Consider the following 40,416-nt stretch of genomic DNA (forward strand, 5'->3'; position numbering starts at 1 on the left):
AAAATTATTTAAAATGGCGCTTTTAATGAATGGAGTAATTAACAATGCACTGTGGATTTGGCACTTTTTTTGAAAATAATTATGATATTGAACAAGCAAGAAATATTTTGGCTTCCATTGCCAGACTTGGCCTGACAGTTCCTCAGCCTTCATCAATACGAGGCTCTTTGAAATATGATACACCCGATAATCAGCTTTGCTACAATCAGGTTAATTTAACCGATCCCCGACAGCTTGACGAGACCATTCAAAGTCTCGTTTATGATGAAAAAGAAGGTTTTTGGGCCATCGCCTGTGAGCGCCATTTCGACAAAAAGAGATTAGCTGCTTATCAAGTATCAGACGCTTTAATAAATTCTGTAGTTTTTGTATTTTCGCGAGAAGGGAAAATCTACGAACAAGGACGCCATAAAGACATCGCCGTCAATTACTGGCCCAATCTACGCCTCTGCGGGATACCAACCCAAGGGGAAACAGAGTCTTATTTCGGCGAAGTGAGAGTTCCGGGAGAGGAATATGCTGTTCCCTCCGCAGAAATAAAAGCAATCCTGGCGCCCCTTCATTTAGTGGATTGGGTCAAAGAATTTTTTCCGAAAAGTATGGTTATTCCCGTGACCTTGCTGGAAAAAAAACTGACTGAAGACCCTCTTGAATTATTTGTAAAATGTAAATCTGTTAAAAACCAAACGGTGATAGGACCCAATTACACTCGAGCGCTTCACATTGCCTTGGCAGCCTTCCCCGACCTTAACCAGTTTGGTGTGCATTTAACTCGCTTACCTATGGCCTATCAACCTGATTTATCCCTCACACTGGAAAAGAATCATGAAACTTATAAGAAAAAATGGGATACGGTTACCTTGCGTTTATCCAATGTACGTCCCGATCCACTCGAGGAACTGCAAGGACTTGATGGGGTAATGATTGTAAAAGAAGCACGTGGTGCGAGAACTTATTTATGTTATTGCCCTTCGCAGCAGAAAGAAGCGGTCGCTGAATGTTTAAGACGAGAAGCTGTCTCGAACGAAGATCAAGTTCGGCCCAATTAAAAGTCCTTCACTCGATTGCTTTACAATATTGTAAATAAATTGACGTTTTAGACACAATTGGTTACCTTTGTTTGGAATATCACTGTTTAAGGTCAAGCCCAGGGATGACCGAACAAAGGAGCACCCATGTTAATCAAGTTAATGCGTCACATCCGTCAATTTCAAACCAAGCCTCATGAGGGGATATTGACTATCCTTAAACGATTAAGCGACGTTCAGTTCCCTGAAACTCTTTTGATTACCTGTATAGACTCGCGTATTGGCTTAATCACCCAATCCCAGCCGGGAGAGTTATTGGTTCATCGCAATGCAGGCAATATTGTTCCCGCTTATCCTAATGAATCGAGCGAAGCCGCTACGATTGAATATGCATTGAAAGTACTCAAAGTAAAAGACATCATCATTTGTGGGCACTCTGATTGCGGTGCAGTAAAAGGACTATTATCACCAACTATTAAAACCGATTTACCCTCTGTCGCTTCCTGGGTTAGCCATTCCCACTCCGTATTAGAGGAGATTGGGACAGAAACTAACAAAGATGATTTCGCACTTAAAGTACAGATAGCCATTAGAAAGAATGTGTTAGCACAAATTGAACATCTAAAAACCTATCCTCATGTTGCTGAAAAGCTTGCCTCCAAGCAGCTAACGATTCATGGATGGGTGTATCACTTTGAAACAGGTGAAGTGTCTATCTATGAGCCCAAACAGAACGATTTTGTTAAGTTGGAAACTGCCCTTCAGTTTGCCATTGAAGAGAGAAGAAACCGAATTGTGAAAACAATTGCCATGAATTACCTGGCGCAATTTACCCACCCTCAAACTGCTAGCGACTACCGTGCTTTAATGCACTTGTTTTCGCTGCTGGAAAAGGATTTAACTCCTATTTGGGGACGAATTAAAGGGCAAGTTTTACATAGTCTGTGGACCGAACTCGGTGAGCTGTATGATGGCCCCAAAGATCCTGACTTTAGAATGATGGCGAAACTTGGCGTCCAGGTTAAGTTGGATAATTTAAAAGATTTTCAAAAGAACATTCAGGAATCAGCAGGCTATAATCAGTATTGCAGCCAGTTAATTCGTCATACCTTGTTTGGAGGCTCAGTGCCATTGCCCAAACTACCGATTGTCATTCCCCATAACCTATATGGTCCTCCTTCTATGTAAAGAGTTGCACCGGGAGAACGGGCACCAGACTTTTGGCTGAAAAGCATCGGCTGAGACTGCGCCTGCTCTCCTGGAAAAATCAAATGATTTTGGGTTTAACGTTACCGGTTACGAATATGGTATAATTTTGGGCTTCCTATAAAAATTATGATGAACAATGAAGATAAAAACTCTTTTTTATAGTTTGCTCATTAGCTTCCATGCTGTTGCTGCCCCTCGTTTCGTTCCTGCTGAACCATTGCCCGCCGCGCATTATCAGATTGATGGACCAGCCCTCTGTGCAACTGCTAAAGAAACCCTGGCTTATTTAAATAAAGGTAATCACTATGACCCTCAGGTCATCCATGAAGGCAAGGTTTTTAAACTGCCACTTGCACGAGTCAAAGCAACCTTAACCTTTATTTGCCAACACCAGAATGAGCTGCAGGATCCTGCTTTTGTAAAAAAGCACTTTGATTTTATTCGCTGGTATCCAGACAGCGAACAAGCCAAAACACTTCGAGCCAAACCACTCCTTGCCGGCTTACCCAACGATAAAATTTTAATGACGAAATATTACGTCCATCGTGCCAAAGTATCCAGCAAGCCAAGCTCGGTTTATCCCTTTGCACTCTATGCGCTTCCAAAAGATGAAGAAACGCTCACCCTCGAAGAAGCCAATGCCAAACCCGAGCTCATTCGTTTCCACTATGGCAAACAAGCTATCTTAAAAGGTGCTTTAGCCAATAAAAATGTTCCCGTTCTCGCTTATTTAAATCGAGATGATTTGGAAGCCGCTTTAATGCAAGGCACAATCGTCGCTGATTTTGGCAACCATGAACAGATAAAAATCTTTAACGTTAATCGCAACAACAACATTCCCTACGATAAAGCCAAAAATCCCTATAAGCAGGAGCGCTATTGGTATTTTAAGCCAGTAAACGGGATCAAAGGTTATGGGAAAGATGCCGAGTATAAAATTACCGTCAATAGCCAGGTTACTTTTGCAGCCGACCTTGAGCAGCTTGGCCTGGGAAAACTGCTCATGGTGCAATATCGTGACCAGGCCGGAAAAATGAGGACGCGTGCAGGTATTCTTGCTGACACCGGCGGTGCATTCCAAAATAACCTCTACCAAGTCGATTTTTTGACAGGCAGTTATGCAGGAAAAGAAGCCTTCTATCAAGCAAACCGCCATTTACCCAATTATGTGACTGCTTACTTCATGGTGTTAAAAACGTAATATGAAATTTTTCCTGTCCTTCTTCTTTTTTATGTGTTCTCTGGTACATGCCTTTTCTTGCCATGATGCCCAGATTATTCATAAAGCGCCTATTCAATTTGATCAAGAGCGTATTGCCTTAACCCGGGAGTATCAGTTAACCCATTATGGAATTGACTCCAAATCAATTGAAATTGAACCCAAAATGATTGTACTGCATTGGACCTGTATCCCATCACTCAAAGCAACCTTGCGTATATTTAATCCGCCTACTTTTCCCCAAAGCTCACCCCGTATAAAAGAACTGCCTGGCAACTTAAATGTCTCCAGCCATTTTGTTGTTGATCGCGACGGCAGTATTTATCAGCTTATGCCCGACAATTGGATGGCAAGACATGTCATTGGCTTAAACCATTACGCGATTGGTATTGAAAATATTGGTGGCGTAGACAGTAAAGACGACTTGACCGATGCGCAAGTGAGAGCAAATGCGTTTTTAGTTTGTTATTTAAAAAAGAAATACCCGGAAATAGTCCATGTTATTGGCCATAATGAGTATTTAAATTTTAAAAATACACCGCTGTGGCTTGAGCGTGATCCGAATTATCAAACCGATAAAAACGATCCTGGACCTGTGTTTGTCAGTGAAGTTATGCGCTTAGTCCACCGGGCATAGCAGCTCATTTTGTTGGGCTGACAACTGTTTGATAAGTCCAACGCGCTGTGCCATATCAGCAATTTCAGCTGCAGTTAAGAGCGCAGCGATATTCGCCCAGTTTTCTATCAACTTAGAGGGTACAGCATGCGCAATATCACGAATAAAATATTCTTTATCGTCAGGATTTAAAACTGCAAACAGGGTTTGTAACATGCCCACAATTTCCTCGGCAGTCATTACCTCATAGACGGGATAATCGATCGATTCGAGTTCTTCTTTGCTGCACAGCCGGGCAAGCTCTGGCATTAACTGCGTTTCTTCCTTATGGATATGCTCTAAATTTTCTGCAATCAATTTTCTGTAGCTCAAAGAGAAATGGTATCCACTCTCAATTCGTTCTTTATCGGAATGTGCTCTCCTGATAGCCGCAAGTTTATTTTTAAGGGTATGAAAAATGACTTCATGATTTTGATGATCAGCCTCTACTTCCTGAAAAACATAGCTATTATGTTTTTTAAATAACCCATGAATTTTTTCATCCTCATGTTTGGCATGAAAACCAAGTAAATTAACCAGGTTATTCAGATCGCTCGCAATGTCTTGTACCTGTTGTAGATCACGAAAATCAGTTTTGCCAATTTTATTATCAAGCTGATTCATCACCAGGGTGATATATTTATGCTCTCTGTATAAACGCCTTTCTGGACCTTGATAGATCCCATATTGCTCTTGCATTCACAGTCCTCGTGGTTAACCCAGGTCTTTAATTGCCGCGATTTTAACAGGTTTCAACGTGATAAAATATTTGTATTGCCCTGGTTTGCCCAATAACAAAGCACAGGAATAGTGATTAAATTCCCTCTCTCGTTTACTCCAATCAAGTCTGGTAACTATCTAACCCAGTCTCAATTCTTTTTTACTGGTGATTCCGGTTTCGCACCTTTGCTTATAGAGTTTGGCAAAAATGAGGTCGCTTTAGTTGCTTCCCCACCGGTTAAATATCGTTTCCAGTCATGATTAATTTTTTCTAATTTTTCATTGAGAATTTTTTCTCTTACCGTAAATGACGAGTTAAAGAGTACATCTTTTGTCAATAAATTCAGTTCCACTATTTTTTGATTGAGTCGATTAATCTCTAACTCTTTTTCTTGCATTTTTGCTTCCAGTAGCGAAACTCGATGATGCGCAATCCATGTTGCACCAATGGATACTGCAAAAGCTAATAACAGGACTGAAATATCTAATCCAGTCATACTGGACATTCTACTTCCTTTTCCATCTTTCCCTTTTGACATGATATTCTCCTAATAATCAGCCAAGTGTTTAATCTCTTACTTATGGACTTGATGCAGGTGAAGGGGGCCTAGTTTCTTGTGACGCAGGCGATAGGGCAGTCTCAGGGAATAATAAAAACAGCATTCCCACTATGACCAATAATACGATAATAATTGACAGTTTATTCATAGTAATCCCTTAGCTTTAAGAAGGATAACCTCCTGCCATCCCTTTCTTTCTTCTTAATTATAACCCAGTGTGGGGAATTGGTTGAAAATCAACCATAACTTATTTATTTTAATAGTATTTATTTTTGCTTTACTTGATTAACTACATTGAGAGAAGAAAAACAACGTTAAGGGGAATTTATGACATCACTACAGCGTTTTGTATGCGAACACCCTTACTTTAGTATGCTGGTATTTGTGGCTATTGGCTTTCTTTTGCGCGGAATTAGGCGACTCAATCCCAAGACCGTGCGAATAGCAATCACTGAACTGGAATTGGCTTTGGAAGATGAAGACATGGAAAGAGCAAAACATGCCCTGCAACGATTAAAATCAGGCTTCGGTCTCTAAGCTTATGCTGCTTGCCATACCTCGTAAAAAAGCAAACCCCGCTCTGCTATACTCTAAGCAACCGGTTAGTTTTGCGCCCCTGTTAGCTGCTGTTTGGGCTGCGAAACCATGGCAAATAGCAGAAGGACTCATCGTGAAAAACCATCGATTCCTAAGCATCCTCTTAATGGTACTACTTTTTTTTCCTTCTCTTGATTATGCTGACGATAACGACGTCGCGACATGGACACGACAGGTTCTAATTTCTACCCTGTCGATTGATTACACGGTAACCCCTGAAAATTTTGCTATTTTGCAGGAAAATTATATGCCCACAGCCTGGGAAGCTCTGCAAGATTTTGTTGGTGATCAGGTTAATGTTATACGCGCTGAGAAGTTAACCTTACATCCAGTTGCCATAGGTCCAGCGACAGTCGTCCGCTCAGGTGTCTCTTTTGACATTCATTATTGGCGGGTTAATCAGTCCATCGCCATCCCAGAATTAAACATGACTATTGATGATTTTTCCGTGATCGTTATCAAGGCAAATAACCCGCCTTTTTTAATCCAGAATATGACGATGATCAAACATGATTCTTAACAAATGATGGCGCGGAAATGCAAGGAAGAAAGTTAATTTCCTTGCACTATTCCCTTATGGAAGGCTTACTGAAAGAGAACTACCCTCTTCATAAGCAGTGACCAGGATGTCACTGGGATTTTGAGGATTCACCCACGCCCTTTTATCGATTTCGCCTTGCTCACTAAACTCAACACGCCACTTTCCATTTTCCTCACAAACGCTCTGCACCGTAAGGTAAATCGTATCGGTATTGCTATAGGTTTGAGAATAGATCTTCAAATCTGGGGCATAATATTGTGCCAAAGACTGCTTCACATGCTCTTTAAGGGGTTTCAGCTCAACTGCTGAAAGCTCCGAGACGTTAAAGTAAGGCTTAAATCCTACGCGTAATTCTATTTTCATAATTATCCTGTCTAAAGTTTTAACTCTGGCTCTGCACTCGTTATTTTAAAATAACGTTTTTCCAGTACATCAATTTCAAGAAAAATTTGTAATTGCAGCTTATTAAGCGATGCAGAAAAATGTTGCCTTAAGACAGCCATCAATTTCTCACCCACTTTTTGCAACGTCTCCTCACTGCGACCAGCCAATATTGTCAAGTTAACAAGAATAAAAGCCTGTTGTGGTTGCCCATCAGCGATATAATAATCCTTGCATTCCACTGCCCTGCTCTTGCAATTGCCTAATTGCGCGGGCAGATCTTGCGATAAAACAGCATGAAGTAAAGGAAACACAGCAGTGACCTTATCTTTCTCGATGACATTGGCACTGTATTCTAAAAGCAATTGTGGCATACCACTCCCTCCTCCGTTTTATCGCGCTTTTATACCCGATTTCAGTTCTTTAGAACATAGCTAAGAACTGAGTTACTTTAATTTTTTTATCAGCCCAAAATAAATCTTCTGGCCATAGTGGAATTTTCAAAATTATCTGATAGAATCATCTCGTCTGTTTCTATGCCTCGCTGTGAATAACTTTTCTTCCCTCCTTACAATACCTCAGTTACTTAAAATCAATTTTATTATATCCTCTTGATTTTAAAGAATTTTTTGCTTTTACTTACCATAAACCAATCCATTTTTATCCACAAATTCTGTGGATAATTCTGTGCATTAACTGCTTGAAACCCCTTGGTAGCCAAGCTAAAGATGATATACTCTTGCCATGTTTACGAAAATTACAGCTCAGCATGCGTTCCTTATCGAATTTCATCTTCAGTATTCTATTAATTTTATTTGCCAGTTTTGTCCATGCTGAGAGCAACCTAAAAGAATTTGAGCAAAAATTAAGCGACTCTGTTATCACGACAAAAATTACTGCCAAATTTACTAAAAACCGTGATCTTAATCCTTTGAAAATCTACGTCTCAACGAAAGATGGTATTGTGACCTTGCGTGGCCATGTAAAAAATAGACAAGCCTATGTAGATGCCCTTCGACTTGCCAAAGTAACCAAAGGGGTAAAGGCCGTTGAAACCGATGAATTGGTCATCAAGCAGGTAAACACAGCCTTTACAGATGCTTATATTACTGCCAAAGTCGAAGCAGCTATTTTACGAGCCAAGGTGTTTGACGATGAATCAATTCCTTTAGTCGGCATCAATGCAACCACCACAAATGGTACTGTCACCCTGTCTGGAAATCTCAAGCAAAAAAAATCCATTGTTGCAATAATAAAGCGGGTCAATGCCGTGCGAGGCGTCAAGAAAATTGTTTCTAACTTACAGGTAGTTAACAAGGAAGGTTAATGAAGGATTTCACTCGGTTTAAATTTTTCCTTTGGTATTTTGGCCATTTTCAAGTTCCTTTGATTGGCCATTTGAAACCCAACTAATCGCCCTGGATGAGCAAAAAATTGTTGCTAAAATCGCTTTAAGAAGACGCAGTAAGAACCATCTTAATTCCATGTATTTCGGCGCCTTGGCAGTGGGGGCTGACCTTGCTGGCGGCCTACATAGTTTCTATCACGCAAAGCGCGCCAACCTGAAAGTATCCGTTGTGTTTAAATCGTTTCAGGCCCAATTTCTTCGCCGGCCTGAAGCGGATGTTTATTTTGTCTGTGAAGAAGGCGATCAGGTCAAGGAGATGCTCTTGGAATCTAAAAAGTCCGGTGAGCGGGTAAACAAACCAATCCAGATCAGGGCGTTTACTGATTATCTTAAAAACCCTGAAGAAGTCGCTACCTTTAGTCTGGAGTTATCAGTTAAGGTATTAAATTAGGGACTTTATATTTCTCCTCTCTTAGCGCTTATGGTTAATTTTCTGCGCTGCGATGCTCAAAAATTAACCATAAGCACTCAAGCCTGCGACCTATTAACAGTCCCTAATAAAGCTGGAATAAACGGTCAATAAGTGCAAAAATGAATTTTCGCTACTGGCAAATCGTAATATTAGTCCTCCTTCTTAGCACCTATAGCGTGTTATTCTATTTTGTTTTTACTTACCAATATAAACTCGATTTTTCATCGTTTTACTCCGCCTTTCAGCTTTTTGATGCCGGGGATAATCCCTATCAAAGTTTATATACTACTTATCTGCTTACCATAAAAAAGTTATCCGCTAATCTTAATCCACCAATTGTGCTCTGGGTACTCACTCCTTTATTACGCCTTAACTATGATCTTGCCTTGATTATCTGGTCAGCCATTTCTTTACTGTTAGGATTAATCGGGGCTCATTTTAGTTTTAAACTGGCTTTTCCTCCCGATTTCATTAAGAAGAATTGGCTGAGTTTATATCTCATTTATTTATCCTTGTTCGCAACCGTCATGGATACTGCCATTGCCCAATTTGGTTCAATTTTATTTTTCTTTATCATTACAGGTTATTATTGTTACCTTAACAATAGAGAATATAGTGCCGGCCTACTTTGGGGCATCATCATCGCGATGAAATTCTTTCCAGCCTTACTTTTTTTCTTTGTCTTAAAACAAGGCCGTTACAGAGTCTTTATGGTCATGCTCGTTACACTGTTGGTACTGTGCCTTATCCCATGGGTTGTTTTAGGGACGACTATTTATAAGCAATATTTTTCCATGATGACCCAGGTTCTTTGGTACGGTGATAGCTGGAATGCGTCTCTTTATGGTTTTCTGTTCCGTTTATTTATTGATGTGCACGATAAAACACAGAGTTTAATCGCCATTAAGACAGCCTATATTCTCCTATTTTTCGGCCTTCTTTTCTGGTACCTGAAAAAATGTACCGGAAAATCGACAGTCCTGAATCACCAACCGTTTTGTTTGACCTTGGTCATGATGTTGTTAATGAGCCCTTTCGGTTGGTTATATTATTTTCCCTTGTTAATTCTTCCTTTTGCCTGCATCTGGATAACGGCCATTGATAAAAAAACAAATACGGCTCAATTACTCTTCATGTGGCTTATCAGTTTATTTCTGCTTAACTTCCCAATTGACTATGTTCGTACCACAGATATGCCTACCTTTATAGGTAGGCTTGGTTTTTATTCTTTTTATTTTTATGGTTTATTGCTGTTGGCTCATCTGTTAACACGGCAACCGATCCTCCCCCCGGCCAGTGATCTGAACATAAACAAAGCACCTGCCTACTTCACCCCGTCGTTATATATTATTATTTCGTTCGGTCTTTTCATTCCCATTATTAGTTTTGTTATGCGCTTACTCTCTATTCCTGGCGTGCCCCTGTTGCATTATTAGAGGAGAGGTGTTTTTATTATTTTGCCTAATTGACAAACCCATGCATGCCGTCTAACGTTAACAAGGAATGCTTAATCTCTATGCGACTGAACTTAGGCCATCATGATCAACTTAACCATTCACACACAACCTGATGATGAAACTTGTGGCCCCACCAGTCTGCATGCTATTTATCGCTTTTATGGCATGGATATCAGTCTTGAGCAGGTCATTAGCAAGGTAGAGCGTTCTCTTTCAGGTGGAACCCACGCACCCATGTTAGGCAAACATGCTTTACAACATGGATTTCAGACAACGATTTACATTAACAATCTAAACGTGTTTGATCCAACCTGGTTTAGAGGTGACCAAGGCGAAGCCTGCCAAAAAATGCTGATGTTTAAGCTAAAAGCACAAATGAAACATAAAAGAGAGAAAGGATTCACTCAAGCAAGCCACGCTTTCCTTGAGTACTTGGAGCTAGGCGGCCAGGTGCGCTTTCGTACGCTGAGTGTGCAATTGCTTAAAGAATATTTCACTCAAGGTATCCCGATATTAACCGGGCTTAGTGCGACTTATTTATATCGTAGTGCACGTGAACGTTTCACTAAACAAGGAGAATCTATTTATGATGATATTCGCGGCACTCCCTGTGGCCATTTTGTTGTGCTCTGCGGTTATGACGATAAAAGAAGACTCATTGTTGTCGCTGATCCGCATCGCGAAAACCCGATTTCCCATGACAATTATTACAAAGTAAGCGGACACCGCCTAATTAATGCCATCATGCTCGGCGTCCTAACCTATGATGCTGTGTTACTTATAATTCAACCCAAAGAGTCGTGAATGCAAACTATAATAGTAACGGATGACCCACCAAGCTGGGAATTTTTAAGCCCACTCGCCAATATTGTTAATGCTTTAGATTACTTGTCCAGTGAAAATTATCATCAAAGCAAGTCGATGCGGGTGATTAATCTCTGTCAATCCTATGGCCATCAAACCATTGGTTATTATGTCTCACTGCTGGCCCATGCCCGTGATCATAAGGCCATTCCCTCAGTCCATAATATCCAGGATGTACTCAACGTGAGTCTATCGATTCTTATTTCACAGGATATTGATGAAGAAATTCAACACAGTCTTCAGGACATTAAAGGGGATGAATTTATTCTCAGCCTTTATTTTGGCCAAAATATGGCTAAACGGCATGCGACCCTTGCTAAAAAACTGCATGGCTTATTCCCCTTGCCAATGCTCCGCTTCATCCTGGAGAAAAAGAAACAGTGGCGGATTAAAAAACTGCTGCCCTTATCACTTAATGACGTTCCCGAGCATCATCTCGAATTTATGAAGCAGGCCGCTGAAAATTATTTATCGAAGAAACGCTTTCACCAATGGCGTAAAAAGCAACGTTTTCATGATTTGGCGATTCTGGTTGACCCTTGTGAATTGAATGCGCCATCCAATAAAAAAGCCTTGGATTTTTTTGTCAGTGCCGGTGAAGAGTTGGGATTAAACATCGACTTTATCGAAAAAAGTGACAACAAGTCCATTGCTGAATATGACGCTTTGTTTATACGTGCAACCACCTCCGTTAACCATTACACCTACCGAATGGCAAGACGAGCTGCCCAGGAGAATCTGGTTGTGATTGATGATCCACAATCCATCGTCAAATGCAGCAATAAGGTTTATCTGGCTGAATTAATGCGTAGCCATCAAATACTGACGCCAGAAACTACTTTTATCAGTAAATACGATAAGAATCTTCCAGACATAGAGTTTCCTTGTATCTTAAAAAGGCCAGACAGTGCTTTTTCCCATGGTGTTCTTAAACTCGATGATGCGAAATCGTTACAGAAATCCCTGAATCAATTTTTCAAGATTTCTGATCTGGTTTTAATCCAACCTTTTATTCCAACAGAATATGATTGGCGTATCGGTATTTTAGATAACAAACCCATTTTCGCCTGTCGTTATTACATGGCTAAAAATCACTGGCAAATTTATAATTGGAATGCCTTGAGCGAGAAAAGAGAAGGTGCAACTGAAACCGTTCCTCTTAATGAAGTGCCTGAAGCTATTATTAAAACCGCGTTAAAGAGCACCCGTTTAATTGGTGATGGCTTATACGGTGTCGATATCAAAAGCCATGGTGATAAGCACTATGTTATTGAAGTGAATGACAATCCCAATATTGACTGTGGCATAGAAGATAAAATTTTGGGTGATTCTTTATACGAACACATAATGAGTGTTTTTTTACAACGTATTCGCAGGAAACATGGTTATGTCTGATTATTCGCTTTCTTCTGTTTTAGGCATCGAAATTGAGTATATGCTGGTCGATCGGGACAGTTTGAATGTACAACCCAAAAGTGATGTGATCTTAAGTGCTCTGGCAGGGAAACAAGTCAACGAAACAGTACTTCCCAATGGCGATATTGCGGCCAGCAATGAATTAGTAATGCATGTACTGGAATTAAAAAATAATGGCCCGAAACCGCCGCATGCCCCTTTAGTGGAGCAATTCCAGCAAGCCATACAGTCCCTGAAGCCGTTATTAGACCAGCATAATTTACAATTAATGCCTTCTGGCGCTCATCCCTGGATGAATCCACTTACGGAAACGGAACGGTGGCCACATGGTAATAATGCCATTTACCGCCAGTATGATTCTATTTTTAATTGTCAGGGGCATGGTTGGGCGAATCTACAAAGCATGCACGTCAATTTACCTTTTGCCAATGACGACGAGTTTTGCCAATTGCACAATACCATTCGTCTGCTGCTGCCTTTGCTGCCCGCGCTCGCGGCCAGTACCCCTTTCCTTGATAGTAAAGCAACCGGATTAAAAAATTCACGTTTGTATTTTTATGGTAAAAACCAACAGCGTATCCCATCCATCAGCGGCGATATCATTCCCGAATTTATTCGTTCTGAGGAAGAGTACAGAGAAACAATTTTGGCCCCCATGTATGACGATATCCGTCCCTATGATCCCGAAGGGATTTTGCAATATGAATGGCTAAATTCCAGAGCAGCGATTCCCAAGTTTGACTACAAAGCCATCGAGATTCGCATTCTTGACTCACAGGAATGCGTGCAGGCTGATATAGCAATTGCACTGGCCATCCATGCTATTTTGAAATATTGGCAACAGCACTCTTCCTATTATTTGGATACACCTTGCGACTCTAAACGCCTAAAAACAGTCTATGAGCAGACCATCAAAGAGGGGCTAGCGGTTACTGTTGACGATGCTGAATTATATAAACAATGGCAATTACCCCAAAAACGGACTCTCAGCTGTCGCGATATCTGGTCGCAACTTCTTGAACGAGTCAGCAGCGATTTGGATAACCCTTGTCAGCGTGCACTCGAATACATTTTAAGCCAAGGCAATTTGAGCGAGCGGCTTTTACGCGCCTGTGGTAATGACTACACCAAGCCAACACTGGCGAGGCTTTACCGCCAATTAACACATTGCCTCTACACGAATCAAATGTTTAATCCATCATGAAACCCCTGGGTCTTGTAATAAGTTGCGAGCATGCGGTTAATACAGTACCTGTTGCTTATCAGAAACAGTTTGCCCCTTACCGCCACTTATTAGAGTCCCATAGCGGTATCGATTTTGGCGCCTTGTTTATAGCGCGTTATTTGCAACAGGTTTTTAATTGTGATTTTATTCAGGCGCAGGCAACCCGCTTGCTGATTGACTGCAATCGCAGTTTGACTCATCCCCGTTGTTTTTCTGAAATCACGATTAACTTGCCCCAGGCAGAAAAGGAGCAACTTATTCAGCAGTATTACTTGCCCTTTCGCCAGGCCGTAGTAACGAAAATAGAAGAACAGATTGCCCAAGACCGGCAAGTGCTTCACTTATCCATTCATAGTTTTACACCAATCCTCAACGCGAAAGAGCGTAATGCAGACATTGGCTTTCTCTATGATCCAGGCCGTGCAAGCGAAAAAATGCTTGCCAGAGAATGGCAACAACAGCTCAAGCAGCACCATAGCCAACTGCGAACCCGTCTGAACTACCCTTATCTTGGCATCAGTGACGGTTTTACCCGCGCCCTACGCAAGCAATTTGTTGATCAAGATTATGCAGGTATAGAAGTTGAAACCAATCAAGCCCTGGTTCGGGATGAGAAAACCTTAATCAAGGTAGCAGAAGCGCTGGCAACAACATTTCAACAGGCGGCGCATGGATGAAGCGTGGGCACGCGTAAAAGGAGAATGAATCCTGATCACTATGCAGAGGGATCTTTTAATACAGATTCGTGTTTGGCAACGCAATCCCCTTATTTATCCCTGAATATTCCTGGAAACGTCCAAGACTCCCAAACAGGATTCTTTGCAGAAGGCAGGGGCGCTCCTGTAGATACGTCTACAAGCCGCCTTGTGTGAAAAGCTTTATTTACCTCTCTCAAATCGCAGATTTGAAAGAGTCCCCCCCGATAAAATTAACCACCTCGGTTGCCTCAAAGCGAGTAAAAGGCTTGGAGATAAAACCACTTATATAAGCATCTTTCGCCTGCTCATAAAATTGTGCCTCGCTATGAATACTGAGGACAATAATAGGCGTGTTTTTGTTGTGTATGCTTTTGGTTTTAATTAATTTTGCAACTTCGAAACCATTCTCACCGGGGTATAAGCCTAAATCCATCAGAACGACATCGTAGGGAACGGTATTGCATTTTTCAATCGCGCTGTCACCATCCGCGGCAATATCGACCACACAATCCAGATCGGTCAAATGCTGTTTAGCAACTACCTGAGCAGGCTGAGAATCCTCTACTACCAATATTCGATAGGGCTTATTCATCTTAATTTCCTAACTATATCCATGGCTAAAACATTTGATGGTCGCGCTCCTGCTGCTTAATTTTTAGCCTTCCATAAGCGCACAGCTTTTGCTTAATTATAAGCCACACAGAGCTATTTATGCCATATTGCAGGCGTATAAATTCAAAGTGTAGTCCAAATTTAAAAAAAATGTTTCAAATTTTTGCTCATAGCCAGTTAGAGTGCTCCAAATAGTAAAGCGAATTATGGAGGAAGATATTCTCTATCTTATATTAGTTCTGGCCTGCTCAAAATAACGGGGAGCGTTCTGGAATAATTTTTACGCATGGCACTCACCATTTATGCCACTCCTTACTACTTTTCAGCAGGATAAAGTTAATGTTACGCTCTAAGTAATAACGCACTGGACACCTCTTATTTTTCAAGGACTGATTGATGGATTACAAATTAAGCAATAAGACAGCGCTTGTGACCGGTTCAACAGCAGGCATTGGATTTGCCATTGCTCAATTGCTGGTACAGGAAGGAGCAACCGTTGCGATTAATGGCCGCACGCAGCAAAGAGTCGATGAGGCTATTCAAAAAATAAAATTGGCCTGTCACAAAGCCAAACTCATTGCCCTTCCCGCTGATTTAAGCGTAAAGCAGGATTTTGAAACCATTTTTCACCAATTACCAACCCTGGATATCCTGGTTAATAATTTTGGTATCTATGAGGCAAAATCATTTGGTGATATTTCCGATGAGGATTGGCAACGGTTCTTTGATGCGAATGTGATGAGTGACGTACGCCTTAGCCGTCATTACCTGCCTGGTATGTTTAAAAGAGACTGGGGAAGAATCATTTTTGTTTCCAGTGAATCAGGCTTACAAATTCCTGCCGAAATGATTCACTATGGTATGACAAAAACAGCCCAACTTTCTATCGCGCGCGGCCTGGCAGAAACAACCGTTGGAAGCAATGTTACTGTTAATTCTGTATTACCCGGCCCGACAAGCAGTGAGGGGATCACGCAATTTGTGGCAAACATTGCAAAAGAAGAAAACAAAAAACCGGAGCAAATTGAAAAAGAAGTCTTTACCTCTTTACGGCCAACCTCGCTACTCAAGCGTTTCATTACCCCCGATGAAATCGCCGCGATGGTCGCATTTTTATGCAGTCCCCTATCTGCAGCAACTAATGGCGCTGCAATACGGGTTGATGGGGGTATTGTGCGGTCAATTGCCTGATTTTAAGCGGCATAGCCCTCTGTTCTTAGCTAGGTTCGCGGATTTCTTGGGTTTTTTGGAAGCCCATGAAATCTGGGATCCGAAAGGTCTTGGTCTTGTAAACTCTCTCCAGTACCGAGGTTGCCTGCACGACCTCCAGAAATATTCTTTAGATCCTCTTTTTTAACCGATTTTTTCGCTTTATTTTGTGAAGATTCTTTGGAAGACTGCTTCATGATTATGTCCTATAACAAAGAAAATATTCCCTAAGTATAGTTTAAGCAACAGCACAGAACTGGCGTGTCCTCCAATACCGATTTAATTTCTTCATTATTTGCCTTGGGAAAAAATAGCGCGTACCTATTCCCATAAGTAAAAAAACAAGATATAATGTTTAAAAATTAAACAATCTGGAGAATTAACATGCCGTCTACAACTAAACCCAACTATGTGGAAACCGATATTTTACCCGATGTTGATAATCCAGGATATGGCAGATTTCGTGAGCACGTTTTCTTTGGCGCTGCACGCACTCATTTGGGGATGTCAACTCCAAATCCAGATGCAGGTCTAACCCGTATCAGCCAAAGTTTGAATGATCCTGCCGTTCAACAACAAGTCACTAATAAATTAGAAATCGTAGCCCGAAATCAGGAAACTGCTGAGGCATTAGAAGATGTTCTTCCTCCAGAGCTTATCTCCGTGGTGAACAAGTTTTAATTTATCGTGGGGTGACGCGCAAGAAGTGCATCCACGCACCTATTGCGCGTTACCAAGTCTTATTCCAAAACTTATCAATATCATTTTAATGGTCTGTTGTCATACCAGCCATATAATAAATAGCTGCTGCTATCGCCTCATCAGAGCAATTCTTATTCGATGCATCGGCTTCTTTACATAAGCCGCCATGAGGCATTAATCCTTTTCCAGTGCCTACTTTATAGAGTAAGTAATCGATCGCTGTTTTAAATCGGGTCGGGTTATTCTTCGATTCCATGATTGCCTTATTAAATCGGATAGCCCATGCCTGTTTATTGAATGCAACAGGCGCATGCATCCCCGGAGCAAAACGAGGGTCATGACAAGTTTGGCATGTCATTTCATAAGTCTTTTTACCTAAATCACTGGCCATGAGGGTGCTACTAAATGCAATGAGGAGACTAAGTAATATTGTTTTCATTGGAAATCCCTGTATAAATTAATAACAATCCATAAATCCGGGTTACTTTTCAATTTTAACAATTAACGATTGAAAAATCTTATTGGATTTTAGAATACCTACACTATAATCAAATCAATATTAACCGGGATTACATAATAAGATAAAACCCGCTTATGAGTAACATCTCTACTAACCTTGACCCTTTGATTCATGACGCCACATTGTATCTCAATGAGACAAAGTCTATTCTCGGTAAACTGCCTCAAATAGCAATGGACGATGAAGATTCTTCGGATGGCGACAAAATTCTTACCATTCAATTGACACTGCAATACCGTTTAAGCTGTGAAGATGCCTTGAGCTTTTTGTTGAAAATAGATCAAAATCTGCTTTATATACTTGGAATTCAGCCTCAGCATTCGGCTAAAATGAATATCGATCGCTTGGCTTATGCGGTAGGCAATGAAGATTTAAGACAACTCTTAACGATTTTAGGAACATTAGCGTCTTCCCTCTCCAAGATTATTGCTCGTTATAAAAGCAGCCATACCTCTTTTTCATTCAAAGACAAAAAGCCTCAAAAACAGCACATGATGACAAAGGCCTTGGCTCAACTCCTTGACAAACAAAAGCAATTCTTAGATGTCTTGCAGAAGCTGAATTTAGAAATAGAACAACTTTTAAAACTGCAAGCTTCAGGGCCTATTTTTGATCACATTGCTGCCCTAAGAGGACCCATTTCACAGTTTTCCCAAGCCATCATTGATGGTCTTGAGCAGGCAAAACAGCTCTATCATCAAGTTAATAAAACCCCTTTGCTAGACTATCAACTTGATACTTTACTAAAAAAAACTGAACAAGTGCTTCATTCAATGCCAAGTCCCTATAATCCCCATCCGCATTACCCCATCAAACAGTTTGATCATCCAATGACCTCTGAGCAACTTGAACAACGCGCTGCGGCAAAACGATTAAGGCCTTTCTTTGGGTAACGAATTAAAATGGATAGGATAGGTCAGGCCACCTTAATGATGACCTTCGTATTCTACTAAACTCTCATCCTGAGTATTCTCTTGAAATTGAGAGGAATCCCATTTCCAGTTTCTAATTTCCGGTAAATCTTGCCCATGCTGTCTGATGTACTGTTGGTGCTCTAACAATTTTATTTTAGTATTCTCAACCAGTTTTTGTTCTTCGCTACCTGAATGGGGTAACTGGTTAAGCACTTCCAGAACCAGGTGGAAACGATCCAATTCATTTAATACCGTCATATCAAAAGGAGTCGTAATAGTCCCTTCCTCTCTATATCCTTTAACCTGTATATTTTTATGGCCGGCTCGGTTACTGGTCAGACGATGGATGAGCCATGGGTAGCCATGATACGCAAAAATGATTGGTTTATCCTGAGAAAACAACCGATCAAACTCTTCGTCACTGAGGCCATGCGGATGTTCATGGGCCGGTTGCAATTTCATTAAATCAACCACGTTAATCACGCGAATTTTTATGTGAGGTAATTCAGCACGTAAAATAGAAACTGCAGCCAAGGTCTCAAGGGTAGGAACATCGCCTGCACAGGCCATGATGACATCGGGGGATTTCCCTTTATCATGACTTGCCCATTCCCAAATCCCTATTCCATTGGCGCAATGCTGTTTTGCTTCTTCCATTGAAAGCCACTGCGGCGCTGGGTGTTTTCCGGCAATAACCACATTGACATAATGTTTACTCTCCAAACAGTGATGCATGACAGACAACAAGCAATTGGCATCGGGAGGGAGATAGGCACGTATTATTTCTGCCTTCTTGTTGACGATATGATCGATAAACCCAGGGTCTTGATGTGAAAACCCATTGTGATCTTGCCGCCAAACATGGGAGGTGAGCAAGTAATTTAATGAAGCAATTTTTTTACGCCAGGGAATCGTTGATGTGACCTTTAGCCATTTGGCGTGTTGATTGAACATGGAACTAATAATATGAATGAATGCCTCATAACAATTAAAAAGACCATGGCGCCCTGTCAATAAATAGCCTTCTAACCAACCTTCACATTGATGCTCGCTCAATACCTCAAGCACCCTGCCTTGTGACGATAAAAAGCTGTCACCGGGGACGATCTGGGTGTCCCATTGTCGATTCGTTGCCTCAAATACAGCCTCTAATCCATTCGATATGGTTTCATCCGGCCCAAATACACGAAAATTTTTTGCATTTAACTGGATTACATCTCTGATATAGGGTCCCAAAACATGGGTATCCCCTATCCCCTGCATACCGCGCCTGGATAACTGAACCGAGTAGTTCTCAATTGCAGGTAATTGGAGTGGCTGTAATAATAATCCGCCATTTGCATGAGGATTTGCACTCATACGTTTTTCATTTTCGGGCACCAGGGCACTTAAATCATTGCGTAGCCGACCATGCTCATCAAACAGAGTCTCTGGTTGATAACTTCTAAGCCAATGCTCTAAGATTTTTAGATGTTCTACATTGCTTGCGCAATTAGCAACCGGCACTTGATGGGAACGGAATGTCCCCTCAATCGGTATACCATCAACCACCTTAGGGGCAGTCCAACCCTTAGGCGTTTTTAAAATAATCATGGGCCAGCGCAGGCGTTGGGTATTCTTGTTAGAGCGCGCATCGTGCTGAATGCGCTTAATCTGCTCAATGACCGTTTCAAGGACGGTTGCCATTTTCTCATGCATCAGGAGAGGCGCGTCGCCTTCTACCCAATAAGGCTCCCAACCATAGCCGAAAAATAATTGCTCTAATTCCTCTTGCGTAATACGGGCTAAAATCGTTGGATTAGCGATTTTATAACCATTTAAATGAAGGATAGGCAACACAGCACCATCCGTTACCGGGCATAAAAATTTGTTGGAATGCCACGCCGTGGCAAGGGGGCCGGTCTCTGCTTCCCCATCGCCAATCACACAAGCAGCAATTAAATTTGGGTTATCAAATACAGCACCAAAAGCATGGCTTAATGAGTATCCCAATTCGCCGCCTTCATGGATAGAACCAGGACATTCTGGCGATGCATGACTTGGAATCCCCCCGGGAAAAGAAAACTGGGCGAACAATTGGCGCAAACCGTTTTCGTCTTGAGTAATAGCCGGATATATTTCGCTATACGTTCCTTCAAGGTATGCGTTGGCGACCACTGCAGGACCACCATGCCCTGGACCAGAGATATAAATCATATTCAGATCATATTTCTTAATGACGTGGTTTAGATGAGCATAAATAAAGTTTTGTCCTGGCGTTGTTCCCCAATGCCCTAATAGCCTGGGCTTAATATCTGTGAAAGCCAAAGGACGTTTCAGCAGCGGATTATCGCGTAAATAAATTTGCCCTACGGACAAATAATTCGCCGCACGCCAATAACCATCAATTTTTTTCAGTATTTCTTGATTCATTGTTTCTTTTCGTTTCAAAAATAAGCCCATTAAAGGAGTAGGTATTAAAGCTAATAGTCGTGAATTATATCGAAACACTCGATAAAAAGTCTTAAATCATTATCAAAGTTGAATCGATATTCTGATTTTAGTTATATTAACGCATAATAAGTCGAAAGGTTATTTAATTTATGAATACTCTAGAAGTAATGGCGCCCCCAACAATTGGTGTTTACCTGGGAGCAAGTATGGGAAACAACCCCTCTTTCAAAAACGCCGTTATCTCTCTAGGCAAGGGAATTGCCGAATGCGGATATACCGTAGTCTACGGCGGAGGCGGAACGGGTTTAATGGGACTTCTTGCTGAAACCGTTAAATCGTTTGGCGGAAAAGTGATTGGGATAACGACAGAGCACCTTGCCAAAATAGAGCCACCCAGTGATTTTTTAGATGAATTACATATCGTGGGCTCCATGTATGAGCGAAAACGCTTAATCCATGAAAAATCAGCGCGCTTTATAGCAATGCCTGGAGGGATTGGGACATTCGATGAACTATTCGAAACCTGGTGCGCCATCAAAATAGGCGTCATTAGAAAGCCTCTTGGATTGGTCAATATAGAAGGGTATTTTAACTCCATGATCCAATTTGTAACGTCCTGCAGTACCCATTATGACTTTATCAATGGGCAAGACATTAAAATTCCAACCATCTATGATGAGGTTTCGGTCTGTATAGACCACTTAAAAGAAGGGCGACAAGGTAACTTGTTTGACGTTTCTACCGAGGTAAATTCCGATCATACCAATAACAGATATAACTATTCTGTTGAAACGTTTGAGATAAGTTAACTTTTTATCGTAGGCAAGTTGATTAAGGTTCGCTACACACTAAGTGCTTTAAACCTGCTTTTTTGCCAACTACTCTGAAAATTTGTAAGACATCTCTTACAAAATCTACTTACTATGTCTTAATGACGCACACAAAGAATTAAGCCATACTTATCTTATTGGAGAGTTGCAAATATCAGGACATGATGTCCTTGAAAGGGAAACAGCACAAGGATGTGTTGACCACAGGAAGTGGAATTTGCAACTTACCAAATTAATTTAGTTTTACTCCAGCCACTGTTCTGTATTGTTTATTCAAACCACACCCCAACAATAATTGCACGCGACTCAATGGTCGCACAATTACCCCCTATTGAAGAACCAACCAGCTTGCTTTTAATTGCATCGTAATTTATTTTGTACCTAGTAATAGGGCCCGTTCATAAGATAAAAAAGCCCCCTTAAGGGATTAACCATGTCTATTTTTCGCCACTTTGGGCTCCATATTATAAACGCCTTCCATTCCTTTATTCTTGTTTTTCGCTTTCTGGGCCACTTACTTCATAGCTTTACCCGTATCATTTCAGGCAAGGTATCTGTCGGTTGGCCTAATACCATGGAGTTTATGTATTATGCGGGGGTCCGTCCTATTACTTCATTGGTTCTTATTTGCTTAATAATAGGTATAACTGTTTCACAAGCTGTTTATTTTCTCTTACAACCTTTTAACATGCACCAAAGAATTCTACCTACTGTGCAAAATATTTTAACGCATGAAATATTACCTATAGTAATTGGTTTTATTTTATGTATCCAAATGGCTTTGCATTTGATCAACACTCGTTTAGAAGAGCACAATAGAAATCCGGCGGATTTTATTCTTACTCATGTATGGCCAATTATTATCGGTATGAATATTACGTCATTAATCCTATATATTTACCTTGTTTCATCCATTTTTGTCAGTTCTTATATTAGTTTTCATTTTTTATTTGGGTATACGAATAATGAATTTTTGATTCATATCCTAAATTCTACGACAACATTTGATCTGATTTATTCATTCGGTAAGACATTAATTTTATGTATTATTGTTGGATTTTCTGCTAGTTATTATTATTACGAAACAGCTGTTAAAAATATCAATTTGAGAAAAGCCATCTCTCGAATTTTAACACGTAGCTCATTCTGGTTAATCATAGCTAGCATGTTCATCACCTACACCTTTCAAGGATAAGAATGCAACAAGACCGATTCTACGTACTAGTTGGTTTTTTGGGAGCTGGGGCCCTCTGTTTACTACTCTTGGGAAGTGTGTTTTTTTATACAGAGCATAAACGTGCTCAAGCCCAAACGTTTGTCATGTTTTTTAATGGATCTCTAAAAGGATTGGTAATTAATTCTCCGGTAACCTATCTGGGAGTGAAAATAGGTGAGGTTAACTTTATTGAACTTACTGAAGATAAAAAGAGAAATAAAGTCCGTATTCCAATCTATGTACGCTTTTTTGTTAACAGGAACTATAGTTTTAGCCAAGACCCAGTTCACCTACTGATTAATGATGGGTATGTAGCAAACATTAGCAAACCCAACTTATTAACTGGTGTTGCTGAAATTGAGTTAATTCCGTCAGATTCTCCCAGACAATTCAAACAAACGTATTACCAGGATTATCCTATTTTCCCGACTTATAATAAAGTTGAACCCTATACATCCATGGAAGATGTGTTCGAGACAGCCAAGAAGACGTTAGAAGATATTAGTGAATTAGTCCGCTCAAAAGAAATCAAAAATACATTAGAATCCTTACAAAAAATGTCAGGTAGCCTGGATATCTTAGTGTCTAGCTTAAATCAAAATGTTCCAGGTGTTGTGACCTCTTTGAATCAAAGTTTAAAACAAATTACTGCTGCAGCTTACTCCACTCAAAACCTAACTGATTACTTGTCCCGATATCCGGAATCCTTGCTCCGAGGTAAGCAATAAAATGAGGAGATTATTTTCCATGTTCTGGTGCATCAGCAAAAAAAACTCTTTAAATAGAAGACTATATTGCTTTTGCGCCTTTATCCATTATCTATTTATGAATTACTGTCGTTCATCCAATCTAAGTGATGATAACCGTAGAGAGGTAGCCTTAAAGAGCAACATAATACTACTCACAACTCTAATCCTCTGCGGATGTGGTAAAAGTAAAGAATCGCAGTTTTATATCCTAACCCCAATCCCCCCTCAAAAAAGTCACCATTTCTATAATCAAGTTCAGATAGGGATTGATAGCGTAACTATTCCTGATTACATAAAGAAAAAACAATTAATGATTAATCAATCTCCAAATCACTTAAATATTGAGGAATTCGATCAATGGGCCGGGCCTTTGGATAAAAATATAACGCTTGTCTTAACCACCAATCTTTCTACATTAATACCTGGGGCTATCGTTCAAAGCGCTCCATTCGATTCTAAATTTAACCCGGATTATCATCTTCAAGTCGATATTTCACAATTTGAAATTGATATTCATGGCACAAGTATCTTAAGAGCTGAATACATTATTTATCGACAGGAAAAACTCATTCATAAAGGAAATACTTACTATCATATTACAATTCCAGTAGTCACTCCTGAAGCACTGGTAAAAAGTATGAATACCAATCTAACCAGTTTATCAATAAAAATAGCTCATTCTTTTATTAAAAATAATAAGTAACGCCCCTACAGTTTTTGTTGCTTCCAGCCAGTCAGTGGCATGGGTACAATGAAGCGGCAATAAAATCTTTGGCACGCAAGGATGTGACCACAGGAAGTGGAGTTTGCAACTTACCAAACCAATCTACTTTTCTTACAGTCAATTTCCGCTTTGATCATTCCCAACCGCAACCCAATAACAATCGCATTGGCAATATTTACCCTTAGTCTTCCTTTATTTTTTAAAGGCGCGGCAAGCACAGGAATTATTAATAACCCTGTTCACCTGGCAAGAATAAAATCCTTAAGGTCATAATGTTCCCGCAGTACCGCTAAGAACACCCAGGTCGGCAAAATCAGCTGGAAGCGTTGGCGGCACTGAGGACCATGTTATTCCACTATCGCTGCTTACGTAGATCAAAGGAATCTGGATATTGCTTGTGTTAGTGTACTGACCTACCGCTGTGCATATCGTCCCACTACACGTGAGTGCATTGATCCCCCCAGAGTCAGCAAAATCAGCAGGCACGGTTAACCCAAATGATGTCCAGGAGGCGCCTTGATTGCTACTAACAAACAACATTGGAAAGAATATACTGCCAGCATCAGCATAATCGCCCGCGGCGATACAATTTGAGGCTATACAAGTGATAGATCGCAAGGATGCGATGTCAGAAAAATTAGGCGGCAAGGTGGTCGCGTTTACTGAAGACCATGTCGCCCCAGTGTCCGTACTATGAAAGAATAAAGGTTGAGTGACCACACCATCATTATAATTTCCCGCCCCATTACACACTGAGCCAGTACATGCCACCGCATTAAAAAAGCCGAAGTTAGAAAAATCGCCCGGTAATGAAGGCGTTACAAAATTCCAGCTATTTCCAAGATCATTACTGACCAATATTAAGGGTAGTCCTTGAAAAAGCGTATCAAAAAAGAAGCCCGTTGCAATACAGACGGTTCCTTCGCAAGTAACCGAATTTATCGTACCGAGATCAGAAAAAGTAGGAGACAAGGTGGGCGTCACTGATACCCAGGATGCTCCCGAATTATGACTCACAAGCAACAGGGGTAATTGAATATTTAGTACGTTCATATAAGTTCCCGCAGCAACACAGGTGGTTCCCGTACAAGTAGCAGAATTGAGGCTGGCTAAATTAAGGAAGTCAGCAGGTAACACCGGATTAGCTGCGAACCATGACTCGCCGCTACTATTACTCACCAGGATTAATGCCTTTATCACAGCGCCATTCGAATAAGCCCCGGCAGCAACACAGGTGGTTAGCTCACACGTCGTTGTCATGATGACTGCCGATGAGACAAAATCAACCGGCACTGGCGCCGTTACGGAATTCCACGAACTCCCGGCATCGCTGCTAAAGAGGATAAGAGGCCTATTGGTTACACCGTTATTATAAACCCCCGCAGCGATACAGTTTATTCCTGTGCAAGAAGACGCTGCGAGAGAACCATTATTCGCGAAATCGGGGGGTAAACTGGTTGTTATAGGTGACCATGCACTACCATTTGTTGCGCTAAGAAAAATGAGCGGCGTTCGAATTACACTTGTATTTGTATAATTACCAACAGCAATCAAGCCAGAAAAAAAAGTGACTTGTACGGTATGATCGGCAGTTATGTTACTCAGTGTATAGGTCAACCCCCCAGACTGAACCAAGATGCCGTCTAAAAACCACTGACTCACTGCAAAACCAGCCGATGGCGCCGCTGTAAACATAATGCTCCCACCGCTATTGACCGTCTGGGGCGTATTTGGGCTTATGGCGCCGCCAGCCCCCGCACTGCCTGTGATGGTAAAGGTGGGAGGCCTGACGACAGCGATCGTAAAGGGAAAGCGTATAGCATCTGCCGAAGGTTTTGCCCATTCCCTTAATTCTGCGGAAATGATTCGGGGAGTTGATGGGGCTTGAAACTGCAGGGTGATAGTACAGGATTGGCCTGGTCCGATGAGAGAACCGCAACTTGATGATAAAATTGATAATCCACTACTGCTGGGAAAATAACTCTGATCAATCACTGTCAGCGGCACTCTTGACGTCATATTCGTCACCCTGAAAGAGGCTGTAGCTGTTGCCGACGTTGGTATACTTGATGGAAAGGGTGAAATTGCAGTGATCGCAATCAAATGATGGGCAAACCCAGCGGCGGGGAAAAGTAAAAAGCTGCATAAAATGAGCTGAAAGGTTTTGATGAGTATTCTTTTAACCTTCATAGTGTACCCCACAAATCCATGTGTCATTAAAATAAATACGTGTAACTCAGATAGAGCTCGTTGGTGGTTAATCGTCCTATATCAAGATGGTAAGGATACACGTCACCCCGTGTGCCAAATAATGCCCTGCCTAAATTGACATAGCGATATCCCAGCGAGATTTGCTCATGCGGATGATTCGAGGCAGAGGGTTTGAAATTAAAACGATAACCCACACCGAATCCCGCTTGGTAAGCTAAATGAGTGTCAGTACGCGATTGAAAAGGCGGTAAAGCAACGTAGCCTATGCTATCGACAGGGCTTTCACTATATCCATTCAGGCGACTCCAGGCAGGGCCTACTCCCACATGTATAAAAGTCGCTAACTTGCTCAACATCCAGGTAAATTGAGCCTCTGCCATAGCACGGATACTTCTGATATGAAATTTATAATTAAAAAGTGCACAGCTTTGATCCCCTAAAGCGGTTTCAACCAACTGACCTTTGTAATTGAACTTGTTTGGCATACCATAAATGCCTAATCCTAAAGCAAGCGCGGGTATATACTGCCTCCCTGTAAATTCATAGCCGCCGCTTAGGCCGGTTACTGCACGAGTTTTTCTGTAGCCAAGGACTGGATAAGCATCCGTTAGGAAACCATCATAGTAATGAATTTGTGGATTACTGTTGCCAACTTTTAGGCGGCTAGCACCAATACTAACACCTAAATAGGGGTTGCCATTGACAGCAAAAACGCAGGCAGGCAAAAGAAATAAAGTAACCAGCTTTATTTGCAAAAAAAGCCCCATCCTTGAGAAGTTGACTTATAGTAAAATACATAGTAACAAGGTGCAACTACTAACTTAGCAGCACTGGTTTCAAAAAACACTTGCCAAAACCACTCCCCAGCAATAAATCAAGGTTAAAGCTTTGGATTATCTAAATACCATTGACTGATAGCATTTGAATCCAAAAGACTCTAAATCGCTCTGACGAAGAGGTGGTTGCAGCGTTACGTGATGGTAATACCGGAACGGCGGATAAAACTCGGTTTCGCTATCCAGTTTGAAATTAAATCCTATTATCAAGTAGGCTTGACCCTTGAGCCCTCTAGCTTAATGTTCAGGAAAACAGATAATTCATTCGGATTATGCAAAACGTCAGCCAACGTATAGTGTTTCAAGACGCTCATAAAGGCAGCTTGGGCCTCATGCAGCACACCCCTTAATTTGCAGACAGGCGCAATACAGCAGTTGGCTTTTTCTTTATTAAAACAAGGTACCAAATCAAAATGAGGCTCCAGTTGAGCAATTAATTGACCTAAATTAATCGCCTCCGATTGGGCTGCCATTAAAATACCCCCATTCTTGCCCCGGATGGTTTTAATCAGTCCGAGTTTGGCTAAATTGTGAATGATTTTAACCATGTGATTGTTCGAAATTTCGTAGGCCTCTGTAATGTCTTTAATCGTGCAAGACTCTTTTCTAAGAGCAATGTAAATCAAGGCGCGTAATGAGTAATCAGTAAATTGTGTCAGTTGCATCATTAAATCCAACTTGTTGGTTGACGCTGATTATTTCTTTTTATAAGATGTATTGCAAATACATCTTTAAGGAGTATACCATGTCTGAATCGCTATTTTCGCGTTTGGGAGGCCAAAATGCAGTCAATACGGCTGTTGATATTTTCTATCGTAAAATGTTGACGGATGAACGTGTGAGCCATTTTTTTGATGACATCGATATGGAGCAGCAAATCTTAAAACAAAAAGGATTTTTAACCATGGTGTTTGGAGGCCCTAATCACTACAGCGGTAAAAACATGCGTGAAGGACATGCCCATTTAATCAAGCGTGGTTTAAATGATACGCATGTCGATATTGTGATTGAGCATTTGGGTGCAACCCTTAAGGAATTAGGGGCTACAACAGAAGATATCAACCAAGTAGCTGCTATTGCCAATAGTGTTCGCGATGACGTGTTGGGCCGTTCATGAGTACGATAGACTTTAATAATCAATCGTATCCCTTAGAGCCTCGGGAAAATGTACTACAATGCCTTCTGCGTCATGGTGTGAATTATCCCAACTCATGCCAGGCGGGTATTTGCCAATCCTGCCTGATTAAAGCCAAGGATGGTGTGGTTCAGCCATCCTGGCAAGAAGGATTGCCCGAGACGCTTAAATCGCAAGGCTACTTCCTGGCTTGTTTGGCACAGCCAGAAACAGGACTTCGGGTCGTTGCACCTGAGAGTGATGAATGCGAGGCCACAGCGCAACTCATTGAACTTAAACCACTTAACCACAATGTGATGCAAGTTAAACTTGGTGTGGCTAATTTAACCCCTTGGATACCGGGACAGTACCTTGGCCTGATTAATCCTGAAGGCACTATGCGCAGCTATTCTATAGCCAACATGCCCATGCAAGAAGGATTTATTGAATTGCAGGTTAAAATCTACCAGGGTGGAAGTATGGGACAATGGCTGGTGAATAAGGCAACGAAACAAACAGAGGTTAAACTTAGAGGCCCCTTTGGCCGTTGTTTTTACTATAATCCCGAGCAATTAACCTTCGATATGTTATTAGCAGGAACCGGTACAGGACTAGCACCACTTGTTGCCATTATCAAGAGCGCGCTCAGTCAAAACCATCAAGGACGTATCACCTTGGTTCATGGCGGCTTGACTGACGAGGATATTTATTTTCAAGAAGAACTGGAAACGTTATCAGAAGTATTCAATTCTTTTACTTATGACCCTTGTGTTGTACAAAGCCAGGGACGTTATCCTGAAGCGTTAATTGAGCGAAGAGTATTGACACACCTCACTAACTCTCAGGATACCCGGGCCTATGTTTGTGGTCCTAAAGAAACGACCCATAAACTTAAAACCAGTATCTTTCTTGCAGGCGTTCCTTCTAAACATATTTTTAGTGATCCATTCCTTTAACAACGGTCGATTCGGCCCTACCCTAAAAAAATCGCATTTAACAAGGTAGTGACAGAGCAAAAAGACAGGGCTTGAATTTTGAATTAGTGTTAACTAGACGCCAAAATTCCAGCCCTGCCCCTATTGATGCCTGTTACTAACGTTTATTACTACTTACTTTTCAGAATTAAATTGTAATCATAGAAAAAACGCTTTAATGTGGGGCGGCGTTTTTCACGTTTTAAAGACTTTATCAAGTGATTGGCAGCTAAAACCTCTCTTTTTTTAGCATCCAATTGCTCCTGGAGTTGTTCGTGCTTTCTGAGGAAGATATGCTGCATTTCACCAAGCTCCTCGACCAATCGGCTATTTTCATGCAGTGTTTGGTGAAGTTCTTTTTCTAACCGTGTTTTATCATGAGTTAATTCATTAACATATGAATCAGTAACAAACAATTTATTTTCAATTTCTTGCAGTGAATGAAGAATATAATTACCGAGTGGAATGGTTTGATTGGGGAGGTGGTTCAGGGAATCACTATATATTTCCAACTCCTTAGCCAAACACTGCAGGGATATGATGGCTTGTTGTAATTGATTGCCGTGTGGGCTTAACTCGGTAAAATAGGGAGAAAGAATATCTGTTCTTAATTCACTCTCCTGCTGTTGTTCCCACCATTCATAAAGATGCTTTATGGCAGCATCACGATTTATCCTGGCTTTTGAACAAATTTCTTTTACATCTGGAATATTTTTTTTGCCATTTTGCTTAAAAAGCTCATTGATTATTTCTAGAACATGAGGTGCTACCGATTTATTATTGTTTTTCATATCATACTCCTCCTATTTAAATGAGCAGGCACTGCATTCAAACAACAATCCGTTCAGTGAGTCGGCCATTTTGCGAAGAACAACGCCTGATGCATCAAAACACCATTAAGCTAATGCGCCTATCCATGGCGGCAAAGAATGCAGTTTTTATTCAATCCCTCTAATTCTTTGCAACACTTGTTTGAGACTTAGGTTGTTCAGGTTGGCTCTTCGAGTTCTAAATTTTTGTCCAATCTATTTTCATCACACCAAGACAAAATTGTCAATTATTTTGTGACAAAATAACTTTAAAAAATAAAACGCGGTAATTTGACTTTCACCGAAAGATAAAAGAGAATGAATTTCCGGAAAACAAAAAAGGGAACAATAATGAATAAAATTAAATTAGCATTTATTGTATCAATTTTCGTGACGGAAGTTGTCTCTGCCTCTTCGTCTTGTGATGGATTTCAAATTAGATTGAAAAATAACCTCGCAGATGATTTGTGGGTAACAACCATTAACTTAAGAGGAGCAGAAATTCAGCCAGGCGCTTTTGAAAAATTAAAGCGGCAATCAGAGCAAGTATTTACAATTAACCGTACTAGTGAAAATTTACCAATGACAGGGGAATTTACGCTTCACACCCTTTCTTTTCCCGCAAAAACAGTAAAGATTACATATACCCTGGAGGATAAAATTGCTTTTTGCGAACATAGCGACAACTCTCCACGCGGTGATTATGCTGTAGAAAAAAATCGTATATTGGGGGGAGTCCAGTATTCTATCAATAACAAATAGCCTGCATGAGGTCAGACTTAGCCATAAGTTTGACCTCTCTACCGTTCCTTGAACACTATTAACACGATAATAATCATCAAGGGCTCTTTTCTTCAGCAATGAATGACATCGCTCATTGAGAAATAAGGATTACTAGTTTAGCTAAAACACGAATGATACGTTTAATCTAAAGTATTTGAGGAGGTTTTATGAAAGTAAAACAAGCCATTACATGTACCTTGGGGATATTAGTGCCCTCCTTGTTTTATAATGCAAATGCAGCACGGTGTTCTTACGAGTTACCTCCTAATGAACAGCTGACTCTTAACGGAAACGAAAACACCTCAAGACAGTTAAGCTGCAAGGTAGAACATAGTGGGCATGAAAGCGATTATTTGATCGATTTTGTCTCTGAAACAAATACAAGTTTTGTAAACAACTTAATGATGCCAGAGGGCACCATAATGAGTTTATCTTTTGCGTCGATGAATAACAATGAGTTAAGATTTGAGTTAAAACCAAAAGCCAGATTAGGCATTACCAATGACTCTGCCGATTTTATACGATTGAAATGCATCAATTCATAAAGCAGAGAGTTATTAATGATTAAGGGCAGTTTAAATAGGCAAGCGGACTGGACCCGCTTGCTCTATTTAAACTGTTTTCTATTTTACGGAGGAGCGCATTAACATGCTGATTACCCAGGAAAAAGAAGACGACAAAATCCAGTTCCGCATTCGAATGCATGCTTCGGTATTAAAGGAAATTGAGGACTATTGCCAGTGGGCAGGGATTCAATATAAGGATTATTTTATCCAGCGTGCGTGTGAATATATTTTCACTCATGACGAGGAATGGATTAATTATAAAAATAAAATCCAGTGACATGGTCGGTTTAAACCGGGTGGTGCAACGACAGCTCTAAACTCCTGCATAACTTATAGGGTCATAGAACTCTACGGGGAAGTGCCTGAATTTTAATTTTCTAATGATACTCACAACATTCACACCACACCCCCATTGACTTAAAAAATTCAGGCAGAAGACAAGGGCAAGATCTAACTTTTGGCGTCACCGTTGATGATGGGCGAGATAAATCGAAACCAAGCGAACACAAGCAGGTTACGCTTTTACGTAAAATCAAATTTAGTATAATCTTCGGGCATCATTCATTCTTATGGATTTCCGTTATCATGCTTGAGACATTTCAGAAAGACGAATTAGAAAAAGTCAGACAAGACGTTGGATATCTTGCACAGGTTTCTGAGGATCTGAAAGCTCATGAAGAGTTCATGCTTGAAGCGATAAAGATAAGCTCATTGGCAATGCACTATGCAGCACCTCAACTAAAAGATAAGGAAGGTTTTGTTCTGGCGGCAATTGAAATTGATTGCGACGCTTATATGTATATATCAGATAGATTAAAAGATAGTGAAAGAGTGACTTCTGCAGCCATAAGAAAAAAACCCAGCTTGTATTTTTATGCTTCTGAACGATTACAGGCAGATGAGGATTATAAAAATAATACGTTGAAAATTAATAGTTGGTACCCATGGATAAAACTGCATAAAGTGTTAAAGAATAATTTTTGGGAGGGGCTGAAAGACACTTTTTCAATCATGTATGGCGATTACGGGATCCTGAAAAAAATAAATGGCGCTGAACTCGATCCAAATCAATTGAAATATGGACTTGTCGATATCACCTTGATCCCTCAATTATCCAATTTCTTAATTAATTATGGTATGCCCGGGAAACCCCTGAGTAACAATCCTTTCAGATATGCCAGAGATGAAGAACGATGGAATGACGCTGTCATTCTTAGAAGCATATCCGCTTGCATAGGATTTGGTTTACAATTTTTAAGATTTGCAATGGCTGCGGCAGCAACTCTAATGGTTCTCCCTGTTGTTGCATTAGTCCATACACTAAAATTTCTCCTTGCTTATTATTATCAACATCAATTATTTCAGCTTGAAGGTGTAATCTACAATGCTACGACACAACAACCTATCTCTGGTGAGCCCACTACATTAGCAGAATTTGCTGCAATCACTGGCTCCAGCTTAAGTGATTTGTGTGGATACAAATCCTCGGATCTGACATCCTATTCCTCTGGAAACTCGACGTCCTCTTATTATGGGGCACGTAGCACGAATCCAAACCTCTTTTTTAGACCCTCAGTGAGCAATAAACCAGCTCAGATTAAAGCTCAACAACTTGTAACGGCCCTGGAAATAAACGAAAAATATGACCCCAACGACTCAAGTTCAGAGGCTATAGGACGCTCTTTTTGGTAACACTTGCGGATAGTCTCTATCGCAAGATGCCCTAACCCCATTCTAATAGGAAGTTGGAGTCTCATAACGTTTCTTAACAAATTAGACATTCAATGGCAGTTCAATCAATTACTGAATCAATTGTTTAACAAACGTTTCCTTCATCACAACGCTTTTTGCTTAATTTATTGTTAGAAATTTCAATTAATCATCATAATACTTGAAAATTAAGCACATTTATTATTAAATAAGCTTCGCTATGATGAGCCCACAGGCATGAGCTCCAAGTTAAAGTAAGAGGTTACAATGATATATCGCTTTTTTTTAATCGCTCTTTATTGCTTTTGTGCAGTTAGCTTTGCTTCAAATAACCCACTTCTACCCAATGATGCCACTAGCACATTAAAGACAATCTATAACAAGTATAAAGCGATTAAAAAGGGGCAGAATGCTTCCTACATTCCTGAACTTGCCAAAACAGACTCCCGACTATTTGCTATCTCAATTGCCACGGTAGATGGTCATGTAATTTCTATAGGGGATGATAGCACTCCATTTTCTCTGCAATCGATATCGAAGATTTTTGCTTATGCACTTGCTATAGAGGACAATGGCCCACAAACCATTTTTAAAGAAATCGGCTTGGATGCAACCGGTGAAAAATTTAATTCTATAGCAGCGGTTGAGAATAAAATAGGCCAGGCAAACCCCTACGTGAATGCTGGTGCTATACAAACAACGAGTTATATAAAAGGGCATAATTCTCATGAAAAGTGGAATAGGATGTTGACTCTGTTTAAAGCCCTGAGTGATGGAAAACCTTACCTTAGCGAGCCTGTTTACCTATCTGAAACCCAAACAAACATGCGTAATCATGCAATAGCTCATCTTTTGAAGTCCAATAGTAAGCTTGTCGGTGAGCCGGAAGATGCCTTGGATCGCTATACGAAAGCTTGTTCAGTGATGGTCACAAGCAAGCAGCTGGCGCTGATGGGAGCTACCTTGGCAAATAATGGTATTAATCCCATAACCAAGCAAAAAGTTATTTCCTCTGCCGTCATTAAGAGTGTTTTAGCGCAGATGGTGATTAATGGTCTTTATGAAAAAAGTGGAACCTGGTTTGTTAAGGCTGGAATTCCTACCAAAAGCGGTGTAAGTGGTGGGTTGCTGGCTATTATCCCAAATAAAATGGCAATTGCCGTCTATTCTCCCCCTCTTGATGGCAGTGGTAATAGCGTCAAGGGGCAAATGGTTTTGAGAGACCTGTCCGCACAATGGCGACTGCATTTACTGGAGAATAGAACGTCTCCGTTATAGGCTGGAAAATGGGGGCAGTACTTGTATACATCGTAGCGGCTTTTCCGAAAAAAAAGAGCGGCTCTACCCCATTTGCCGGGGCACTTTAGCAAGCGTAGCCTGGTTGCTTGCAACCAGGATTTCAACCTAACTCCCTATACCTCATTCACCAAAATCACACCCCGAAAGTTCTCTACTCCAATTTTTCGGTTATGAACCTTTATTGACATACCTATGGAAACTTGGGTAAGGCCAATCGATTACTTCTTTTACCAATCTATGTTTCACCGAGTTAAGAAGTCCTGGTTGCAAGCAACCAGGCTACGCTAGCTTCAAGGAGCTTTCTATATGATTATCAGGGCTTGTATACATCGTGGCGGCTTAGGCAAGTCCCCAAGAATTAGCCGCTTTTCCAAAAAAGAAGAGCCCCAAAGAGTAATCTTTATTTTTTAAAGTACGCCTGCCACAATTTTCGATTTTAACTGAGTTTTGCTGCGAAGCTATTAATTTATTGATTTAAAAGGAGATTCGATGGTCGGGACGGAAGGATTTGAACCTTCGACCACTAGCACCCCATTCTTAAAAAGACCGTTTTCAAGCAGTATCAATTGATATCAAAAAGCATCATTAACCTATTGTATTTTATTAATTTTTACCATCTGATATACTTCAAAAAATATCAAACGATTTCATGTGAGAACTCACGAAAGTACACCTAGAAGTACACCTAATTTTTAAGTGGTGCAATAATGGAAAGACAATTTACAGATGCCTATATTCGATCTTTAAAACCAAGATCTTCTCGTTATGAAGAATTTAGAGATGGCGGTTTTGGTATTCGAGTCACCCCCAAAGGATTAAAAACGTTTCTATACCGTTATAAGATCAACGGCCAAAGGCATTTCATAACCATAGGCCACTACCCTGCTATGAGTTTATCGGAAGCCAAGAAACGTTTTATCGATTTAAGCGACATACGTCATGGCGAGGTAAATCCCAAGGAACAGATCGCAGAACAAAAACAGAAAGAGCAAAGCACGGTAAAAAATCTGATACTCCACTGGTATACCAACTACATTGAAAAACACCGTGCCCAACCGCTGCAAATCTGGCAGCATATCAAAGTAGATATCATTCCCTTATTGGGCAATAAAAAACTCGAACATTTAAAAACTCGTGAGATCACTCAAGCTCTCGATAAAATCGTAGGCCGTGGCTCCCCTATTCACGCAAACAAAGTACTAAGCACACTAAAGCAAGCCTTCAACTACGCAGTAAGCCGAGGCGAAATGCTGTTAAATCCAGCCATGACCATACGAGCCAGAGACATAGGCGGTATAGAAAAGCCCAGAGAACGTTTTTTAACCCTCGATGAAGTAAAAACCCTGTGGCAATTCTTAGACAGTAAAGAACATGGTACTTCTTTCCAAATCCGTGCAGCCCTGAAAATCATCCTGCTAACAGGTGTAAGAACAGGAGAAATCCGAGTAGCCAAATGGTCTGAATTCGACTTTGAAAACTCCTTATGGACTATTCCATCCGAAAATACCAAAACCAACGTAGTCATGAGAATTCACCTCACAGAATTGACTAAACAGGTATTACGAGAACTCAAAGCACACAGCGATTCAGAATACGTCATTACAGGCGCAGACGATCAAAGTATATTATCGGACCGAGCTATGCCAAGAGCTGTAATCAGAATACAATCACGAGTAGGTATTCCGCACTGGACAGCCCATGATCTAAGACGCACCTTTGCCACTCAACTTGGTGAGGCATTGCATGTTGATCCGGTGGTGATTGAGAAATGTTTGGGGCACAAGATGCCTAAGATCATGGCCACTTACAATAAAAATGAAATGCTGCCTCAGCGAAAAGAGGCTTTAAATGCCTGGTCAGAGCTTATTGAAAATATACAGCAAGATAATGTAGTAATAATCCAACCCAAAAGAGCATCAGAACAATAAGGAATTTTCATGGAAAGTAACCCAGCCAATTTTGAACAATACCATATTCGACGTTTATATGATGAAGAAACTGGAACATGGTTTTTTTCAGTTGTAGATGTAGTCCAAGCCTTGATACAGCAACCCGATTACCAAGCTGCAAGAAATTATTGGAAAGTGTTAAAAAATCGTTTACAAAAAGAAGGTAGTCAGTCGGTTACAAAATGTAACCGACTGAAATTAGCAGCAGCAGATGGCAAAAAATATCTCACTGACGTTGCAAATGCCGAAACATTGCTACGGCTCATTCAATCAATCCCAAGCCCAAAAGCTGAACCCATTAAACTATGGTTAGCAAAAGTCGGCTACGAACGCATGCAAGAAATGTCCGACCCCTCTCAAGCACTTGATAGAGCCAGAGAAACATGGAAACAACATGGCTACAGTGAAAAATGGATACAACAGCGCATGACGGGTCAGGAAACCCGGAATAAGCTCACGGATTATTGGAAAGAGCACGGCATTGACGAACCCAGTGAATTTGCAATCCTTACTAATATCATTCATCAAGAATGGACAGGATTGAGTGTAAAAGAACACAAACAGGCAAAAGGATTAAAATCCCAGAGCCTACGAGATCATATGAGCGAAGCTGAGCTAATCTTTACAGCACTTGCAGAGCTATCCACAAGGCAAATTGCCGAAGCGACAAATGCCACTGGAATGACTGAAAACCAGAAAGCAAGTAAGCAAGGTGGTGGCATTGCTAAAAAAGCACGTATAGAACTGGAAGAAAAAACTGGTAAAAAAGTCGTAAGCAAAGATAATTTTTTACCGAATAAAAAAACTTTATCAAGCAAAGAATAAAGCTATGGATATCAGTTATTTCCAAAATGGAAATAACTGATCCAAGCAACTCTTTCCATTTTGGAAATTGTTCGATATTACGTCATAAAGAACATCTATGAGAGCAGGAGAAAACCAAAGGGTAGAGCACGTTTGCCCTACCCTTTCATAAATAAATACAATATAGCTGTATAAATAGCATTTTTAAGTATTATGCAGAAGGAATACGTTTATAAATAACTCTGCCTCCAATCGAGATTGGGATAGAGGCTAAATTTCCACTTTTTATTGCCTCACGGATTTTTAACTCACTCGGGTCTTGATTTATTACAAAGTTACAAGAAGTTAACTCATCCGGAAGCTTAGTAGTATTAAATAATTTAGAAAGTTTAAAATCATTACACTTTAGGCCGGAGGCACATTCAAATATCGAGTCTCTTTTTTCAGTATCAAACCCAAGACAAAAATCTGCCCCCGCTAATTTGACATCAGAAAAAAGCCATATGTAATTTTTCTTTCCAGCATTAAAAGTAGCCTTTCCAAATTTACTGGACTCCAAATTGGCAGCAAGAAAATCTACTTCTGTTAATTTGGCATTAGTAAAATTTGTCTGAGTTAAATTGGCATTGGAAAAATACACATTTCTAAGGTTAGAATTTCTAAAATTCGCCTCTGTCAGATCAGCACCATTAAAATCTATATTTTCTAATATACTGCCCTCAAAATTTACATAGGCTAACTTCCCTCCAGATAAATCCACATTTACCAAATGAATATGAGATAAATCAAGACTATCAGAAGAAGTATGAGGTATGTCGTATTCTCCTTCGACTACAAAATTTAAGATTGCTTGAATATCAGTTTGAATATTTTCATTATATAGAAATCTTTTGTCATTAGAGTGAATGGAGCGATGGTTTTTTACATAAGAAATTAACGTATGGAGAACTGGCCAATAAAAATCCTTATTAGTTCGAGCCAAATTTTCTAAAGCATAGATTCCTCCGACTCTAACTTCTAGCTGAGGTGATGCTAATGTATTTAACATCGCTGCAAAAGTTTCATTCTCAAGCTTGCTCTCAGTTATCTTCAAATTTAATATGTTGGCTTGAAGATTTTGATTTCCGCTAGTTCTAATCTGTTCTAACTCTTGTCCCCCAAGATAAAAAGTGGCAACTACTCCAAAAACTTTAAAAAATTGAATAAGCGAATATCCTTGTTCATTTTCATTATTAGAATTTAATAGAAACAACGTTCCGGTAAGAATTCCGACAAACCAAACTAGGGAAAATTTAGAATTAGCACTTATTACCTGATACAAAAAAATTAAAAAGCCAAATATGAAAACAACATAAATCGTTGTCTTGGAATTTATTAACTTGTTCATTTCCTCTAGCCTACTAGCTACAATTACATGCCATTAATGAGAACACATGCTATCACATAAAATTTTTACACTCATATGATACCGTTTCAATCCAAATATTGGCTTACTTTACAAAACTAAGGGCTAAGTCTTTCATTATCCAAAGAGAACAAGAAAGGCATACACCATGATTTATTAAATATAACAATATGATTTTTAAATATATTTAATTAAAATCACTTTCTTGCTCTGATAACCTCTAATAAGAAATCAATCTTAATTTTTAACAACAGCCATAAAGTAAACTAAGTTTACAAAAAATTTTATTCAGCATAGGATTAACCGTTACTAATTCCCTATCTCCTATTTTTTAGGGGAATGAACATTCACTTAGGCTAAGCGATGAAAACAAAAATCGAACTACTGTTTCATATAAAGGCTTAGGCTTCCTATCGAATTAGAAAATGTAGGCATGATTAAATTCAATGATGAATGGCTTCCGAAAATTGATGGCCAGTATATTGCCGATGAAATAATAAAAAAATTAGCTATTCAAAAAGAGAGATTAACTGGCAATCAAGTTAAATACATTCGCTCTTATTTTTCTATGCCCCAGCCAGAATTTGGCAAAACAGTGGTTCATGAATCACACTCAGCTGTCCGTAAATGGGAAAAGTGTAGGGATGAGATAACCACTATGAATGAAAATACCGAGCACAGATTTACATTATTGAACAGACACAGACTAAGACCCAAGCCGAACAAGAGAATTTCTATTCAAATTTTAAAAAAAGCAAAGTATTTGTGAATGCTGAACGCAAAAATCCCAAGCCAATTCGATTAAATCTCTGTGCATAATTGCTCACCCCCTGATTTTGATTTAGATTAAAGCGTGACAATTTGTCACAGTTTGAAAATAACTTGATATAAATTCAATCAATAACAGGTAGAAAAAACCTTTGACAAACACTCCGATTTAAATAAACATCATCAATAGATGACCATTAAATTAAACCTGCACCACAATTTTTTAACTCCCCAAATCAATGAGCCTAAATCCGTCCAAAACAAGGCCGACCTTAACCCGACACATCAACCCGGCACAAACCCGACATAGCAAGATTCAGTACTGGCAAGGAGAAAAAACCTGTCGAATCTAAAAACCAGACAAAGTGAAACTCTCTAGGCCGACCCACCTCATAACTCCAGATCTTTTATTTATGTTTTTACGCGCGCGAGGAAAAATTTTTTTAAACAATTTTGAACAAAAATAACCAATTGCCAATGTAAAAACTTCTCAGTAAAAAAATATAAAGTTCATTGAATATCATTTAGTATCAAACTCATTTTCCCTATTGACACTCTCCACGGATTTCCTAGAATGAATCAAGTTTAATGCATCTTGGTTATCTAAATGTCATCGATTGATAGCGTTTGATATCAATTGAAATAAAAATACAGGGTTAAAACAGGAGTAAAAATGGATTTCTTATTCGTCACCACATACGAACTGGATGCACTCAGTGAAATCCCGTTAATCCAGAGAGTAGTCTACCTCATGGGACTCCGCCCTTATATGGATAGAAAGACCTTTATCGTAGGCATCAGAGTTATGCTCGAATCTGGTGTATGTGAAAAATAAATTAGGTGGCGTATCCTGTTGATTGTTCGCCAAGAACATAATCAACAAAAGGAA

At 40.2% G+C, this 40,416-nt stretch carries 42 protein-coding genes and 2 pseudogenes; 31 read left to right on the forward strand and 13 right to left on the reverse strand.

All coding sequences use genetic code 11. From position 1 onward, the window contains the following. Positions 1 to 44 precede the first annotated feature (44 nt). The 4 genes from Lfee_RS14170 (at position 45) to Lfee_RS14185 (ending at position 4,093) form a co-directional block, all read left to right on the forward strand. Positions 45 to 1,049, forward strand: coding sequence for a hypothetical protein (locus Lfee_RS14170; RefSeq protein ID WP_058447639.1), 1,005 nt, complete (start codon positions 45 to 47; stop codon positions 1,047 to 1,049). Positions 1,050 to 1,175: 126 nt separating this feature from the next. Further along, entirely contained in the window at positions 1,176 to 2,216 is a 1,041-nt protein-coding gene (locus tag Lfee_RS14175; protein WP_058447640.1) for a carbonic anhydrase, read from the forward strand. Positions 2,217 to 2,373: 157 nt separating this feature from the next. Then, a complete protein-coding gene (locus Lfee_RS14180; protein ID WP_058447641.1) occupies positions 2,374 to 3,438 on the forward strand; it encodes a hypothetical protein in 1,065 nt (354 codons plus the stop codon). 1 nt (position 3,439) lies between these two features. Beyond that, positions 3,440 to 4,093, forward strand: coding sequence for an N-acetylmuramoyl-L-alanine amidase (locus Lfee_RS14185; protein WP_058447642.1), 654 nt, complete (start codon positions 3,440 to 3,442; stop codon positions 4,091 to 4,093). Here the strand turns inward: Lfee_RS14185 and Lfee_RS14190 are convergent. Next, entirely contained in the window at positions 4,076 to 4,810 is a 735-nt protein-coding gene (locus Lfee_RS14190) for a hemerythrin domain-containing protein (RefSeq protein WP_058447643.1), read from the reverse strand. The genes Lfee_RS14185 and Lfee_RS14190 overlap by 18 nt on opposite strands. Before the next feature lie 170 nt (positions 4,811 to 4,980). After that, positions 4,981 to 5,370: a hypothetical protein gene (locus Lfee_RS14195; protein WP_058447644.1), complete on the reverse strand. Its 390-nt coding sequence runs from the start codon at positions 5,368 to 5,370 to the stop codon at positions 4,981 to 4,983. A 348-nt stretch (positions 5,371 to 5,718) separates the two neighbouring features. Here Lfee_RS14195 and Lfee_RS14200 point away from each other — a divergent pair, with 348 nt between their 5' ends. Both Lfee_RS14200 and Lfee_RS14205 read left to right on the forward strand, forming a co-directional pair. Continuing rightward, positions 5,719 to 5,928 (forward strand): hypothetical protein, encoded by a 210-nt coding sequence (locus tag Lfee_RS14200; RefSeq protein WP_058447645.1) that lies wholly within the window; start codon positions 5,719 to 5,721, stop codon positions 5,926 to 5,928. 4 nt (positions 5,929 to 5,932) lie between these two features. Beyond that, positions 5,933 to 6,508 carry a hypothetical protein gene (locus Lfee_RS14205; RefSeq protein ID WP_058447646.1) on the forward strand — a complete coding sequence of 192 codons (576 nt, stop codon included), beginning with the start codon at positions 5,933 to 5,935 and terminating at the stop codon, positions 6,506 to 6,508. 54 nt (positions 6,509 to 6,562) lie between these two features. Here Lfee_RS14205 and Lfee_RS14210 read toward each other — a convergent pair whose 3' ends face one another. Then, positions 6,563 to 6,892, reverse strand: coding sequence for a hypothetical protein (locus tag Lfee_RS14210; protein ID WP_058447647.1), 330 nt, complete (start codon positions 6,890 to 6,892; stop codon positions 6,563 to 6,565). 11 nt (positions 6,893 to 6,903) lie between these two features. Continuing rightward, a complete protein-coding gene (locus tag Lfee_RS14215; RefSeq protein ID WP_058447648.1) occupies positions 6,904 to 7,284 on the reverse strand; it encodes a 5-carboxymethyl-2-hydroxymuconate Delta-isomerase in 381 nt (126 codons plus the stop codon). Positions 7,285 to 7,649: 365 nt separating this feature from the next. Between Lfee_RS14215 and Lfee_RS14220 the strand changes: the two genes are divergently transcribed. The 7 genes and pseudogenes from Lfee_RS14220 to Lfee_RS14250 all read left to right on the forward strand — a co-directional run bounded on the left by Lfee_RS14220 (position 7,650) and on the right by Lfee_RS14250 (position 14,369). Beyond that, a complete protein-coding gene (locus Lfee_RS14220; RefSeq protein ID WP_238584939.1) occupies positions 7,650 to 8,237 on the forward strand; it encodes a BON domain-containing protein in 588 nt (195 codons plus the stop codon). Beyond that, a pseudogene (locus Lfee_RS14225) lies at positions 8,237 to 8,709 on the forward strand (PaaI family thioesterase). The gene Lfee_RS14220 and the pseudogene Lfee_RS14225 overlap by 1 nt, the downstream one beginning before the upstream one ends. A gap of 140 nt (positions 8,710 to 8,849) precedes the next feature. Then, a complete protein-coding gene (locus tag Lfee_RS14230) occupies positions 8,850 to 10,166 on the forward strand; it encodes a glycosyltransferase family 87 protein (protein ID WP_058447649.1) in 1,317 nt (438 codons plus the stop codon). Between the two features lie 102 nt (positions 10,167 to 10,268). Then, positions 10,269 to 10,991: a C39 family peptidase gene (locus tag Lfee_RS14235; RefSeq protein ID WP_058447650.1), complete on the forward strand. Its 723-nt coding sequence runs from the start codon at positions 10,269 to 10,271 to the stop codon at positions 10,989 to 10,991. Then, complete coding sequence (locus Lfee_RS14240) at positions 10,992 to 12,446, forward strand: RimK family protein (protein ID WP_058447651.1); 1,455 nt, start codon at positions 10,992 to 10,994, stop codon at positions 12,444 to 12,446. Further along, on the forward strand, positions 12,439 to 13,671 hold the full coding sequence (locus tag Lfee_RS14245; protein WP_058447652.1) for a carboxylate-amine ligase: 1,233 nt from the start codon (positions 12,439 to 12,441) through the stop codon (positions 13,669 to 13,671). The genes Lfee_RS14240 and Lfee_RS14245 overlap by 8 nt, the downstream gene beginning before the upstream one ends. Next, positions 13,668 to 14,369, forward strand: a complete 702-nt coding sequence (locus Lfee_RS14250; protein WP_058447653.1) for an N-formylglutamate amidohydrolase — start codon at positions 13,668 to 13,670, stop codon at positions 14,367 to 14,369. The genes Lfee_RS14245 and Lfee_RS14250 overlap by 4 nt, the downstream gene beginning before the upstream one ends. A gap of 214 nt (positions 14,370 to 14,583) precedes the next feature. Here the strand turns inward: Lfee_RS14250 and Lfee_RS14255 are convergent, their stop codons facing one another. Continuing rightward, on the reverse strand, positions 14,584 to 14,982 hold the full coding sequence (locus Lfee_RS14255; protein ID WP_058447654.1) for a response regulator: 399 nt from the start codon (positions 14,980 to 14,982) through the stop codon (positions 14,584 to 14,586). Positions 14,983 to 15,398: 416 nt separating this feature from the next. Here Lfee_RS14255 and Lfee_RS14260 point away from each other — a divergent pair, with 416 nt between their 5' ends. Continuing rightward, on the forward strand, positions 15,399 to 16,193 hold the full coding sequence (locus Lfee_RS14260; RefSeq protein ID WP_058447655.1) for an SDR family NAD(P)-dependent oxidoreductase: 795 nt from the start codon (positions 15,399 to 15,401) through the stop codon (positions 16,191 to 16,193). A gap of 29 nt (positions 16,194 to 16,222) precedes the next feature. Here Lfee_RS14260 and Lfee_RS14265 read toward each other — a convergent pair whose 3' ends face one another. After that, positions 16,223 to 16,408 carry a hypothetical protein gene (locus Lfee_RS14265; RefSeq protein WP_058447656.1) on the reverse strand — a complete coding sequence of 62 codons (186 nt, stop codon included), beginning with the start codon at positions 16,406 to 16,408 and terminating at the stop codon, positions 16,223 to 16,225. A gap of 187 nt (positions 16,409 to 16,595) precedes the next feature. Here Lfee_RS14265 and Lfee_RS14270 point away from each other — a divergent pair, with 187 nt between their 5' ends. Further along, positions 16,596 to 16,892, forward strand: a complete 297-nt coding sequence (locus Lfee_RS14270) for a hypothetical protein (RefSeq protein ID WP_058447657.1) — start codon at positions 16,596 to 16,598, stop codon at positions 16,890 to 16,892. A gap of 85 nt (positions 16,893 to 16,977) precedes the next feature. On the opposite strand, the gene Lfee_RS14275 is transcribed toward Lfee_RS14270, so the two are convergent. Then, positions 16,978 to 17,352 carry a c-type cytochrome gene (locus Lfee_RS14275; protein ID WP_058447658.1) on the reverse strand — a complete coding sequence of 125 codons (375 nt, stop codon included), beginning with the start codon at positions 17,350 to 17,352 and terminating at the stop codon, positions 16,978 to 16,980. Positions 17,353 to 17,507: 155 nt separating this feature from the next. Here Lfee_RS14275 and Lfee_RS14280 point away from each other — a divergent pair, with 155 nt between their 5' ends. Beyond that, a complete protein-coding gene (locus Lfee_RS14280; RefSeq protein WP_058447659.1) occupies positions 17,508 to 18,326 on the forward strand; it encodes a hypothetical protein in 819 nt (272 codons plus the stop codon). Between the two features lie 33 nt (positions 18,327 to 18,359). Here the strand turns inward: Lfee_RS14280 and Lfee_RS14285 are convergent, their stop codons facing one another. Further along, the gene (locus Lfee_RS14285) at positions 18,360 to 20,777 is read right to left on the reverse strand and encodes a phosphoketolase family protein (RefSeq protein ID WP_238584940.1); all 2,418 of its coding nucleotides are present in this window, start codon (positions 20,775 to 20,777) and stop codon (positions 18,360 to 18,362) included. A gap of 152 nt (positions 20,778 to 20,929) precedes the next feature. Between Lfee_RS14285 and Lfee_RS14290 the strand changes: the two genes are divergently transcribed. The 4 genes from Lfee_RS14290 to Lfee_RS14305 all read left to right on the forward strand — a co-directional run bounded on the left by Lfee_RS14290 (position 20,930) and on the right by Lfee_RS14305 (position 24,278). Then, complete coding sequence (locus Lfee_RS14290) at positions 20,930 to 21,589, forward strand: LOG family protein (protein WP_058447661.1); 660 nt, start codon at positions 20,930 to 20,932, stop codon at positions 21,587 to 21,589. Between the two features lie 454 nt (positions 21,590 to 22,043). After that, positions 22,044 to 22,805, forward strand: a complete 762-nt coding sequence (locus Lfee_RS14295) for an ABC transporter permease (RefSeq protein ID WP_058447662.1) — start codon at positions 22,044 to 22,046, stop codon at positions 22,803 to 22,805. 2 nt (positions 22,806 to 22,807) lie between these two features. Continuing rightward, on the forward strand, positions 22,808 to 23,554 hold the full coding sequence (locus Lfee_RS14300; protein ID WP_058447663.1) for an MlaD family protein: 747 nt from the start codon (positions 22,808 to 22,810) through the stop codon (positions 23,552 to 23,554). Positions 23,555 to 23,651: 97 nt separating this feature from the next. Continuing rightward, on the forward strand, positions 23,652 to 24,278 hold the full coding sequence (locus Lfee_RS14305; RefSeq protein WP_064088299.1) for a PqiC family protein: 627 nt from the start codon (positions 23,652 to 23,654) through the stop codon (positions 24,276 to 24,278). 288 nt (positions 24,279 to 24,566) lie between these two features. Here the strand turns inward: Lfee_RS14305 and Lfee_RS14315 are convergent, their stop codons facing one another. From Lfee_RS14315 to Lfee_RS14325, 3 genes are all read right to left on the reverse strand, one after another. Then, a complete protein-coding gene (locus Lfee_RS14315) occupies positions 24,567 to 26,489 on the reverse strand; it encodes a WD40/YVTN/BNR-like repeat-containing protein (RefSeq protein ID WP_058447665.1) in 1,923 nt (640 codons plus the stop codon). Positions 26,490 to 26,515: 26 nt separating this feature from the next. Next, positions 26,516 to 27,265 (reverse strand): outer membrane protein, encoded by a 750-nt coding sequence (locus tag Lfee_RS14320; protein WP_058447666.1) that lies wholly within the window; start codon positions 27,263 to 27,265, stop codon positions 26,516 to 26,518. A 287-nt stretch (positions 27,266 to 27,552) separates the two neighbouring features. Then, positions 27,553 to 28,011: an Rrf2 family transcriptional regulator gene (locus Lfee_RS14325; protein WP_058447667.1), complete on the reverse strand. Its 459-nt coding sequence runs from the start codon at positions 28,009 to 28,011 to the stop codon at positions 27,553 to 27,555. An 80-nt stretch (positions 28,012 to 28,091) separates the two neighbouring features. Here Lfee_RS14325 and Lfee_RS14330 point away from each other — a divergent pair, with 80 nt between their 5' ends. Together Lfee_RS14330 and Lfee_RS14335 are read left to right on the forward strand one after the other, a co-directional pair. Further along, the gene (locus Lfee_RS14330) at positions 28,092 to 28,463 is read left to right on the forward strand and encodes a group I truncated hemoglobin (protein ID WP_058447668.1); all 372 of its coding nucleotides are present in this window, start codon (positions 28,092 to 28,094) and stop codon (positions 28,461 to 28,463) included. After that, positions 28,460 to 29,416, forward strand: coding sequence for an FAD-binding oxidoreductase (locus tag Lfee_RS14335; RefSeq protein ID WP_058447669.1), 957 nt, complete (start codon positions 28,460 to 28,462; stop codon positions 29,414 to 29,416). Before Lfee_RS14330 ends, Lfee_RS14335 begins: the two co-directional genes overlap by 4 nt. 149 nt (positions 29,417 to 29,565) lie before the next feature. Here Lfee_RS14335 and Lfee_RS14340 read toward each other — a convergent pair whose 3' ends face one another. Next, complete coding sequence (locus Lfee_RS14340) at positions 29,566 to 30,225, reverse strand: hypothetical protein (RefSeq protein ID WP_058447670.1); 660 nt, start codon at positions 30,223 to 30,225, stop codon at positions 29,566 to 29,568. A gap of 369 nt (positions 30,226 to 30,594) precedes the next feature. On the opposite strand from Lfee_RS14340, the gene Lfee_RS14345 reads away from it, so the two are divergent. The 7 genes from Lfee_RS14345 to Lfee_RS14375 all read left to right on the forward strand — a co-directional run bounded on the left by Lfee_RS14345 (position 30,595) and on the right by Lfee_RS14375 (position 37,375). Beyond that, a complete protein-coding gene (locus tag Lfee_RS14345; protein ID WP_058447671.1) occupies positions 30,595 to 31,005 on the forward strand; it encodes a hypothetical protein in 411 nt (136 codons plus the stop codon). Between the two features lie 188 nt (positions 31,006 to 31,193). After that, positions 31,194 to 31,571, forward strand: a complete 378-nt coding sequence (locus Lfee_RS14350; RefSeq protein ID WP_058447672.1) for a hypothetical protein — start codon at positions 31,194 to 31,196, stop codon at positions 31,569 to 31,571. A 103-nt stretch (positions 31,572 to 31,674) separates the two neighbouring features. After that, positions 31,675 to 31,869, forward strand: coding sequence for a hypothetical protein (locus Lfee_RS14355; protein WP_058447673.1), 195 nt, complete (start codon positions 31,675 to 31,677; stop codon positions 31,867 to 31,869). A gap of 308 nt (positions 31,870 to 32,177) precedes the next feature. After that, positions 32,178 to 33,284, forward strand: coding sequence for a DUF4116 domain-containing protein (locus Lfee_RS14360; RefSeq protein WP_058447674.1), 1,107 nt, complete (start codon positions 32,178 to 32,180; stop codon positions 33,282 to 33,284). Positions 33,285 to 33,569: 285 nt separating this feature from the next. Continuing rightward, on the forward strand, positions 33,570 to 34,580 hold the full coding sequence (glsA, locus tag Lfee_RS14365) for a glutaminase A (protein WP_058447675.1): 1,011 nt from the start codon (positions 33,570 to 33,572) through the stop codon (positions 34,578 to 34,580). Positions 34,581 to 35,308: 728 nt separating this feature from the next. Beyond that, positions 35,309 to 36,529, forward strand: a complete 1,221-nt coding sequence (locus Lfee_RS14370) for a tyrosine-type recombinase/integrase (protein ID WP_058447676.1) — start codon at positions 35,309 to 35,311, stop codon at positions 36,527 to 36,529. Positions 36,530 to 36,538: 9 nt separating this feature from the next. Further along, positions 36,539 to 37,375: a BRO family protein gene (locus Lfee_RS14375; protein WP_058447677.1), complete on the forward strand. Its 837-nt coding sequence runs from the start codon at positions 36,539 to 36,541 to the stop codon at positions 37,373 to 37,375. A gap of 190 nt (positions 37,376 to 37,565) precedes the next feature. Here the strand turns inward: Lfee_RS14375 and Lfee_RS14380 are convergent, their stop codons facing one another. After that, on the reverse strand, positions 37,566 to 38,741 hold the full coding sequence (locus Lfee_RS14380; protein ID WP_058447678.1) for a pentapeptide repeat-containing protein: 1,176 nt from the start codon (positions 38,739 to 38,741) through the stop codon (positions 37,566 to 37,568). A gap of 451 nt (positions 38,742 to 39,192) precedes the next feature. On the opposite strand from Lfee_RS14380, the gene Lfee_RS14385 reads away from it, so the two are divergent. Continuing rightward, positions 39,193 to 39,528 carry a hypothetical protein gene (locus Lfee_RS14385; protein WP_238584941.1) on the forward strand — a complete coding sequence of 112 codons (336 nt, stop codon included), beginning with the start codon at positions 39,193 to 39,195 and terminating at the stop codon, positions 39,526 to 39,528. A 672-nt stretch (positions 39,529 to 40,200) separates the two neighbouring features. Then, positions 40,201 to 40,329: pseudogene (locus tag Lfee_RS17720) on the forward strand (Vir protein); the annotation flags it as partial. Positions 40,330 to 40,416: the final 87 nt, after the last annotated feature.

It is taken from the genome of Legionella feeleii (assembly GCF_001467625.1).
In the GTDB taxonomy this organism is placed as follows: domain Bacteria; phylum Pseudomonadota; class Gammaproteobacteria; order Legionellales; family Legionellaceae; genus Tatlockia; species Tatlockia feeleii.

Bases quoted from the DNA above. Each gene is read 5' to 3' on its own strand.
- Lfee_RS14170 (WP_058447639.1), top strand. From the start codon at position 45: ATGCACTGTGGATTTGGCACTTTTTTTGAAAATAATTATGATATTGAA.
- Lfee_RS14175 (WP_058447640.1), top strand. From the start codon at position 1,176: ATGTTAATCAAGTTAATGCGTCACATCCGTCAATTTCAAACCAAGCCT.
- Lfee_RS14180 (WP_058447641.1), top strand. From the start codon at position 2,374: ATGAAGATAAAAACTCTTTTTTATAGTTTGCTCATTAGCTTCCATGCT.
- Lfee_RS14185 (WP_058447642.1), top strand. From the start codon at position 3,440: ATGAAATTTTTCCTGTCCTTCTTCTTTTTTATGTGTTCTCTGGTACAT.
- Lfee_RS14190 (WP_058447643.1), bottom strand. From the start codon at position 4,810: ATGCAAGAGCAATATGGGATCTATCAAGGTCCAGAAAGGCGTTTATAC.
- Lfee_RS14195 (WP_058447644.1), bottom strand. From the start codon at position 5,370: ATGTCAAAAGGGAAAGATGGAAAAGGAAGTAGAATGTCCAGTATGACT.
- Lfee_RS14200 (WP_058447645.1), top strand. From the start codon at position 5,719: ATGACATCACTACAGCGTTTTGTATGCGAACACCCTTACTTTAGTATG.
- Lfee_RS14205 (WP_058447646.1), top strand. From the start codon at position 5,933: ATGCTGCTTGCCATACCTCGTAAAAAAGCAAACCCCGCTCTGCTATAC.
- Lfee_RS14210 (WP_058447647.1), bottom strand. From the start codon at position 6,892: ATGAAAATAGAATTACGCGTAGGATTTAAGCCTTACTTTAACGTCTCG.
- Lfee_RS14215 (WP_058447648.1), bottom strand. From the start codon at position 7,284: ATGCCACAATTGCTTTTAGAATACAGTGCCAATGTCATCGAGAAAGAT.
- Lfee_RS14230 (WP_058447649.1), top strand. From the start codon at position 8,850: ATGAATTTTCGCTACTGGCAAATCGTAATATTAGTCCTCCTTCTTAGC.
- Lfee_RS14235 (WP_058447650.1), top strand. From the start codon at position 10,269: ATGATCAACTTAACCATTCACACACAACCTGATGATGAAACTTGTGGC.
- Lfee_RS14240 (WP_058447651.1), top strand. From the start codon at position 10,992: ATGCAAACTATAATAGTAACGGATGACCCACCAAGCTGGGAATTTTTA.
- Lfee_RS14245 (WP_058447652.1), top strand. From the start codon at position 12,439: ATGTCTGATTATTCGCTTTCTTCTGTTTTAGGCATCGAAATTGAGTAT.
- Lfee_RS14250 (WP_058447653.1), top strand. From the start codon at position 13,668: ATGAAACCCCTGGGTCTTGTAATAAGTTGCGAGCATGCGGTTAATACA.
- Lfee_RS14255 (WP_058447654.1), bottom strand. From the start codon at position 14,982: ATGAATAAGCCCTATCGAATATTGGTAGTAGAGGATTCTCAGCCTGCT.
- Lfee_RS14260 (WP_058447655.1), top strand. From the start codon at position 15,399: ATGGATTACAAATTAAGCAATAAGACAGCGCTTGTGACCGGTTCAACA.
- Lfee_RS14265 (WP_058447656.1), bottom strand. From the start codon at position 16,408: ATGAAGCAGTCTTCCAAAGAATCTTCACAAAATAAAGCGAAAAAATCG.
- Lfee_RS14270 (WP_058447657.1), top strand. From the start codon at position 16,596: ATGCCGTCTACAACTAAACCCAACTATGTGGAAACCGATATTTTACCC.
- Lfee_RS14275 (WP_058447658.1), bottom strand. From the start codon at position 17,352: ATGAAAACAATATTACTTAGTCTCCTCATTGCATTTAGTAGCACCCTC.
- Lfee_RS14280 (WP_058447659.1), top strand. From the start codon at position 17,508: ATGAGTAACATCTCTACTAACCTTGACCCTTTGATTCATGACGCCACA.
- Lfee_RS14290 (WP_058447661.1), top strand. From the start codon at position 20,930: ATGAATACTCTAGAAGTAATGGCGCCCCCAACAATTGGTGTTTACCTG.
- Lfee_RS14295 (WP_058447662.1), top strand. From the start codon at position 22,044: ATGTCTATTTTTCGCCACTTTGGGCTCCATATTATAAACGCCTTCCAT.
- Lfee_RS14300 (WP_058447663.1), top strand. From the start codon at position 22,808: ATGCAACAAGACCGATTCTACGTACTAGTTGGTTTTTTGGGAGCTGGG.
- Lfee_RS14305 (WP_064088299.1), top strand. From the start codon at position 23,652: ATGAATTACTGTCGTTCATCCAATCTAAGTGATGATAACCGTAGAGAG.
- Lfee_RS14315 (WP_058447665.1), bottom strand. From the start codon at position 26,489: ATGAAGGTTAAAAGAATACTCATCAAAACCTTTCAGCTCATTTTATGC.
- Lfee_RS14325 (WP_058447667.1), bottom strand. From the start codon at position 28,011: ATGCAACTGACACAATTTACTGATTACTCATTACGCGCCTTGATTTAC.
- Lfee_RS14330 (WP_058447668.1), top strand. From the start codon at position 28,092: ATGTCTGAATCGCTATTTTCGCGTTTGGGAGGCCAAAATGCAGTCAAT.
- Lfee_RS14335 (WP_058447669.1), top strand. From the start codon at position 28,460: ATGAGTACGATAGACTTTAATAATCAATCGTATCCCTTAGAGCCTCGG.
- Lfee_RS14340 (WP_058447670.1), bottom strand. From the start codon at position 30,225: ATGAAAAACAATAATAAATCGGTAGCACCTCATGTTCTAGAAATAATC.
- Lfee_RS14345 (WP_058447671.1), top strand. From the start codon at position 30,595: ATGAATAAAATTAAATTAGCATTTATTGTATCAATTTTCGTGACGGAA.
- Lfee_RS14350 (WP_058447672.1), top strand. From the start codon at position 31,194: ATGAAAGTAAAACAAGCCATTACATGTACCTTGGGGATATTAGTGCCC.
- Lfee_RS14355 (WP_058447673.1), top strand. From the start codon at position 31,675: ATGCTGATTACCCAGGAAAAAGAAGACGACAAAATCCAGTTCCGCATT.
- Lfee_RS14360 (WP_058447674.1), top strand. From the start codon at position 32,178: ATGCTTGAGACATTTCAGAAAGACGAATTAGAAAAAGTCAGACAAGAC.
- glsA (WP_058447675.1), top strand. From the start codon at position 33,570: ATGATATATCGCTTTTTTTTAATCGCTCTTTATTGCTTTTGTGCAGTT.
- Lfee_RS14370 (WP_058447676.1), top strand. From the start codon at position 35,309: ATGGAAAGACAATTTACAGATGCCTATATTCGATCTTTAAAACCAAGA.
- Lfee_RS14375 (WP_058447677.1), top strand. From the start codon at position 36,539: ATGGAAAGTAACCCAGCCAATTTTGAACAATACCATATTCGACGTTTA.
- Lfee_RS14380 (WP_058447678.1), bottom strand. From the start codon at position 38,741: ATGAACAAGTTAATAAATTCCAAGACAACGATTTATGTTGTTTTCATA.
- Lfee_RS14385 (WP_238584941.1), top strand. From the start codon at position 39,193: ATGATTAAATTCAATGATGAATGGCTTCCGAAAATTGATGGCCAGTAT.